This is a genomic window from Deinococcus murrayi DSM 11303 (assembly GCF_000482805.1).
GTDB classification, from domain to species: Bacteria; Deinococcota; Deinococci; order Deinococcales; family Deinococcaceae; genus Deinococcus; species Deinococcus murrayi.
Genome location: NZ_AXWT01000020.1, coordinates 37501 through 80000 on the forward strand (window position 1 = coordinate 37501; position 42500 = coordinate 80000).

Genomic DNA, 42500 nt, shown 5'->3' on the forward strand with positions numbered 1-42500 from the left:
CGTCTCCAAGGCGAAGGTGTACGCCTACCAGGACGAGCCGCTCGTCGTGAACGGCGACCGGGTCGAGCCGGGCGACGAGCTGGCCGACTCCGGTGCGCTTAGAAGTGAAATCAGTGGCCGGGTCGAGATTGACCTCGTGCGCAAGCAGGTGCGGGTCATCGAGTCCTACGACTTCGAGGCCAAGATGGGGGCCGAAGCCGTCAAGGAGCTGCTCGACGACCTCGACCTCGATCAGCTTGAGGCTGAACTCGGCGAGGCGATGAAGGACAACAGCCGTCACAAGCGGGCCAAGGCTCGCAAGCGGCTGGAGGTGGTGCGTGCCTTTAAGCGCAGCGGCAACCACCCTTCGTGGATGATTCTGGAGACGGTTCCGGTGATGCCGCCCGACCTGCGCCCGATGGTGCAGGTGGACGGCGGGAGATTCGCGACCTCCGACCTCAACGACCTCTACCGCCGCCTCATCAACCGCAACAACCGGCTCAAGAAGCTCATTGGACAGGGCGCGCCCGACATGATTATCCGCAACGAGAAGCGGATGCTTCAGGAGGCGGTCGACGCGCTGATTGACAACGGGCGGCGCGGCTCTCCCGTCACCAACCCCGGCAGTGACCGCAGCCTGCGCTCGCTGACCGACCTGCTCGGCGGCAAGCAGGGCCGCTTCCGGCAGAACCTGCTGGGCAAGCGCGTGGACTACTCCGGGCGTTCGGTCATCGTGGTGGGGCCGCAGCTTAAGCTGCACCAGTGCGGGGTGCCCAAGCGCATGGCCCTCGAACTCTTCAAGCCCTTCCTCTTCAAGGTGCTCGAAGAAAAGGGCGAGGTCACCAACATCAAGCAGGCCCGCAAGATGCTGGAGCGCTACCGCGACACGCGGGACAGCGTGTGGGACGCGCTGGAAGAGGTTATCGAGGATAAGGTCGTGCTGCTCAACCGCGCCCCGACCCTGCACCGCCTCGGCATCCAGGCGTTCGAGCCGGTGCTCGTCGAGGGCCAGAGCATCCAGCTGCACCCGCTGGTCTGTGAAGCCTTCAACGCCGACTTCGACGGCGACCAAATGGCGATTCACGTGCCGCTCTCGGCCTACGCGCAGGCCGAGGCCCGCATCCAGATGCTCTCGGCCCACAACCTGCTCTCGCCCGCAAACGGCGAGCCGAACGTCAAGCCCAGCCGCGACATCATCCTCGGCATCTTCACGCTGACCCAGCTTCGCCGGGACAACCTCGGCGCGGGCAGCGAGTTCGCCAGCGAGCGCGAAGCCCTGGACGCCCTGGCCGAAGGCCGGGTGGCCCTCAACGCGCCCATTCGGGTTGCCGGACAGGAGACCAGCCCCGGTCGCCTGAAGTACGTCTTCGCCAACCCGGACGAGGCGATCATGGCCGTCGAGCGCGGCGAGATCGACTTCCAGGACCACGTGCGCATCCTGCTGAACGGCACCCTGCACGAGACCTCCGCCGGGCGGGTGATGTTCCGCCGCCTGGTGCAAGAAGCGCTGGGACCGCAGGGCCATCTCGTCGACACGCTGGTGAACCTGGACACCGCCTACGAGAAGGACCACCTCAAGGACATGGTGATGGCCTGCTACAAGGAGCTGGGCATCGAGGCCACCGCCGGGCTGCTGGACGCCCTCAAGGACAGCGGGTTCCGGCTCTCGACGACTTCGGGCATCACCATCGGCATTGACGACATCGTGCTCCCGCCCAACAAGGCGGAGCTGCTCGCAGAGGCTGACGGCAAGCTCGCGGAAATCGAGCAGAACTACGAGTTCGGCTTCATGACCGAAGAGGAACGCTACAAGCAGGTCGTGCAGCTCTGGACCGAGACCACCGACGCGGTGAAGAACGCGGTCTTCGATAACTTCAGCCACAACTACCCCTTTAACCCGCTGTGGATCATGAGCCAGTCGGGGGCGCGCGGGAACCCGCAGCAGATTCGCCAGCTCGCGGGGATGCGCGGCCTGATGGCCCGCCCGGACGGCTCGACCATCGAGGTGCCCATCAAGGCGAGCTTCCGCGAGGGCCTGACGGTGCTGGAGTACTTCATCTCGACCCACGGTGCCCGAAAGGGTGGGGCCGACACCGCGCTGCGCACCGCCGACTCTGGCTACCTCACCCGCAAGCTGGTGGACGTGGCCCACGAGGTCGTCGTGCGCGACGTGGACTGCGGCACTCCCGACTACACGGTCATGCCGCTGGGCGCGACCGACGAGCGAACGGGCGAGTGGCGCGCCCGCAAGGGCAGCGAGATTGAAACCTCGATTTATGGCCGCACCCTGAGCGCCGACGTGACCCTCTCGGACGGGCGGGTCATCGAGGCGGGCGCAATGCTCAGCCTGGAGGACGTCAAGGCGATCACCCAGGACGCTAGGGCCATCCGCGAGGTCTTTGTCCGCACCCCGCTGAACTGCCGCGTGAAGGCGGGCGTGTGCCAGAAGTGCTACGGCTACGACCTTTCGCAGGCCAAGCCCGTCAGCATGGGCGAGGCGGTGGGCGTGGTGGCCGCCGAGTCCATCGGCGAACCCGGCACCCAGCTCACCATGCGCACCTTCCACACCGGCGGCGTGGCAGGTGGCGGCGACATCACGATGGGTCTGCCCCGCGTGATTGAGCTGTTCGAGGCCCGCAAGCCCAAGACCCAAGCGGTGGTCGCCGACCGCGACGGCGTAGTCCGGATTGAGGAGGAAGAAGAGCGCTACCTCGTCCGCATCGAGGCCGAAGACGAGCAGTACTCGTCCAAGACCGCGACCAAAATCAGCAAGGGCCTGCGCCTCATCGTGCGCGACGGCGACCGGGTCGAAGCCGGGCAGCCGCTCACCCGCGGGGCCATCAACCCGCACGACCTGCTGCTCTACAAGGACACGGACGCGGCGCAGCGCTACCTCGTCGAAGAAGTGCAGCGCGTGTACCGCTCGCAGGGCGTGAAGGTGCACGACAAGCACATCGAGGTCATCGTGCGGCAGATGCTGCGCTACGTGGAGGTCACCGACGGCGGCGACACCGACCTGCTTGAAGGTCAGACCGTCGAGCGCTGGGAGGTCGACCAGGCCAACGAGGCGCTGGCCGACGGTCAGACCCCCGCGAGCTGGAAGCCGGTGCTGCTGGGCATCACCAAGAGCAGCCTGACCACCAAGAGCTGGCTCTCGGCGGCGAGCTTCCAGCACACGACGCACGTGCTGACCGAAGCCTCCATGCGCGGCCAGGTCGACGAGCTGATTGGCCTCAAGGAGAACGTCATCCTCGGCAAGCTGATTCCGGCGGGCACCGGACTGGCGACCGTCCGCGAGATGCAGGTCGCCGACGAGCGCACCCTGGAGAAGTACGGCGAGGCGGGCCGCAGCACCGACTCGGTGACGGGCACGGGCCGCTACGACGACACCCGTCCCGGCAGCGTGGTGAACACGCCCGGCTACGGCGACTGAAGCCAGGGCTGAAGCTCCCCTCCCCCACCCGTTGCAGGGTGGGGGTTTTTTATGCCTCCTCTTCCCGCAATCGGTCCGCCCCGTCCTGATAGAGCGTGGCGTAATGCTCGCCCAGCCGCACCAGAAAGCGCATCTCCTCGCGGGTGGTGGCGGCGCTGAGGGTGGCCTCGAAACTCAGGAGGAGCGCCCCGTAGGCGAGGCTCCCGGCCCCCAGCAGCGCGAGCAGCAGCGGGGCCGCTCCGGTGGCCAGGCCGGAGAGTTCACCCAGGCCAATCAGCAGGCTGGTCCCCACCAGCAGCGCGACCGCCACGTAAAAGGCCCGCAGCGCCCGCTGGAGGTAGCGGGTGCGGCGGGTCAGGCGCGGCAACTGGCGCACGATCATCTGCTTTTCCTCGCGGGCAAGAGGCTCGCGCTGGCCTTCCTCGCCCACGAGGTCCTTGAAACGAGCGGTCAGGCTCCGCACCCGGTCGGTGCTGCGGCCCAGGCGGGTGCTGGTACTCAGCAGCAGGGTGCCCGCGCCCGAAATCAGGACAGCGGGGGTAATCATGGCGGTCAGGGCACCGAGGGTGGGGTCAGCCATGCGGACAGGGTAGGGGGTAGGGGGGCGGGCAGGTCAGCCCGGCATTAGCGGGGGCCACCGCAGATGCCGCTGGCGCGGGGCGGGCAGTTGCCGTCGCTGACGACCAAGTTTCCCTTCTCATCTCCCGTGATGAACAAGGCAATAGCGCCCGCCCGGTCGCCAGTATCAACTGAGCCGTAGCCCCCCAGGACGTTAATCACCAGCACACCCGCTTTGGGCAAGGTGCCCTGCCAGCGGACCTTCTCGCCTGCCATGACCGGACGGCTGACCAGGTTCAGGGTCCAGCGGTCGGGCGTGACGGCTACGACCATGACCCGGACAGGACCGCCCGGCAAAGCGCGGCTGCGGCTCAGGTCAATCTCGACGGTGAAGGGGACCCGCTCGCCGGGATAAAACTGGAACACGCTGTTCGGGAAGAAGAGGTTCCGCTGGGCAACCGGGGGCGTGGTCGCTGTCGGCGGCGCTCCAGCCCCTCCCGCCAGCACGGGTGCGGAAGCCGCGAGGGCGGCAAACAAAGCGAGAACCTGCGGACCACGGGGGCGCATGACCCATCCTATGCCGAATGGCCCAGTCCCCAGACCGCGGCTTCGTCAACCGTGCCCCCCTTCCACCCCCCTCACCCCAGGCCCGCTAAACTTTTCTGATGCAGCTTCTCCTCGACCTCCACCCCGATGAGTACCCGCTAGAGGGCTTCCGGCGGCGGCAACTGCTGGAGTGGGTGTTCGTGCAGGGTGTGGGCACCTTCGAGGCGATGACCAACCTGCCCACCTCCCTGCGCTCAGACCTCGCCGCCCGCTTCCAGCTCAATCCTTTCCGCGAGATAGAAACGGTTCGCAGCGCCGACGGTTCGGCGAAGTACCTCTTCACGCTGCTTGACGGGCGGCAGATGGAAGCGGTCTACATGCCCTACCTCGACCGCAAGACGGTCTGCGTGTCCACGATGGTGGGGTGCCCGGCCCGCTGCGCCTTTTGCGCGACCGGGGCGATGGGCTTTTCGCGCAACCTGACGCCCGGCGAAATCGTGGGGCAGGTGCTCGCGGTGGCAGCGGGCGAGGGGCTGGAGCCGCGCGAGATTCGCAACCTCGTCTTTATGGGCATGGGCGAGGCGATGCTGAACTACGAGCACACCATGAAAGCTGCCCGCATCCTGCTGCACCCGCAGGCGCTGGGCATGAGCAAGCGCCGGGTGACCCTCTCGACGGTGGGCATCGCCAAGGGGATTCGGCGCCTGGCCGAAGAAGACGACCTCGGCCTCAAGCTGGCCATCAGCCTGCACGCCCCCGATGAGGAAACGCGCCAGAAAATCATCCCGACCGGGGCCGCCAACTCCATCGAGGAAATCATGGCTGCCGCCCGCGACTATCAGGCGGTGACCGGACGGCGGGTGACGCTGGAATACACCATGCTGCGCGGGGTCAATGACCATCTCTGGCAAGCCGAGCTGCTCGCCGAGCGGCTGCGCGGGCTGGTCAGTCACGTCAACCTGATTCCGATGAACCCCTGGGACGGTTCCGGCTTCGAGAGCAGCACCGAGGAGCAGATTCAGGCGTTTTATGACGTGCTGGAGGCGCGGGGCGTGGATGTCAGCGTGCGGCGCTCGCGGGGGAAGGACGCGGGGGCAGCGTGCGGCCAACTGGCGCTAAAGCGCCCCGGCGCGGCGGCGGGCGCTCCGGCTTGAGAACACCCCGCCTCTGGCCTCCCCGGTAGGGGGGTTTTTTCCTGTGGCGAGCGTTGAGATGAGTGCTGGCTTCATACCACCTTGGCCCTGGGGCCGTGAGAGAATCACGGTGGCCCACGCATTTCCCCTCCGCGTCAGGGTTACGCAAGACCTCTCTAGCTACGCTCTGCCTACATCTCCCCCGTTCAGGAGGCCCTTTCCGGTGACCCCAACGAGAATCACGCTGCTCGGCCTGTTGCTGGCCGCCGCGCCCCACGCTGCTGCCCAGACCCTGCTCGACACGTCCGCAGCGGTGTCCATCCAGAACACGCTGCTTCAGTCTCAGCCGACCGGGGTGCCGGTGACCGTGCCCACGCTGCCCAGTACCCCACCCGCTCCCGCCGCTCCGCCAGGGACGGCCCCCGGCCTCCCGGCCCCGCCGCCGCCCCCGGTCCTCACGCCCGCGCAGCAGCAGACGCTGAGCCAGGGCCGCGAGGCGCTGGGCAGGGGCGACCTCGTGCAGGCTCGGCGGCTATTCGAGTCGCTGGTGGCCGCGCAGTACCTGCACCCGGAGGGGCATTTCGGGCTGGGGCTGACGCTGCTGGCGCTGGGGGACCTGCGGGGCGCGGCCTTTGAGTTCACCCGGCTGCGGGAACTGGCCCCAGGCGGCTTCGAGGCCCCCTACAACCTCGGCGTGATTGCCAGTCGCGAGGGGCGCTTTGCGGAGGCCCGGCGGCTGTACGAGGAGGCCGCCACCCTCGCCCGCGGCAAGGCCGGACCCGCCGCCGAGCGGCAGGTGCTCGAAGCGCTGGCCGGGGAGCAGCGGCGGGCGGGCGACTGGGCCGCCCTGAGCGCCACCCTCGCGCAGGCCGCCGCCCTCGACCCCTCGGACCGCGACCTCGCCTTCCGGCTGGCCCAGGCGCAGGTGCGGGCGGGGCAGGGGGTGGAGGCGCTGCCGGGCCTGTACGCGCTGCTCTCGCGCGAGCCGGGGCGGGCGGACGCGGCGCTGCTGCTCGCCGACATCTACGTCGCGCAAAACCTGCCGGAGCGGGCGGTGCGGGAACTCGACGCCGTGCTGCCCCGCGTCGCCAAGGCGAGCGACCGGGCCAGCTTGCACCTGCGCAAAGCCGAGGTGCTGGCTGCCGCCGGGGACACCCGTGGGGCCGTCCTCGCCGCGCAGGAGGCCACCCGGCTGGACCCCGCCCGCCCCGCCGCCTTTGCCCGCTTGGGCGAGCTGCGGGCGCTGCGCGGCGACCGGGCCGGGGCGCAGGCCGCTTACGCGCAGGCCGCCCGCCTCGCACCGGGGGACGCGGCGATTCGCACGGCGCTGGCGGCCACCCGGCTCGCGCTGGGGCTGAATGCCCAGGCCCGTCAGGACGCGGCGCAGGCGCTGACCCTGAAGCCTGATAACGCCACCCGCGCCCGTGCCCTGTACGTGGGGGGTGTGGCGGCCTACCGCCTGGGCGACCTCGCGGCAGCCCGCAGCGCCCTGCGCCAAAGCACCCAGGCCGCACCGAGCGCGGACGCCTACCTGTGGCTGGGGCTAACCGCCTACGCGCAGGGGGATTACGCGGGCGCGGCGGGGGCGCTGAGCACCAGCGTGAAGCTCGACCCCACCCCCACCGCCCGCCAGAACCTCGGCTCAGCGCTGCTGGCCACCGCGCGGTACGCAGAAGCCGAGGCCATCATGCGCGGCCTGACATCAGAGCAGCCGCGCAACGCCGAAGCGTGGTACCTGCTGGGCCTCAGCCTGCGCTCGCAGGGGCGTGAGGCGCAGGCCCGGCCCGCCCTGAAGACGGCGGCGGACCTCGGCCACCGCCGGGCCGCGGAGGCGCTGCGATGAGCCGCGCCAGCCGCCCTCCGCTCAGCCGCTGGCCGGACCTGCTCATCGGCCTTCTGGTCGTACTGCTGCTCGCGGGCTTCGCGCTCCTGCTGCTGGGCCAAGGCCGAGAGGCCGTCACCGCCGCAGCTCCGCCACCCCCGGTGGCCGAAGAGCTGCCCGACATCCCCGCCGCGCCGGGCACCGACCTGGGCACGGATATGGGAGAGGAAGCGGCCCCCGCCCCCGAAGCGAGCACGACGGCGACGCCGGAAGAGACGACCGCCACTCCCGCAGCGGAAGCCGCGGCCCCCCGCGAGGAGACGCCCGCTGCCCGCCCATCCACCCCGCCCGCGGCGCAGCCGACCCCGGCTCCCTCGGCGGCTTCTCCTTCCTCCGCAGCACCTGAGGCGAGCGCCCCCGCCGCCTCTCCCGCGGCCACCACGACCACCCCTGCGACCGCGTCCGCCCCGGAGGATGCCCCGGCGGTGGTTGCCGCGACCCCCATCCCGGCAGCCCCGCCGCCGCCGCCCGTGCCGGAAGTCACGCTGCCCCAGCCGGAGACGACCGTACCGCTGCCCCCCCCGGCGGCGCAGGCTCCGTCAGCGGCGGGCGAGGGGACGCGCTCTGAGCCTTCGCCGAGCACGAGCACCTCGAACGCCCCCACGTCGTCGGCTGCTCCGGCCCGGTCCGGCACGGTGGTCGCCCCCAGCGAGGAGCGCACGCCGCTGCGCAGCGACTACCGCATCAGCTTGGGCACCTTTGGGTCGGAAGCTGAGGCCCGCCGCGCCGCCGCCGGAGTGGCCGACGCGGGGTATCCGGTGTACGTGATTGACCTCGGCAACCAGGTGGTCGCGCAGGTCGGCCCCTATGCCGACGAGACGACCGCGCGCCGGGCGCTCGCCGACATCCAGCCCCGCGCCCCCCGCGCCGTGCTGTACGCGCCGCGAGGCCGCAGCTTGACGGGGGGCGGCAGCGAGACGACTCAGGCGAATGCGCCCGCCCCGGCCACTGCTCCTGCCGAGACCGCCGCACCCCCAGAGGCCGCGCCCGCCGAGCCGGAAGCGCCCGCGACCGCGCAGGCCCCCGCGCCGAGCGGTCCGGTGTACCTCCAGGTAGGCGCCTTTGACCGCCAGGAGAGCGCCGGGCGGCTCGTCGGGATGCTGCGCGACCTGGGCTTCTCGCCCACCGTGAACGCGCCGGAGGGCCGCAAGGTGACGGTCCTCGTCGGCCCTTACAGCGGCGAAGCGCTGCTGGAAGCCGAGCGCAAGCTCGACGCGAACGGCCACGACCACTTCAGGATTCGCTGATGACGGGGATACCAACCGCGACCATCAGCCGCCTGGTGACCTACCTGCGCATTCTGGAGGGCTTAGAAGTCCAGGACATCCTCCGCACCAGCAGCAATGACTTGGCGGAGCGAGCGGGCGTCACCGCCTTTCAGGTCCGCAAGGACCTCGCGTACTTCGGACGCTTCGGCACGCGTGGGATGGGCTACACGGTGCCCATCCTCAAGCGCGAGCTGATGCGGGTGCTGGGCCTCAACCAGACTTGGAACGTGGTGATTGTGGGGATGGGGCGGCTGGGCCAGGCCATCGCCAACTATCCCGGCGCGAGTGACTACCAGTTTCAATATGTCGGTCTCTTCGACGTGAGTCCCGACGTGGTGGGACGCACGGTGCGCGGCCTGCCCGTGCGCCACATGGACGAGTTGCCGGAGTTCGTGCGCAGGAACAAGGTGGACATGGGCTTTCTGGCCGTGCCGCCCGACCACGCGCAGGACGCCGCGCAGGCGCTCGCCGGGGCGGGCGTGCGCGGCATCCTCAACTTCGCGCCCACGGTGATTCAGCCCCGCATGCTGGAGCGGGCGGGGCAGCAAGAAATCAGTGACGAGTGGCGTGCTGTGATTGTCGAGAACGTGGATTTCCTCGCCGGAATGAAGCGGCTCGCCTTTTACATCCTCAACCCTCACCTGAACGCCGTGGACACGGAGGAGACTGAATGAAGAGACTGGCTTGGATGGTGCCTGCCCTGCTGCTGGCGGCCTGCAACACCATGGGGAATCCGAATGTCCCCGTTTACAGCATCAGCCTGACCTCGCTGGGTTACGAGGTTAACGAGCAAGGGAAAATCACCATCCCAGAGGTCAGGGCCAATCTCGTGAGCACGGCAGGTGCGCCGGACGTTCTCAAGGTCGAATACACCGCTGTCTTGCTGGATGGCAAGGGCGAACGCGCCGCCGAGGGCAACTCCATTATTACGCCGCTTAACGGCCTGCTGTTTGCGGGGGCCAAGGGTGGCTACTTCTGCTTTGGGGGTCAACCAACCCCGACGACGCCAGCGACGCCGGAAAACGGCTGCACAATGGGCAGTCCGGATGCTCGGCCTGTCACCACCGGGCAGTGGGCCGCCAACACCGTCAACCGCGCTCTCGTTCCGGGTGAGTGGGCAATTGCTCATCTGCGGGCTGGGACGACCAATGCCACGGCTCCCTGGAGCGTCGATTTCACATTCACGGCCACCCAATCGACGGGGCGAACCGTGACCTGGAAACAGAACTACGCGTTCCTCGCCCCGGCACGCGCCGGAAACTGAAGGGGCGGTACAAAAGGGGGGCGGAGGCCGTGCTCGCCTCCGCCCCTTTCCTTCTCTCCCTCAGAACCGAATCGCGTACTCCGCGAATCCGTCTTCGCGCACCCGCAGCAGCGTGGCACCAGCGGGGAGGTTCTTGGCGGCGTTGGGGCTGCTGACGTACAGCAGGGTCACGCCGGGGATGGGCGTGAGTTTCCAGTTGCCGTCAGCCGCCGGGTTCACCGTCCCCTGCTCGGTGAAGTAGCGCACCAGCGCCTCGCGGGTCTCGTCGGGCGCTTGCAGGACGATGTTCTTGCCGTCCAGACCGGGGAAAGAGCCGCCACCCGAAGCGCGGTAGTTGTTGGTCGCAATGACGAACTTCTGTGCCGGGTCGATGGGCTTGCCCTGGTACTGGAGGTTCTTGATGCGCCGGGCCTGGGGGTTGACGAGCTTGCCCGCGCGGTCATAGCGGGCGGGCTGGGTCACGTCAATCTCGTAGGTCACCCCGTCGAGCACGTCAAAGTTGTAGGTGGGGAAGCTCTCGTCGACGAGGGGCTGCGGGTCGGTCTTGGCCGGGTCAATCTGCCGGAACTGCCCGGCGGAGCGCTCCAGCCACTCCTGCACCCCCGCCCCCGTGACGAGGACGGCCTGCACGGTGTTGGGGTAGACGTAGAGGTCGGCGACGTTCTTGATGGCGAGCGTTCCGGCGGGGATGTCGGTGTAGTAGCTCGCCCCGCCCCGGCCCCCCGCCTTGAAGGGTGCGGCGGCGGAGAGCACCGGGAGGTCCTTGTACGGCGTGCTCGCCAGGGCTGCCTTCACGTAGGCGAGCTGCGCATTGGAGACGAGCTGCACGCTGGGGTCGTCTTGCACGAGCGCCCAGTAGGAGGTCACCGGGGCCGTCAGGTCGGCCACCTTGCCGCGCACATAGGCCAGGGTGCCCTCGTGGGCCTTTTGCACGGCAGCGGCGATGGCGGGGTCGGGCGTGACCAGGCTCTTTTTCGCCGTCTTGTCCCAGATGGGGCGAATGCTGCCCTGGGCGTCGGCGATGGTCCACTTCTGGGCAGCGCGGTCGTAGTTGAGCTTCAGGTCGGCCACGCCGAGGTTGTTGCCCCAGAAGCCGGGCATCAGCACGACCTTGCCATTGATGGTGCCCTTTTTCAGGTCCACGCCCGCCACGTCCTTGTAGGCGCTGCCGGGGAACTCCAGGTGGCTGTGGCCGGTGAGCACCACGTCGATGCCGTCCACCGTGGTCAGCGCGGCTCCGGCCTGCTCGCCGCCCGGCGCATAAGCGCCCTGGTTGATGCCCGTATGCGCGAGGGCGACCACGATGTCCGCCCCCTGCGCCTTCATCTGGGGCACGAACTTGCGAGCGGCCTCCACGATGTCCATGACCTGCACCTTGCCCTCCAGGTGGGCCTTGTCCCAGTTCAGAATCTGGGGCGGGGTAAAGCCGATGACGCCGACATTGAGGAAGTAGGGGCGGCCGTCGGTGGAGTACACCAACTTGCGCTGGATGACGTAGGGCGCATACCGGTTCGTGCCGTCGGGGTTGAGCACGTTGGCGTTCACGTAGGGCATCGGGGCCGCGGCGAGCACCCGGTCGAGGTACTCCAGGCCATAGTTGAACTCATGGTTGCCCAGGGTCGCCGCGTCGTATCGCAGGCTCCGCATGACCTGATGCATGGGGTGCATCTGACCCGCTTTCAGCGGCTGCACGCGGGCCGCGAAGTCGCCCAGCGGGTTGCCCTGGATGAGGTCGCCGTTGTCAAAGAGCAGGGTGTTGCGCTTTTCCTCGCGGGCCTGCTTAATCAGGGTGGCCGTGTACTCCAGCCCGAACTCGCCCGTCGGCTTGTCCTGGTAGTAGTCGTAGCCCAGGGCGTGGGTGTGAAGGTCGGTGGTTTCGAGAATCCGCAGCTCGACCGTCTGGGCGCTCGCAGCGCTCAGGAGGAGGGCGGCGGTCAGGGCAAGGTTAGTCCGCACGCCCTCCAGGATAGGGCGCGGGGTCAGGGGCGTGTGAAGGGGCCAGCGCCCCCGGTCCGAGATGGCGGGCCGCCCCCAGGCCAAGGAGGCCCAGGGTGAGGTCAAACTCGGCCAGGACGTTCTGAATCACGTCGCGCACGCCCGCTTCTCCCGCGAGGGCGAGGCCATACACGTAGGGCCGCCCCAGCAGCACCGCCCGCGCCCCCAGCGCGAGGGCCTTGGCCACGTCTGACCCGGTGCGGACGCCGCTGTCAAGCAGCACGGGGAGGCCCCCTGCCGCCGCGACCACGCCGGGCAGGGCGTCGAGGGCCGCGACCTCACCGTCAAGCTGCCGCCCGCCGTGGTTGGACACGATCAAGCCGTCCACCCCGCGCCGCCCGGCCTCCCGCGCGTCGCCTGGGTGCAGGATACCCTTGAGGAGGATGGGCAGCCGGGTCCACTCGCGCAGGCGGCTCACGTCGTCCCAGGAGAGGTCGGGGCGGGTGTAGGTCGCGGTGAAGCGGGCGGCGGCGGAGCGCATCTGCTGGGCACTCAGCCCAAAAGCGCGGCCCTTCGCGGCGAGGTCGGCCCCGGCCCGCAGGAGGGCCGGAGTACGCGGGGGCTGCACGTCGGGGGCGGGCAGGGGGATGTCCAGCCGCGAGCGGAACACCGGGTCGCTGAGGTACTGGGCCAGCCCGCGCCCCCGCAGGAAGGGCAGGCTGCCGAGGTCGAGGTCACGGGGCCGCCAGCCCAGCAGCGTCGTGTCGAGAGTGAGGACGATGGCGGAGGCCCCGCACGCCTCCGCCCGGCACACGAAGGTGCGGGTGACCTCGTCGTCAGTGCCCCAGTAGAGCTGGAAGAGGCGCGGCGAGTCGCCCATCGCCGCCGCGCACGCTTCCATCGGCACCGACGCCTGCGAGGAAAAGACGAAGGGCACCCCCTCCTCGGCGGCGGCGCGGGCGACGGCGAGGTCGGCCTGGGGGTGCGCGGCTTCCAGCACGCCGATGGGGGCGAGGAGCAGCGGCGACCGCAGCGAGAGGCCCAGCAGCTCGGTGCCGAGGTCGCGTTCGCGGGTGCCGCTGAGCTGCCGGGGCATCAGGCGCACCCGCTCGAACGCCGCGAGGTTGGCCCGCAGGGTGCGCTCGGCCCCCGCCCCGCCCGCGACGTAGGCGAAGTCGGCGGCGCTCATCTTGGCCTTGGCCGCCGCCTGAAGCCGTTCGGGACTCACCGGGACGGCGGGGCGCTCTCCGCCCAGGCCCCGGACATACAGGCGCGTCTGCCGGGTGCGGCCCGGCCCCGGTCCGATGTGGGTCATGCTCGGCCTCCCTCTGGGGTGATGTGGGCCAAAGCATAGCCCGCGTGAAGAAAAGGGGAAGCGTGCCGGTGCCGAGCACTGCCTATGCTGAGCCGCAGTTCTCCCCCCCCATCCCTGTCCCGCCCCAGGAGGCCCCATGCCCCCCCAGACCCCCCCAGCCCGCCGCCCCGACCCCTCGCCCGCGACCTCCGTGCAGACGATGGGCCTGGCCGCCGTGCTGACCATGCTGGGCGCGGTCGCCCTCGCCCGCACGCGGGTGCGCCCCAGCGAGGAGCAGGTGCTCGGTGCGGCCCGGCGCGTGCTGAGCGCCGTCCTGCCCCCCGACCGCCCCTTCGCGGTGAGGTTCTGGAACGGCGAGGAACTCCCCGCGGGCGTGCCCGACCCGGCAGCCCGCTTGACCCTGGCCTCGCCTGAGTCGCTGGGGCGGATGCTGAACCTCCCCCTGGACGTGGCGCTGGGCGAGGCGTACCTGCGCGGCGACTTCGACATCGAGGGGGACTTCGGGGCGGTCGTGGGGCTGGCCGACACGTTGAAGCCGCAGTTCACGCCCGCACAGGTGGCGGGGCTGCTGCGCGACGTGGCCCTGCTGCGCCGGGGGGTGGGGGCGAGGCCGCCCAAGCCACTCGCCCAGCTTCACGGCGAGACGCACAGCCGCGAGCGGGACAAGCAGGCCGTGCAGGCGCACTACGACGTGTCCAACGACTTCTACAAGCTGTGGCTGGACGAACGGATGGTGTACTCCTGCGCTTACTTCCCCACGGGCACGGAGACGCTGGACCAGGCCCAGGAGGCCAAGCTGGAGCTGATTTGCCGCAAGTTGCGGCTGCAAGAGGGCGAGCGCCTGCTGGACATCGGCTGTGGCTGGGGCGGGCTGGCGCTGTACGCGGCGCAGCGGTACGGCGTTTCCGTGCTGGGGGTGACCCTCTCCGAAGCGCAACTGCACGAGGGGCGGGCGCGGGTGAAGGCCGCCGGGCTGACGCACCTCGTCACGCTGGAGCTGCGGGATTACCGAGATGTAACGGGCGAGTTCGACAAGATTTCCAGCGTGGGCATGGCCGAGCACGTGGGCCGCCGCAACATGGCCGAGTACTTCGCCGCCGCCCACCGGGTGCTGAAACCCGGCGGCCTGATGCTGAACCATGCCATCGCCGATGGGCTGGGGCAGGCGCGGGTGCCGATGGTGATTCAATCGGGCAACTTCGCCCGGCGCTACGTCTTTCCCGACGGCGAGCTGCTGCCCATTTGGGAGACGCTGAACTACGCCGAAGCCGCCCTCTTCGAGGTGCGCGACGTGGAGAACCTGCGCGAGCACTACGCCCGCACGACCCGTGAGTGGGCGCGGCGGCTGGGGGCGCGGGAGGACGAGGCCCTCGCCGCGCTGGGCGAGGAACGCTACCGGCTGTGGCGCCTCTACCTCAACGCCTGCGGGTACTACTTCGAACGGGGGCACCTCAGCATCTTCCAGACGCTGCTTGCCAAGCCGGACAAGCGGCGGCAGGTGCCGCTTCCGCCGAGCCGGGGGGACATCTACGCGGACGGGCGGCTCTAGCTACAGCGCCGCGACCAGCCGGGCAAACAGGGGGGGCATGGGCGGCCCCTCTCCTCCATTCACCCACCCGAAGCGGCGGTCGCGCAGCCCCGCCCCCTCCCCCACCCCGATGCCGTCCGGGAAACGGGGGCGCAGGTCCAGCGGTTGCCCGACCTCCCGCGCTCCGGGGAGGATGCTCAGCGCCCGCTCGACCTCCCGCCCGTGGCCGAAGTGGAAGAGATGAAGCTCGCCGCCGTCCTCCCAGGCGAAGCGGGCGGTGGGGTGAGAGAGGGAGTCCAGCGAGCCGGGAGCCGTGACGTGCCGCGCCGCCAGCCCAGGCCGCAGCCGCAGGGTGACCTCCAGCGCCTCGCCCAGCGCCCCGAAGCTGCCGACAAAGGGGCGGGTCAGGTCATAGCCCTGCACGTTCTTGACGGTGCGCCCGCCCGCCCGGACCACCCGACCCGACGGGGCGCGAAAGATCACGCCCAGCACGTCGGACGCGAAGGGGAAGGTCTGCCCGAAGCCCCCCCGCGAGACGAGGCCGCCCACCCCGCCGGGCAGCTCGACGGGCGGGAACGGCGGGTAGAGGCCGGGGGGCAGGGCCGCGTACACCTCCAGCAACGCGGTGTCGCCACTCATGGTGACCGTTTGGTCGCTCGGCGAGAGGTCAAGGATGGGCATGGGGGTCCCCCTCCTCGTCGGGCAGCACCTTGCCGGGATTGAGCAGGCCCGCCGGGTCGAGCGCCCGCTTGACGTCCCGCAGTGCCCCCAGCGTCACCGGGTCGACCGCCTCGCGCATGAAGGGCCGCTTCATGCTGCCGATGCCGTGCTCGCCGCTCAGGACGCCGCCGTGCCGGATGGCGACCAGGGCGATGGCGTGGGCGAGGGCGTGCACCGCTTCCGGCGACTCGCGGCGGGGGTCAAAGAGGATGTTGGGGTGCAAGTTTCCGTCCCCGATGTGCCCGAACTGCACGACCGGGAGGCCGGAGGCGTCCCCCAGCGCCCGAATCTCGCGCACGACCTGCGGCAGGGCCGAGCGCGGCACCACGATGTCCTCGTTCATGCGCTGCGGGCGAATGCGGCCCAGCGCGGGGCTGACGCTGCGGCGGGCCTGCCACAGGGCGGCGGCCTCGGTGCCAGTGGCGGCGCGGCGCACGGTGCCCCCGGCCTCCCGGCAGGAGGCCTCCACCAGCGCAAGTTCCTCCTCGACCGTCGCCAGGTCGTCCCCGTCGGTGTCGACCAGCAGCACGGCCCCGGCGTCACGCGGCAGCCCCAGGGCGAGGTAATCCTCGACGGCATTCACGCAGGCCCCGTCCATGAACTCCAGCTTGGCGGGCACGGCTCCGGCGGCGATGGCGCGGCTGACGGCCTCGGCGCACCCACCCACCTCTGGAAAGCTCGCCCGCAGGGTGCGGGTGTACCGGGGGGGCGGGGCGAGGCGCAACGACGCTTCGGTCATCAGGCCCAGGGTGCCCTCCGAGCCGACCAGCAGCCCGGCGAGGTCGTAGGCACCCCGCGTCAGCTCGTGGACCTCGCCGTCCGCGTCCACGAACTGCAAGCCCGTCACGGAGTCGCCCGTCACCCCGTACTTGAAACACAGCGGCCCGCCCGCGTTCTCCGCGAGGTTGCCGCCAATCGTGCTCGTGCGGAGGCTGGCGGGGTCGGGCGGATACATCAGGCCGAAGGGCCGCGCCGCCTCGGTCACGGCAAGGGTCACCACGCCCGATTGCGACCTGGCCTCGCGCCGCTCTGGAAAGACCTCCAGCCGAGTCATGCGGGTAAAGGAGATGACCAGGCCCGGCACGGCGGGAGCCGCCCCCCCGCTCAGGCCGCTCGCCGCCCCGCGCCCCACGACCGGCACGCCCGCCGCCCGCGCCGCCCGCACCGCCGCCACCACGTCCGCCGTGGATTCGGGCAGCACGACCGCCAGCGGCGTTTCCCCGAACTGAATGGCGTCGTAGCGGTAGTTGCGTCGCTCGGAGAGGGCGGAGAGCACCTTGCGGGGGCCGAGGCTGCGGGTCAGCTCGGCAGCGAGGGGATGGTCAGGCGTGCCGCCAGAGCGCGGCTTGGGGGCGCGGGAGCCGGGGGTGAGGGCGGTTTGGCGGGGCAAGACGCTCACAGCTCCCCCCGGTAGGCCAGGTCCAGCACTTCCACCGTGTGCAGCACAGGTACCCGGCTTCCCTGCCGCCGCACATGGCTCCCAATCTGCGTGTGACAGCCGATGTTGCCGCTGGCAATCAGGTCGGGGGCGGTCGAGAGGATGTTCCGCGCCTTGCGCACGCCGAGTTCGCTGGCCAGCTCCGGCTGCTCCAGGTTGTAGGTGCCCGCCGAGCCGCAGCACAGGTCGCCTTCGGGGACCTCCGCGACGAGGACGCCGGGAATCGCCCGCAGCAGCTCGCGGGGGGCGGCGCGAACGCCCTGCGCGTGGGCGAGGTGGCAAGCGTCGTGGTAGGCGACGGTGAGGGGCCGAGGGGCGGGGAGGAACGGTTCCAGCTCTCCGGCGTGCAGCAGCCCCGCCAGGAACTCGGAGAGGTCTTGCACCTTCGCGGCGAAAGCCCGCGCCTTTTCCTCGTCCGGGAGGCCGTGCACAACCACCGGGTATTCCTTCAGGCCCGCCCCACACCCCGCCGCGTTGGAGAGGATGGCGTCGTAGTCGTCCGGGTTAAACGCAGCGAGGTTCTGGCGCACCAGCCGCAGCGCCTCCTCCCGCGCCCCGGTGTGCAGGGCGGCGGCCCCGCAGCAGCCCTGGCCCTGGGGGAGGACGACCTCGATGCCGTTGCGGGCGAGAACTCGGAGCGTGGCGGCGTTGAAGCCCGGCGTCAGGGCCTGCTGGGCGCACCCGGCGAGGAGGGCGACGCGGCCCCGGCGTTTGCCCCTCGCGGGCGTGACTTCCGGGCTGGGCTGCATCGCCGGAACCCGTGCAGGCAGCAGGTCGAGGGGCGCTCGCAGGGCGGCGGGCAGCAGCGGTGCGAGGGGCTTGGCGTACTGGCCGAGACGGGCAGCCATGCTGAAGACCTTTGGGGCCGGAAGAATCTTCAGGATGCCCGCCCGCTTCATCCGGTCGAGCGGTGAGCGCTCCCGCCCCGGCTCGGACCAGCCCCGGAAAGAGGTGATGAGTTCGCCGTAGGGCACCCCGCTGGGGCAGGCGGTCACGCAGGCCTGGCAGCCCAGACAGCGGTCGAGGTGCGGGGCCGCGTCCGCGAGGGGCAGGGTGCCCTCCAGCACCTCCTTCATGAGCACGATGCGGCCCCTGGGCGAGTCCATCTCGTCGCCCAGCAGCGCGTAGGTCGGGCAGGCGGGCAGGCAAAAGCCGCAGTGCACGCAGGCCTCGACCGCGTGCGCCATCACCTCGCCCTGCGGCCCGATGTTCTGCACGGGAATGTCGTGGTTCACGGGCTGGCCCTCATGGGGGACAGGATAGGCGGGTGAAGGGGCAACGGGAGAGGGTCATGTAGGCGAGTGTTCCGCCCTCGGCGGTCAGCGCCTGAACGCTCGGTGCGGAGGGCGGACGGCTCTCCTCACCCCCGCCGAAGCTGCGCCAGAATCCCCGCCGCGATTTCCTCGACGCTCGTCGAGGTGGTGTCACGCACCGGAATCCCGGCCCGCCCAAAGAGGCGCTCGGCCCGCCGGACCTCGTGTTCGCACTGCTCTAAGCTGGCGTAGCGGCTTCCGGCGCGGCGCTGGGTGCGGATGGCATGGAGGCGGCGGGGGTCGATGGTCAGGCCGTGCAGCTTGGCGCGGTGGGGTTCGAGGGGGAGGGGCAACCCCTCGCGCTCGAAATCGTCTTCGGCCAGCGGGTAGTTGCTCGCCCGGACCCCGTGCTGGAGGGCCAGGAAGAGGCTGGTGGGCGTCTTCCCGACCCTGGAGACGCCGACCAGAATCACGTCCGAGAGGCCGTACTGCTTGTCGCCCACCCCGTCATCCGTGGCGAGGGCGAAGTCGAGGGCGTCCATGCGGGCGAGGTAACCGTTTTGGTCGTGCATGTCGTGGTAGCGGCCCACGCTGCGAGCGGCGGGCAGGCCGAACTCGGCCTCCAGCGCGGCGAGGCCAGGGCCGAGCAGGTCGAAGACGCGGGCCGGAGCCGACTCCAGCTCGCGCAGCACGGCGGCGTCGGTGACCGTGGTAAAGACGAGGGGCCGCTCGCCCCGCCCCGCGAGCGCGGCGACCTCCCGCGCCACCCCCCGCGCCGCCTCCACGGTGGCAATAAAGGGGCGCTGCACGTAGCGCAGCGGCTGCCCCGGAAAGTGGGCCAGCAGCGCCCGCGCCGTGGTCTCGGCGGTCAGTCCGGTGTGGTCGGAAACAATCAGGACGGTCCGGGAGGGCGGGGTCATGCGCCCAGCGTGACATGCCGGGCGGGGAGCCGTGTCTCTCCAGACGGAACGCCCTACCCGGCGCAGGCGGGGTAAGCTGTGGACGTTTCACAACACCAACCCCCGCCGCTTCCACGCCGGGGAACCCCATCAGAACGGAGAACGCGCATGGACATGATTCGCTGGTTCCAGACACTAAGGATGACCGACGTGGAGGTTGTGGGCGGCAAGAACGCCTCCATCGGCGAGATGATTCAGGGCCTCGCCGGGGCCGGGGTGCGGGTGCCCGGCGGCTTTGCCACGACCGCCGACGCCTTCCGGCTCTTTCTCACTCACAACGGCATCGAAAAGCGCATCCAGGCCCGGCTCGCCGCTCTCGACGTGAACAACGTGGTCGCCCTCGCCGACGCGGGGCGCGAGATTCGCAGCTGGGTGGAGGGCGGCGAGCTGCCCGCCGAACTGGAGGGAGCCATTCGCGCCGCCTACGCGCAGATGACCGAGGAAGCAGGCGGCACCGCCCCCGACGTGGCCGTACGCTCCAGCGCGACCGCCGAGGACCTGCCCGAAGCGAGCTTCGCCGGGCAGCAGGAAACCTTCCTCAACGTGCGCGGCATCGACGCGGTGTTGCACCATGTCCGGCTGGTGTTCGCGTCCCTGTACAACGACCGGGCGATTTCCTACCGGGTTCACCACCACTTCGAACATGCGGATGTGGCCCTCTCGGCGGGGGTGCAGCGGATGGTGCGGACCGACCTCGGCGTGTCGGGGGTGGCTTTTACCCTCGACACCGAGAGCGGCTACCGCGACGCGGTGTTCGTGACGGCGGCCTACGGGCTGGGCGAGCTGGTGGTGCAAGGAGCCGTCAACCCCGACGAGTACTTCGTGTACAAGCCCGCGCTGAGGGCTGGGAAACGGGCGGTGCTGCGCCGCACCCTGGGCAGCAAGGCCCGCCGGATGGTCTACGCCGAGGGCGGCGGGGTGGAAGCGGTGGACGTGCCGGAAGCCGAGCGGCAGCGCTTCTGCCTGTCCGACGACGACCTCACCGAACTCGCCCGGCAGTGCGTGACCATCGAGGAGCACTATGGCCGCCCGATGGACATCGAGTGGGGCAAGGACGGGCGCGACGGCAGGATTTACATCCTGCAAGCCCGCCCCGAAACCGTGCAGAGCCGCAGCGGGCGCACGCTGGAGCGCTTCGAACTGGGCGGCACGGGCGAGGTGCTCGTCGAGGGCCGGGCGGTGGGCAACCGCATCGGCGCGGGCGTGGTGCGGGTGGTGCGGGACGTGGCGCAGATGGACCAGGTGCAGCCCGGCGACATCCTCGTCGCGGACATGACCGACCCCGACTGGGAACCCGTCATGAAGCGGGCCTCGGCCATCGTGACCAACCGGGGCGGGCGCACCTGCCACGCGGCGATCATCGCCCGCGAGCTGGGCATTCCGGCGGTCGTGGGCACCGGAAACGCGACCCGCGAGCTGAGAAGCGGCCAGGCCGTCACCGTCTCCTGCGCCGAGGGCGACACCGGCTACGTCTACGCGGGCGAGCTGCCCTACCGGGTCCACCGCGTCGAGCTGGACGCCATGCCGCCCGTTCCCCTCAAGGTCATGATGAACGTGGCCTCGCCCGACCGCGCCTTCTCCTTTGCCGCGCTGCCCAACGAGGGCGTCGGCCTGGCCCGCGTCGAGTTCATCATCTCCAACGTGATTGGGATTCATCCCCGCGCCCTGCTGGACTATCCGAACGTGCCGGGCGACGTGCGAGCGCAGATAGACGAGAAGACCGCCGGGTACGCGACCCCGCGCGACTTCTTCCGCGAGAAGCTCGCCGAGGGGGTGGCGACCATCGCGGCGGCCTTCGCACCCAAGCCGGTGATCGTCCGCCTCTCGGATTTCAAGAGCAACGAGTATGCCCACCTCATCGGCGGCCCCGCCTACGAGCCGCACGAGGAAAACCCGATGCTCGGCTTCCGGGGCGCTTCCCGCTACCGCTCGCCCGACTTCGCCGCCGCTTTTGCGCTGGAATGCGAGGCGATTCAGGAGGTGCGGGACGGCATGGGCCTAAAAAACGTGCAGGTGATGGTTCCCTTCGTTCGCACGGTGGGCGAGGCGCGGGCCGTCATGGAAGTGCTGGCCCGCAACGGCCTGCGCCGGGGCGAGAATGGCCTCAAGGTCATCATGATGTGCGAGATTCCGTCGAACGCGATTCTGGCCGACCAGTTCCTGGAGCACTTCGACGGCGTCTCCATCGGCTCGAATGACCTGACCCAGCTCACGCTCGGCCTCGACCGGGACTCCGGGCTGGTCGCCGACCTCTTCGACGAGCAGAACGAGGCGGTGCTCGCACTCATGGGTCAGGCCATCGCCGCCGCCAAGCGGGCCGGGAAGTACATCGGCATCTGCGGGCAGGGGCCAAGCGACCACCCGGCGCTCGCGCAGTGGCTGCTGGACCAAGGCATCGACTCCGTGAGCCTCAACCCCGACTCGGTGCTCTCCACCTGGCTCTCGCTCGCGGGGGAGCCGGAGGCGGCGCGGGCCTGACTTCCCCTACTCCGACTCCACCGCCCCGAACAGCGTGGGCGGCGGCTCGGTGGGCGGCCCCAGCCCGGAGACGGTGAGGCCGACGAGGCGCACGCCCTTCTCGCCTATCAGCTCAGCGGTGACGAGGTGGGCAGCGGTGCGCGTCAGCGTCGCCTCGTCGCGCACGGGATGGGGCAGCGTCACCCGGCGGGTCACCACCGAGCGGTCGTCGAGCTTGAGCTTGAGCACGACCACCCGCCCGGCGAGGCCCGCCCGCGCGAGCCGCTCCTCGACCCCCCGCGCCAGGGGCGGCAGGGCGGCGCGGACGGCCTCGACCCCCCGCAGGTCTTCTGCGACGGTGGCCTCGCTGCCGACCGACACCGGGGCGCGGTCCGGCTCGACCGGGCGGTCGTCCTCGCCCCAGGCTATCCGGGCAAAGTGTTCGCCCACCCGCCCGAACCACGCGGCGAGGTGGGCGGGCGGCGTGCGCCGCAGGTCGCCCCCGGTGTGGATGCCGTGGGCGGCGAGTTTGGCGGCGGTCGCCGGGCCGATGCCGTGAAAGGCGGAGGTCGGCAGGCTCGCGAGCAGCGCGTCTGCCTGCGCGGGCAGCAGCACGGTCAGGCCGTCGGGCTTGTTCAGGCCGCTCGCGAGCTTGGCGAGGAACTTGTTCACGCTGACGCCCGCCGTGGCGGTCAGCCCGGTGGCCGCCCGAATCTCGGCGCGGATGCCCTGAGCGATACGGGTGGCGCTCGGCCCGCCCCGCAGCGGCGCGGTCACGTCGAGGTAGGCCTCGTCCAGCGAGAGCGGCTCGACGAGGGGGGTGTAGCTCCGGAACACCTCGCGGACCCCGGCGCTCACCTCGCGGTAGACCTCGAACCTCGGCTCCACGACGACCAGCCCCGGACAGCGCTCCAGCGCCCGGTAGAGGGGCATCGCGCTGCGGACCCCGAAGGGCCGCGCCTCGTAGCTCGCGGTGAGGACCACGCTGCGTTTGCCGCCCCAGGCGACCGCGACGGGCCGCCCGCGCAGCCGGGGGTCGTCGCGCTGCTCCACGGACGCGTAAAAGGCGTCCATGTCCACATGGAGAATCTTGCGCGGCCCCTCGCCCACGCCTGCGAGTTTAGGTCGGCGCTCGGCTCAGAAAGGAAGACAGCCTTTCTGAGCACCGCCAGAGGCTCAGGCTTCGAACTGAAGGAAGATGGCCTTGAGGTACTCGGCCTCCGGGAAACTCGCGTGGTGGTCGGGGGCGTGGCGGCTCGTGCGCAGCTCGCGCCAGCGGTGGCCACTGCGCCGGGCCGCGCCCCGCACCGCCTCCCAGAACTCCTCGGCGCTGACGTGGGCCGAGCACGACGCGCTGACGAGGACCCCGCCGGGCGCGAGGCGGCGGATGCCGTCCGTGGCCAGCCGCCCGTAGGCCCGAATCGCCCCCTCGCGTTCGGCCTCCCGCCGCGCCAGCGAGGGCGGGTCAAGGATGATGAGGTCGAACTCGCGCCGCGACCGCGCGAGCCACTCGAACACGTCGGCCTGCACCGTCTCGTGCGCTGCGCCCAGGCCAGGGTTGAGGGCGAAGTTGCGCCCCGCGCTCGCCAGCGCGTGGGCGCTGAGGTCGAGGCTGACGACCTCCCGCGCCCCGCCCCTGGCCGCGTACAGCGAGAACCCCCCCGAAAAGGAAAAGGCGTTGAGCACCCGCCGCCCACGAGCGAGGCCCTCCACCCGGCGGCGGTTCTCGCGCTGGTCGAGGAAAAAACCCGTCTTCTGGCCGCGCACCACGTCGGCCTCGAACTTCAGGCCCGTCTCGCGGAAGATGACGGGGCCGCCCGGTGCGTCGCCCACCAGGGTCAGGCCGTCCGTCAGGCCGACCGCCCCGGCCAGCTCCCCGATGTTGCGGCTCAGGCGCAAGACCACCCGGCAGCCGGGAAAGCGGGCCTCCAGCAACCGCAGCAGCATCGGCAGGTGCGCAAACCACGCCGCCGTGTACAGCTTGAGGACCAGCGTGCCCCCGTAGCGGTCTACGACCGCCCCCGGCAAGCCGTCCGACTCGCCATTCACGACCCGGTAGCCGTCGGTGTCGGGGCCGAAGAGGGCCGCGCGGCGGTGCAGGGCGGCGTCGAGCCGGGCGGCCCACCACCCGTCGTCCACGGTGACGGGCCGCCCCGCATGCAGCACCCGCAGGCGCAGGGGCGAGTGCGGGTCGTACAGGCCGAGGGCGAGAAAGCGGTCGCGGCGGTCATAGACGACGGCGAGTTCCCCCGCCTCGCCCTCGCGGTTTTGCTCCCGCACGCTGCCCTCGTAGAGCCAGGGGTGTCCGGCCCGCAGGTGCGCCTCGGCGGGGGCCGAGACACGCAGGCGCAGGCGGGGGCGGGGGGCGGCAGGGGGCGGCGACATCGGGGGGCAGGGTAGCGCAGGGGGGGGTGAGGGAAATGGGGACGCCTCACCCCGCCCGGCCCGGACGCGGCCTACCCTGGACCCACCATGAAGCCGCTCCTCCTCGCCCTCCTCGTGGCGGCCCTACCCTCCCAGGCCGCCGCCCAACTCCGCACCGACATTCGCAAGGACACGCCCCCCGGACAGGCGACGATGAGGGTTTACGACGGCGGGAAGCTGCTGTTTCAGGCCACGACCCAGGGCTTGAACGCCGTGACAGAGAGCAAGTTCAGCGCGGATGGGAGGTGGCTGCTGAACATCGCGGACGGGCAGGGCTATGTGCAGCTCTGGGACGTGGAGAACGGCGAGCGGGTCAGGACCTTTCTGGGCACCTCATTCCGCGTGAACGGTGCAGACTTCACGCCGGACAGCCAGCGCTTGCTCCTGGATTTCAGCGGGGACCGGGCGCAGCCAGACACCAAGCGCCCCGCTTACTTCCCATCGCCATCTCTGTGGGACCTCGCCACCCTAGAGCGAATCGCCTTTCTCTACAACGACAAGCGCGAGAGTTTCTACGACGGGGCCGTGCAGTTCAGCGCCGATGGCAGGCGGATGGTCTTCGTCCGTACAACCGACTACTCCTCCGGCCCGGCCTCCATCTGGGACGCCTACAGCGGGCGGTACATCACCACGGTCCCTCGTCTCCCTTACCCGGCGGGCACCCGGAGCCGGTGGGGTGGAGCGAGTGGGAGCGGTGCCGGGGCCAGGGCCGCCCGCCTCTCCCCCGACGGCGGGCGCGTGCTGGTCCTGTACGTAGACGGACGACTGGCCGAGTACGACGCGGACACGGCGAGCCTGCTGAGGCTGCGGGGCAAACCGGCGGAGGCTCAGGCGCGGGCACAACTGGACACCTTCGCCAGGACGGGGAAATAGGGAAAAACAGGAAAAGCGGCCCCGTGAGGCCGCCTCCCTTTTGACTTCGGCGTCAGTCCGCCGCTTGCTCCCCCTGCTCCGGCGGGTAGACCTCGATGACGCCCGCGGCGCCCATGCCGCCGCCGATGCACATGGTAATCAGGGCCTTGCCTCCGCCCCGGCGACGCAGTTCGTAGATGGCGGTCGCGGTGAGCTTCGCGCCGGAGCAGCCCAGGGGGTGCCCCAGGGCAATCGCGCCGCCGTTCACATTGAGCTTCTCGTCATCGAAACCCAGCTCGCGGGCCACGGCGAGGCTCTGGGCGGCAAAGGCCTCGTTCAGCTCGATGAGGTCGATGTCGTCCAGGGTGAGGCCCGTCTGGGCGAGCACCTTCGGCACGGCCTTCACGGGGCCAATGCCCATCAGTTCTGGCTCAACGCCCGCGACCGCGAAGCCCAGGAACTTCGCCAGGGGCTTCACGCCGAGTTCCTGCGCCTTCTCGGCACTCATGACGAGGACAGCGGCGGCCCCATCCGAAAAGGGGCTGGAGTTCGCGGCACTCACCGAGCCGCCCTGCTTGAAGGCGGGGCGCACCTTGGCCATGTCGGCCAGGTTGGCGTCGCGGCGAATCAGCTCGTCTTTGTCGAAGAGGATGGTTTCCGACTGGAGCTTGGTGCCCTTGAGCCGGTCCACGCGAACGGGCACGGGGACGATTTCCTCATCGAACTTGCCCGCGTCCTGCGCCGCCGCTGCCCGCTGGTGCGAGCGCAGGGCAAACTGGTCCTGGTCTTCGCGGCTGATGCCGTACTTGGCGGCGACATTCTCGGCGGTGAGGCCCATGCCGATGTACGCACCGGGGCGTGCGTCGACCAGGTCGGGGTTGGGGCTGGGGTTGTGGCCGCTCATGGGCACCATGCTCATGGACTCCACGCCCCCCGCGAGCATCACGTCGGCCTGCCCGGTCTGGATGGCGGCGGCGGCCATCGCGATAGTCTGGAGGCCGCTGGAGCAGAAGCGGTTGACGGTCACGCCGCCCACGGTGTCGGGCATTCCGGCCCGCAGGGCAGCGAGGCGGGCGATGTTCAGGCCCTGCTCGGCTTCGGGAATGGCGCAGCCGAGGTACACGTCCTCCACGAGGGAAACGTCCACGCCCGCCCGCTTGACGGCTTCACCCAGCACCAGGGCGGCCAGGTCGTCGGGGCGGGTGTTGGCGAGGGTGCCTTTGACGCCGCGGCCCACGGGGGTCCGAACGGCGGAAACGATAACAGCGTCACGCATGGGAGTCTCCTTGTTGAGGTTAAGCGGCAAAGAAGCGTCTTTCAGGCGCAGGCTTCACAGCGCCGAATCATAGGGGGGAAGCATCGATAGCCCGGCAGTGGAGGTGCCCCGCGCCCACCGCCGCAGGCTGAGCCAGGCGCGGAACAGAGCGCCTCAGCCGCCCGCACGCGTTGGCCCTGCCACCGGTACGACGTCGCCCCGGACCCACTGGTGTTTGACATGCCACACCCAGATGCAACGCTCTGCCCCGGCCCCAGCAGCCCGGCAAAGGCGCGGGCAAGCCAGGCCAGGGGGTGGCGCATCAGCACACTCCGGAGAACGGCAAAGAGCATCACGGCTTCCTGAAAGGGACGATGTGAGGTCGAGGGGAGCAAACCGCCACGAGGCTGAGGGCCAGCCACCGTCATCCTCCCGCTCGACTCCCTCATGTCAGTTCCTCAGCGGCTTGCCGGTCTTGAGCATGTGCTCGATGCGCTGCTGAGTGCCCTTCTTGCCCAGCAGGGTCAGGAAAGCCTCGCGTTCGAGGTCGAGGAGGTGCTGTTCACTCACCTTCGCATTGCGGTTGTTGCCGGTGCCGCCGGAGAGCACGCGGGCGAGCTGCTTGCCGACCTCGGCGTCGTAGGGGGTGGCGTAGCCGCCTTCGGTCATGCCGTAGAGGGCCAGCTTGACGGCGGCGATGGCGGCGTCGCCCATCACCGGGATGTCCTGGCGGGGGGTGGGCTGCACGTAGCCGGGAGCCAGGGCGAGGACCATCCGCTTGGCTTCCTCGATGATGTGGTTTTTGTTCATGACCACGGTGTCGTGGTCGCGCAGGAAGCCGAGCTTGCGGGCCTCCAGCGCCGAGGTGCTCACCTTGGCCGTGCCGATGAGTTCAAAGGCCCGCTGCACGGCGGGGAGCAGCGGCTGGTTCGGATGAAGCTGGTCGGTAAAGCGCAGCAGCATCTCCTTGGTGCCGCCGCCCGCGGGAATGAGGCCCACGCCCACCTCCACCAGCCCCATGTACGTCTCCGCGCTCGCGACGATGTGGTCGGCGTGGATAGAGAACTCGCAACCGCCGCCCAGCGCGAGGCCGAAGGGGGCCGCCACGGTGGGGTGGGGGCTGAAGCGCATGGAGGTCGTGACCTGCTGGAACTGCCGAATCGCGTCGTCCAGCTCGTCCCATTCCTCGGCCTGCGCCTGCGAGAGGATGAGGGGCAGGTTGGCCCCGGCGGAGAAGTTCTCGCCCTGGTTGCCCACGACCAGGCCCGCGTAGCCCAGCTCGCCGACCAACCTGTGCGCGTCCTGCACGGCGCGGAGCTGGTCTTCGCCCAGGGCGTTCATCTTGGCGTGCCACTCGACGAGGAGCACCCCGTCGCCCAGGTCCACGATGCTCGCGCCGGGGCGCTTCTTGACGACCTTCGTCGCGTCCTTTTTCAGGTCGGTCAGGATGAAGTAGGGGGCCTGGTAGGGGGTCGGCTCGCCCGTCGGCGTGACGGTGGTGTCGCCCTCATAGAAGCGCTCGCGGCCCGACGTCTTCATCGCCTGGAGGAGGGGCGGCAGGGTACGGCCTTCCGCCTCCAGGTTCTGAATCACGGTCTGGACGCCCAGGGTGTCCATCGTCTCGAAGGGGCCTTGCTCCCAGCCAAAGCCCCACTTCAGGGCGTTGTCGATGTCCTGAAGGCGGTTGGAGACGTGCCCAGCCATCTTGGCGGCGTACCAGAAGCCGTCGTTCATCACCCCGCGCAGGAAGTCGCCCTCCTTGCCTTCGGCGGTGTAGAGGGCCTTCACGCGGGCGGCGAGGGGCTGGTTCTTGACGCTCTCGACAAGGGGCACTTTGACCTTGCCTCGGTCCTCGTACTCCAGGGTCTGGAGATTGAGCGAGAGAATCTTGGTCTTGCCCTTCTCGTCCTTCGTCTTCTTGTAAAAGCCGCCCCCCGTCTTGTCCCCCAGGAACTTCTTCTCCTCGACGAGCTTGCGGAAGGTATCGGTGAGGGTGAAGTCTTCGTCGTCGGGCGTGGCTTTGCCGAGGTCGTTCGCGACGTGGTAGATGATGTCCAGGCCGCTGAGGTCGGCGGTGCGGAAGGTCGCACTCTTGGCGCGGCCCAGCACGGGGCCGGTGAGTTGGTCTACCTCGTCGGGGGTCAGGCCGGTGCGCTCCATATGCCGCATCGCCCGGACGATGCCGTACACGCCGATGCGGTTGGCGACAAAGCCCGGCACGTCGTTGGCGACCACGATGCCCTTGCCGAGCACGTGCTCGCCGAACGCGCTAAAGGCTTCCAGCACGGCGGGGTCGGTCTTGGGGGTGGGGATGACCTCCAGCAGGTGCAGGTAGCGCGGCGGGTTGAAGAAGTGCGCCCCCACAAAGCGGCGCTGGAAGTCTTCCGAGCGGTCCCCTACTTGCAGGTGCATGGGGATGCCCGAAGAGTTGCTGGACAGGATGGCCGTCTTCTTGGCGACGCCCTCGACCCGCGCCCACAGGTCCCGCTTGGCATCGAGCTTCTCGATAATCGCTTCGAGAATCCAGTCGGCGTCCCTGAGCTTTTTCAGGTCGTCTTCGAGGTTGCCCGGCGTGATGAGAGAAGCGCGGTCCGGGTCCATGAAGGCGGCGGGGCGGGCCTTCAGAGCACGCTGGATGCCCTGCTTGGCGAGAAAGTTGCGGTCGGGGTTGTCCGGCAGCACGATGTCGAGGAGCAAAACGGGGATGCCCGCGTTGGCGAGCTGCGCGGCGATGGCCGCCCCCATCACGCCCGCGCCGATGACGGCGGCCTTCTGGATACGGTAGGGCTGAGTCTTCATGCGACCTCCTGCGGTGAGAGCCTGAAATCTTGAACTCGGTTCAAAGGGTAGGGGGCTGGGGGGCATTTGTCCACCACCGAGGTCACCGAGTGGGGGCGGGGGGTCTCAGCGTGCCGCCAGCCACGCCCGCGCCTCCCGCTCCAGCGCGGCGAAGGAGGCAAACCCCACCTCACGGGCGGCCCGGTCGCGGTCCCCCGTGCGGGCAAAGGCTTGCGCGAGCTGCCAGGGAGCGCCCACACCCGCCTGCCCCGCCAGGAACTCCACCACGCCGAGGCCCTGGCGGTAGGCGTGGTCCCACCACGCTTCGGGCACGGCGGGAAAGTCGGCCAGCTCCGCGAGGGGCACCCACCCGGCGCGGGCGTAGGCATTGGCGCGGTCCTGCCCCGCCCGCCAGCTCGACTCGGAAAAGAAGGCGCGGGCGGCAAAGTTGGCCAGCCCCTCGTGCAGCCACCAGGGGATGCGCCCGTCGCCCGCGGCTCCCCCAGCCTGTCCCGCCGCCGCCCCCACAGCGAGGTGGGCGAACTCGTGGGCGAGCACCCGCAGCGCCGTCGCCTCGGCCTGGGCGGGGGGACCGCCCGGCAGCACCAGCTTGATGGCCTCACCGGGTTCATTCCAGCCGGAGACGGGTTGCAGCGACGGGTACACGGTGGCGCTGAGGCGCTCGGCATCGGGGTAGACCTTGACCACGGCGCCCGGCGGCACGGGCAGGCCCAGCACCCGCTCCACCTCGCGGGCGGCGCGGGGGAGCAGCGGAGCGAGGAACGCCGCGTCCTGGGCCAGGCCGGGCACGCTCAGGGCGAGGAGGGTGCCCGTCTCGGTCAGCACCGGGGTTAGCGCCTCGCCCGCGTAGCGCCAGACCCCGCCTGCGCGCACGAGGCGCACAGGCAGGCTGACCCGCCGCACCTCGCCCGGCACCCGCGTCCAGACGAGGTCGAGGGTGGCGGTCGCCCCCGCGCCCTCCTCCCGCACGTCGCGGAACGTGTAGGTCACGTCGCGGGGGGGCCGCCGGGCGAGGTCGGCGGCGAAGCCCGCCCCCTCTGCGGTGAAGGTACCGCCGGGGGCAAGCAGCGAGCGGTAGGCGGCAGCGTCCCCGGCGCGGGCCGCCGCCTGGAGCGCCCCCGCCAGCTCCTGCGGGGTGCGCTGGGCGAGGGCCGCCGAATACAGCAGCAGTCCCGCGAAGAGGGCGGCCCGGAGGGTCATGGTTCAGGGTAATGGGCCTACGCGCCCGGCAAGAACCCTTTCACCACAAATACGACGACCAGCCCGCCCAGCGCCGCCAGCGCCGCGAGGCTGAGGCGACGGTCCCGCCTCCACGCGGCGACCGCCACCCACCCAGCCGCCAGCACGGGCACCAGCCCCACCCAGCCCACCGCGAGGGCGGCCAGGCGCGGAAAGAGCACGCCCGCGGCAAGCAGCCCGACCCCCACCCAGAAGCCCAGGGGGTAGAGCCAGTCGGGAAGGCCCGCGAGTTCGGTGTCAGGCGGGGTCACGGGTTACCACTCCGGGTACTGCTCTGGGGCGGTGCCCACGCTCTCCAGCACGCGGGGCAGCCGGACGCGGGGCGGAGCGTCCTGAAGGCCCTGGTAGGTCACGTCGAAGGTCCAGTCGTCGCCGTAGTCGAAGAGGAAGGTCCACTTCTCCTGCCGCCCGAAGGGTTCGGTGACGGGGACCCCCCGGACGCCGTATTCCTCGCGCCCGCCGGGAGTCAGGTTCAGCCCGGCCAGCCCGCCCGCAGCCGGAAGCTGCTGGAGCTGCTGGGCCGAGGCCAGGGACGTCAGCACCGCTTCGACGCCGCCGGGCTGCTCCAGCATGGCCCGCACTTCGGGGGGAATGGGCAGGTCGGGGCCGTCGTCTTCCACCTCCGCCGCGAGGGCCTCTTCGGCCAAGCCCGCGAGCCGCTCGCGCACGGCCTCCCGCAGCCGCTCCGGCACGCGGGGCAACACTTCCTCTTCCAGGCGGCGGGTCAGGAAGGTGGCCGCTTCGCGCAGCAGGGCCGACTGGCTCACGCCCCCCAGCGCCAGCGTGAGCGCGAGGTCGGCCTCGTCGGGCAGGCCCAGCTCGTCCGGCAAGCCGGGGAAAGAGAAGCTCGGCAGCGACCCGTTCCGCTCCAGGTCGCGGAACAGCTCGTAGGCCACCCGCGAGCGGTAGGGGTTCTTCCCATCGAAAAAGCCGTAGGCGTGGTCCAAGTCGAACCCGAAAGCCTGCACGATGGCCCCGGCCAGCGCGTCCAGGTCCGCACCCTCCGGCAGCCCCAGCACCCGGTAGGGGAACCTCCGCTCGCCCTTCACCTTGACCCGGCTGACCACCTTGAAAACGTGCATCCGCCGCCCCCTGCCCTGCTTTCTCGTCATAGACCGCCTCCTAAGTCCGTTGAACTTACCATTCCGCATTTTCGGGAGAGCACCGAAACTGCACCCCAGCCCAGTTCAACGTCCTTTTTCTGCCACGCGCTCCGCGCGGTTTATCTCAAAGATAAACGCAGTGGACTTAGCCCCAGTATTTCCACAGCAGTTGGCCCGCCGTAAAGACCAGCAGCACGCTGAAAAAGACCTTGAGCTGCGCCGCCGGAATGCGGCGTTGCAGCCCCGCCCCCGCCCGCGCCCCGACCAAGACGCCCAGCGCGACCCCGGCGGCGAGGGGCAGGTCCAGCAGGCCCCCCGCGTGGTACACCAGCGCGTTGCCCACGGCGGTCAGGCCCATGATGAAGGTCGAGGTGGCGATGGCCTGCCGGATGGGCACCCCCGCGAGGAGGTTGAGCACGGGCACCTGCACCGTGCCCCCGCCGATGCCCAGCAGCCCGCTCATCACGCCCGCAAAGGCCATCGCGGGGGGCACCAGGCGGCTGGGGGGGCGCTCGACCTCCACCCGCCTCAGGCCGCGCAGCAGGGTGTAGGCCGAGTACAGCAGCAGCCCCGCAAAGACGGTCGCCACGGCGCGGGCGGGCAGCACCAGCCCCAAGAAGGAGCCGACCGCCCCGCCCAGGATGGTGTAGGGCGAGAGCAGGTACCCCGTTCGCGCCCGCACCAGCCCCTGCTGGAGGTAACTCGCCGCCCCGCTGAGGCCCACCGCGAGCACGCCTATTTGCGACACCGCTACCGCCTGACTGATGGTGATGTCGCGCCCGAAGAGGGGCAGCACGAACTCCAGCGCGGGCACGACGACCACGCCGCCGCCCAGCCCCAGGATGGCCCCCAGCACCCCGGCGAGCAGGCCCACGGCGATGACAGCGAGGGTCAAGGTCGCATCACGGGAAGGAGGCTAACACGCCCTTCTCTGCCCGGCCCAGCTAAAGCAACCCTTTAGCCCAGCGGGGGGAAAGGGCCACCCCCATTTGCAAGGCTGAAGGCCGAGCACAAATGACTCGCCGCACCGCACAGGAGAGGGTACGGCAACGCGCCGAGAGAACCCACAGAGAGGGGGAAAAGCGATGAAACGATGGCCAGGGCCAGAAGCAACCCGCCAAGAGGTGTCCGCGGCGACCGGTCGGGGAGGAGCGCCGAACAAGCCGCAGCGGCCCCATCCCCTGCCGGGAGGCCGCCGATGACCCGCCGGGACACGGGGCCGCGTGCCCAAAGCGCGCAAAACGCCAGCCCGTCCGAGCGCGTGCTGTTCGGCGGCATCGGGGCGGGTCTCATCGCCTTGAGCTTGCGCCAGCGCGGGCCAAGCGGCCTCTTGCTCGCCACGACAGGGGCTTTGCTCGTCGCGGGCGCAGCGACCGGCCAGAGTCTCGGCGCGGCGGCCACGGGCGTGCGCCGCACCGAGGACGACCACATCAAGGTGCAAAAGGCGGTCACGATTGGCAAGGACCCCCAGGAGCTGTACGCCTTCTGGCGCAACTTCGAGAATCTGCCGCGCTTCATGGACCACCTGGAGTCGGTGAAGGTGCAAGACGGGGACGGTCAGCGCTCGCACTGGGTCGCCAAGGCCCCGGCGGGCACGAGCGTGGAATGGGACGCCGAACTCACCGCCGACGAGCCGGGCCGCCGCATCGCGTGGCGCTCGCTGGAGGGGGCGACCGTGCCCAACGAGGGCGAGGTGGAGTTTCGGCCCGCGCCCGGCGACCGGGGCACCGAGATTCACGTCTCGCTGACCTACCGCCCGCCGGGGGGCACCCTGGGGGCGACCGTGGCCCGGCTGCTGGGCGAAGACCCCAACGTGCAGATTGAACAGGACCTGCGGCGGCTCAAGCGGCTGCTGGAAGTTGGGCACATTCCCACCACCGAGGGTCAGTCCAGTGGCCGCAAGGGGGTCATGAACGCGGAGGCGAAGATGTACGACAACCGGAGGACCTCGTGAAGGCCGTCGTGTGGCAGGACGTGGGCCGCGTCGGCGTAGAGACGGTGCCTGACCCCCAGCTTCTCCAGCCCACCGACGCCATCGTGCGGGTGACCAAAACGGCCATCTGCGGCTCGGACCTGCACCTGCTTGACGGGTACGTGCCCTCCATGGTGCACGGCGACATCGTGGGCCACGAGTTCATGGGCGAGGTCGTCGAGGTTGGCCCGGAGGTGCGGCGGGTCAAGGTGGGCGACCGGGTCATCGTGCCCTTTCCCATCGCCTGCGGCAAATGCTGGTACTGCGAAAAGGGCCTGACCTCGCTGTGCGACAACTCCAACCCCAATCCGGGGCTGGCCGAGAAGCTGTGGGGCTACTCACCCGCCGGGCTGTACGGCTACTCGCACATCACGGGCGGCTACGCGGGGGGGCAGGCGCAGTTTGCCCGCACCGTCTATGCCGACGCCAACCTGTACAAGGTGCCCGACGGCCTGACCGACGAGCAGGTCCTTTTCCTCACGGACATCCTGCCCACCGGCTTTATGGGGGCCGAGCACTGCCAGATTGAGCCGGGTGACGTGGTGGCTGTGTTTGGGTGCGGGCCGGTGGGTCTCTTTGGGATTGCGAGCGCCTTTTTGCTGGGGGCCGAGCGGGTCATTGCCATCGACCGCTTCCCGGAGCGGCTGGAGATGGCCCGGACCTACGGCGCGGAGACGATCAACTACGAGGAAGAGAACGTCTTCGAACTCCTCAAGGAAAAGACCGGCGGGCGCGGCCCCGACAGCGTGATGGACGCGGTGGGCTTAGAAGCCCAGGCCCACGGCTTCCTGGGCGTGGCCGACGCGGTCAAGCAGACCACCCGCGTGCTGGAGAGTGACCGCCCCCACGCGCTGCGGGCGGCCATCATGGCCTGCCGCAAGGGGGGCACCGTCAGTGTGCCCGGCGTGTACGGCGGCCTCGCGGACAAGATTCCGGTCGGGGCCTTTATGAACAAGGGCCTGACCATGAAGACCGGGCAGACCCACGTGCACCGCTACCTTGACCGCCTGACCGGGTACATCGAGCGCGGCGAAATCGACCCCACCCGCATCATCACCCACCGCCTCACGCTCGACGAAGCGCCCCACGCCTACCACATCTTCAAGCACAAACACGACGGCTGCATCAAGTGCGTCCTCGACCCCTGGGCCGACCCCAGGGACCACGAGCCGGCGCCCGCGCCCCAGGCGCAGGGCTAACACCCCTCGCTGCGCGAGGCCCTCTCCCCAGGCGAGAGGGTTTTTTCTTTTCCCCTCTCCCCCAGCGGGAGAGGGGCGCTGCGCAGCAGCGGGGTGAGGGCTTCACTCCCGCCCCACCACCCAGCGCCGCTCTATGCCCGTCACCCGTCCCTCCTCCAGCCACACCAGCGCCGCCCGTGCACCGACGCCCCACAGCACGGCGGCTTGGCCGAAGCGCCAGCCCCAGGCTGCCGCCTGCCGCAGCCGCGCCCCGTGGACGAGAAGGGCGGCCTCGGCCCACTCGCCCTCGCCGTTGAGAGCGGGCGTAGGGGTCAAGCCGTCCCGCCGCACGAGCGCGAGGAGGTCCGCCTGTGCCCGTGCGTTGGCCGTGCCGGACGCCCGCCCTCCACCCGGATTCCAGGCGGTGACGATGGCCCAGCTCCCACGTGCCCAGCTCGGCGGGGGGGCGGGCGTGGGCGCGAGGAAGCCGCGCTCCTCCGGGGGGCCGTAGCTCGTGCCCAGGAAGGCGGCCCGCAGCTCGCGGTTCATGGGCCGTCCCTCAGGGCCGCACGGGAGTGGCTTCGGTGTTCAGCAACGGGGCCTGGCGAAAGCGCAGGGTCAGGCGGACCTTCTGGCCGGGCCGGAACTCCCCGGCGAGGACCACCCGGTAGGGGGTGTTCTCGCCCAGGGGCAGGGTGCCGGGCACCGGGATGCTCTCGACCGTCTCGCAGCGGGGGGTGCAGCGCAGCAGCCGGGCGCGGCCCGCCCCGCTCCAGACGCCCGTCAGTTCGTCGGCCCCGCCCACGTTGACCCGCCCCTGCAAGACGGCCCCGCCAAAGGCGGGCCGCAGCGTCAGCTCGGTGGCGGGGGCGCGGACGGCGAGGGCCAGCCCCAGCCCGGCGAGCAGCAGCGCTCCGGCGAGCCTCACGCGCCCTCCTCCTCTGGCCCGTCCAGGGTGTCCACCGCCGTCTTGGTCAGCTCGCGCAGGACGCTGGTGGCAAAACTGCCCTTTGGGAGGGTAAAGGCCACCGTGTAGCCGTCCTCTGCGGGCCGCACCTCGGCCTCCTCCAGAAAGACGCGGGTGAGGCGGCGGTCGCCCCGGCGGGAGGCGAAGACTTCCGGGGTCAGGCCGAAGGCGGCGAGGGCCTCGGCCTCCAGCGCTCCGGCGTCCAGCGTGAGGGGCCTCACCTTGCGCCCGAATAGGGTGCCCGTGGCGCTGACCTCGCCCCGCTGGGCACGGGGGGACTCGGCGGCGGCGTCCTCGACGAGAAAAACACCCCCGGTGTCGTGCTTTTTGGCCATGTCCCCGGCGAGCAGGCGGTCGAACAGGTCCCGTTCCAGGCGCAGGCTCAGGAAGCGGTTAAAGACCAGGCTCTGCACGCTGGTCGTCAGGAAGCGCCGCACGCGGGGGTCACGCACCCGCGACTCGCCGCGCAAGACGCGCAGGCCTTCTTCGGCATTCAGCCCCTGGAGGCCGAAGCGCTGCGGGCCGAAGTAGTTGGGCACTCCCCCCGCCGTGAGCAGCGCGAGGGTGGCCGCCGCCGTCCCCGCCGTCCCCGGTGCCCCGCGCACCCGCACCACAAAGCGGTTGCCGCGCAGGTGCCCCAGCCCCAGCTTGTTGCCATGGCGGGTGACCTCCAGCACCCGCACGCCGCCTAGGGCAAAGCGCCCCAACTGGGATTCGTACCGGGCGGGGAGACTCAGCCACTGGGTCGTGACGGCGTGGCGGTCTTTTAGCCCGGCGACCCCCAAGTCGCGGTCGCGCACGCCGAGCTGAGCGCTCAGCTCGTGCAGGACGTGGGCGGTGGTGTGCCCGGTCTTTTCCAGCCGCAGGTAGAGGTGTTCGCCCTCCCCGGAGAAGGGATAGGCGGGAAGTTCCTCGACCCGGAAATCCTCCGGCACCGTTCGCAGGCGGCCCCCGGTTCCGGGCGTCTCCGTCCGCGTGGCGAGCGCCGTCCAATCAAACACCAGACTCACGATTTCCCCACCCTACGCCCCCCGGCGGGGCCAGGGGGTGAGAGAGCAGGGGGGATGGGGGGAGAGGGACCCCTCAGACGGATTCCGGAGAATCCGTTCCAGCCCCTTCGCTCCGCTCTCCTCCGGAGCTGTACCAGTCCGGTGCTTCCACTCCTCTGGGTCACCGCCTTTCCTTCTCCTGTCAGTCGGGGTTCCAGTTCTTCCAGAGCTGTTCAACCGGAATGCTTTTCAGTTCAGCACCCGTTCGCCCCCGCCCGGCGGCGTCCAGTCGGCGCGAAAGAGCTGCGACGGCCCCGGCCCCGGCTCCCGGCGGTACCACACCCGCACCCCGCGCTCCCAGCCGCGCAGGGGGAGGTAAGCGTGCCCGCCGCGGGGAAGCACGTTGAGGGGCACGCCGCCCTCGTCGCGCACCCGCAGCCAGGCGTTCGTGCCGGAAGGCGACCACCCCGCCAGCCACAGCGGGCCGTCCGAGACGTTGGTGAGCTGCGCCCCGCTCCCCGTCAGGGCGAGGCTGAGGTCGGGCCACGGGGGAACCTGGACCGGACCGAAGCGGACCTCCAGCCCCAGGCGCGGAGCCGCGGGGCGGGCACGGAAAAGAGCGCGGGCCAGCAGCCCTCCCGCCCCCGCGAGCAGCAGCCCCAGGGCGGCGGCCAGCGCTGCGGCGGTGTCTGCGGGCCGCCCGCCCCCCGGCGCGGCAAGCAGCGCCAGCAGCGCGAGGCCCAGCAGCACCCCCACCAGCGGCCACGCCCCGCCGGGCCGGCTGCGGGCGGGGCGGTAGGCCCCCGGCCAGTACTCGGCGAGCAGCAGCGCCGCCGCCCCCAGCCCGAAGAGGGCCGGAACCTCCAGCAGCGGCGCGAGCAGCAGCGCCCCCCACCCCGGCACCGCCCACCACGCCACGCGGGGCAGGTGCCGCCCGCGGGCCTCGCGCCCCACTCGCCCCAGCCAGTAGGCCGCGACGAGGGCGAGGGCGAGGGCATAGAGGGGCGTGACCTCTCCGGCAAAGGTCACGCTGACCCCTCCCCCGCCCCAGCGGGCTGCCCGTGCCGCCGGACTTCGGAGACGAGGTGGCCGAGTTCGTCGCGCAAGAGGCCCTCCCAGGCGGTCTGCACGGCCCCCCGGCTGCCGGGCAGGGCAAAGAGCAGCGTCTCCCCCGCCAGCCCGCCCACCGCCCGCGAGAGCATGGCGGCAGCCCCCACGTCGCGGTAGCTCAGCATCCGGAAGAGTTCCCCGAAACCGGGCAGCGGCTTGGTGAGCAGCGACTCCACGACGGGCACCGTCACGTCGCGCCCGGTGAGGCCCGTGCCGCCCGTCGTGAGCACCACGTCGGCCCCCGCCATCAGCTCGCCCAGGGCAGCGCGGATGGCCCCTTCCTCGTCGCGGACGATGCGGGCGGCGGTGACCTCGTGGCCCGCCGCCTCCAGCGCGGCCCGCAGGTAGGCCCCACTGGTGTCGGTGTCCGGGGTGCGCGTATCGCTGACGGTGAGGACGGCGGCCCGCACCCGCCGGGGCGCGGCGGCGCGGTGGGCGGCGGGGCCGGGGGGCGGGGGGGCAGGGTCGGCCATGACGCCCGCACCATACGCCGCCCCCGGACCGGGCGGGCGGGGGCAGGGTCACGGTCGGGGCGGGGCGGGGGGCGGGGCGGCGGCCTATACTGGCCCGCGATGAAGCCCATCGGCCCCTACGTGGCCGCGCGTGACCTCGGCGGCGACCCCACGGCCCCCGCGTCCGTGCGGACGCTGCGTGCGACCGACCGCCTGACCGGGATGCCGGTGCTGCTGCATGTGCTGCCCCACGCGGCCCCGCTGCCGGAGCTGCCCGATTCGCCCGCCCTGCTGCGGCCCGCCGAGGGCGGCGTGGACGGCGAGACGGTGTACGTCGTCACCGAGCTGCCGCCCCACGCGCACCCGGCCCGCGACCCCCTCCTCGCCGCGCGGGGCGGGCTGGAGGCCCTCGCGGCGCTGCATGCGGCGGGCCTGACCCACGGGGGCGTGAGCGCCGCGCAACTGTGGAGCGTGGACGGGCAGGTCGCCCTCGCGGGGGCCGGGCTGCCCTGGGGCGGCGACCCCACCCCGGCGGGGGACGTGCGGGCGCTGCTCGCGGCGCTGGAGACGCTGGGCGAGCTTCCGGCTTCCCTGCGCGGCGCAGGGGAGGACGCGACCGCCGCCGACCTCCTCGCCCGGCTGAACGCGCCCGCGGAGGTGCCGCCGCTGCGGGTGCCCCCTCCCGCCGAGGCCGCCGAGCCGGACGCGCCCCCTCCGCCTCCGGCCCCCCCAGCGGAAGCAGCAAAGGAAGTCGGGGAGGGGACGGCGGCCCCCGCGCCCGCGAACACTCCCCTCCCCCCCCGCCCCACCTCGCGGCGGCGGCTGAGCGAGGACGTCCGCATCACCTGGAACCCGGACGGCACCCGGCGGGTGGTCAAGCCGGGGCAGGAGGCCCGGCGCGGAAGCCGTCGCCCCGCGTGGTTGTGGCCCCTGCTGGCGCTGCTCGTGCTGCTCGCGCTCGCGGCGGCGCTGTGGGCGTGGCGGTCGGGGGGTGGGGGGGACGCGACGACCGCCACCCGGACGGCGGCTCCGGCCCCCGCCTGCTGCCCCCTCACCTTCGCCGTGCAGGGCGAGGCCCCCGGCCCGGTGCGCCTCAGCGTGGTGCGGGCACCCGCCGGGGCGGGGCTGAAGGCGGGGGCCGAGGTCGGCACCGCCCCCGGCGAGGTCACCCTGCCCGCACCCGGCGAGTACGTCCTGCGGGTGGCCGCCGACGGCTACGCCCCCGCCGAGGTCACCGTGACGGCCCCCAGCGCGGTGCCCGTGACCATCGACCTGGCCCCGTAGGGAGCCGCGCCCCGGCAAGCGGACCATGTGCCACAATCACGCCCGTGAGCCTCGTCATTCTGGACTTCGGCAGCCAGTTCACCCGCCTCATCGCGCGGCGCTTCCGCGAGCTGGGAGCCTACAGCGTGATTCTGCCGGGCACCGCCAGCCTGGAGCGCATCGCCCAGGAGCGTCCCCAGGGCCTCGTGCTGTCGGGCGGCCCCAGCAGCGTCTACGACCCCGGAGCGCCCCGCCCCGCCCCCGGCGTGCTGGAGCTGGACGTGCCCGTGCTCGGCGTGTGCTACGGGATGCAGCTCCTCGCGCACGAGGCGGGCGGCGAGGTCGCGCGGGCGGGCAAGCACGAGTACGGCAAGGCCGACCTCACCCGCTACGGCGGCGAGCTGTTCCGGGGCATTCAGGGCGAGTTCGTCGCTTGGATGAGCCACGCCGACGCGGTGACCCGGCTGCCGGAGGGCTACGAGGCCGCCGCCGAAACCGCTGACACCCCGGTCGCCGCCATCGAGAACCCGCGTACCCGTCGCTACGGGGTGCAGTTCCACCCGGAGGTCGTCCACACGCCCAAGGGCGGGCAGCTCCTCGCCAACTTCCTGGACCTCTGCGGGGTCGCCCGCGACTGGACCGCCGAGCACATCATCGACGACCTGATTGAGGAGGTGCGGGCGCAGGTGGGCGAGGAAGGCCGGGTGCTCCTCGCCATCAGCGGCGGGGTGGATTCCTCCACGCTGGGGCTGCTGCTCGCGCGCGCGGTCGGCGAGCGCCTCACCGCCGTCTTTATCGACCACGGACTGCTGAGATTGGGCGAGCGCGAGCAGGTCGAGGCGGCCCTGCGGCCCCTGGGCGTCAACCTCGTGACGGTCGACGCCCGCGCCGAGTTCCTGGGGGCGCTCGCGGGCGTCCACGACCCCGAAGAGAAGCGCAAAATCATCGGGCGCGAGTTCATCCGGGCCTTCGAGCGCGAGGCCCGCAAGTACGGCCCCTTCGACTTCCTCGCGCAGGGCACCCTCTACCCCGACGTGATTGAGTCGGCGGGCGGCACCCACGGCGACAAGTCGGGGGCGGCCAACATCAAGAGTCACCACAACGTGGGCGGCCTCCCCGACGACCTCGCCTTCAAACTCGTCGAGCCGTTCCGCACCCTCTTCAAGGACGAGGTGCGCGAGATTGCCCGGCTGCTGGGCCTGCCCGACCACATCCGCATGCGCCACCCCTTCCCCGGCCCCGGCCTCGCCATCCGCTGCCTGGGAGCCGTCAGCGAGGAGAAGCTGGACATCCTGCGGCGGGTGGACGACATCTTCATTTCGGGGCTGCGCGAGTTCGGCCTCTACGACGGGTGCAGCCAGGCCCTCGCGGTGCTGACGCCCATCCAATCGGTCGGCGTGATGGGCGACGGGCGCACCTACGCCTACACCGCGGCGCTGCGGGCCGTGACCACCGACGACTTCATGACGGCGGAATGGGCGCGGCTGCCCTACGAGTTCCTGGCGACCATGAGTAGCCGCATCGTCAATCAGGTCCACGAGGTCAACCGCGTGGTGTACGACATCACCGGGAAGCCGCCCGCGACGATTGAGTGGGAGTGAACCTCAGCCCCGCTTGACAGTCTCCATCCCGGCCCGCATATTGAGAAACGATAATATCGTTTTTCGACGAACCTGCGTCGGGAGGTCTCTATGCGGCTGTCGCTGTCCACTCTGCTGTCGGTGCTCTATGCGGGCGTGACCCTGGCGCTCTGGTTGACGTGGCTGGGCGTTTTCCTGATGGGTGGTGTGGCCCTGTTCTCCCTTCCGGCAGGACTGGTCATGATGTTGGTGGTGCTGCTGCTCCTGCCGACTGCACAGGGGCTGGGGCACCTGCGGGCGGCGCTGCGCCGGGCGCGGGACTTTACCCCGCTGGACGGCGAGGTGGCGCGGCGGGTGGGCGAGGGCGGGCGCTGGTTGCTGGGAGCGGGTCTGGTCACCTTGCCCCTGGGGGCACTGGCGCTGTGGCTCGACCCGGACAACGTGCAGCTCACGTGGACGCCGGGCGGCGTGCTGTCCACCCTGCTGGCCCTGGCCGTGCCGCTGCTCCTGATAGGTCTGAGCGATTGGCTCGACAGGGGACGCCGCCTGCGCGACCACGCCCGCGAGGTGGTGTGATGGGAGGCGACACGGTGGCACGGCCCGCGCTTCGCTGGCTGGAGGCCCTGTGCCTGGGAACACCGCTGCTGCTGGCGCTCTCGGCGGCGCTGGCCGCCCACCTGGGAGTTGCCGTGGACTGGCAGACAGACGCCGTACCCCTGCTGCTGGGGTTGCCCGTGCTCGCACTGCTGTGGTGGGCCGCACGCGCCGCGACCCTGGTGGGGGCGGCCCGTGCCGTGACCTGGGCCGGTATCCTGCTCACAGGCCAGGCGTTGCTGGCGGGAGTCTTGACCCTGCTGGAGCCGGGCCGCCCCCCCGCGCCGCACATCATGGCGGCCCTCATGCTGGCGCTGTCGGGCAGTGTGGGCACCTTTCTCGCGCTGCTGCCCGGCCTGGGTCTGCTCGCCCTGGGTGCCGTGCTGCACGAGGTCGCCGCCCTGATTCAGGACGAGGAACTGACCGTCTGATGCCCATTGAAGTCCGCCTCGACGAGCGGCTGCGCGAGCGCGGCATGACCCTCTCCGAACTGTCGGAGCGGGTGGGCATCACCCTCGCCAACCTCAGCATCCTCAAGACGGGCAAGGCGCGGGCAGTGCGCTTCAGCACCCTGGAAGCGATCTGCGAGGTGCTGGAATGCCAGCCGGGCGACTTGCTGGTCTATACGCAGGAAAAATGAAACCCCCCGCCCATCACCGGCGGGGGAGTTTCTTTCAACTTCTGCGTTCAGCGCCCGGCGGGCACGAACTCGCGGTCGGCGAAGTCCTCGCGGCGGGCCTCGCCCCGGTCACGGCCGCCCTGACCGTCGCGGTTCCAGCGGCCCTGGCCGCCGCCGCGCGAGCCGCCCCCGTCGCGCGAGCCGTAGCCCCCGCGGCCACCGCCCTGGCCCTGGAAGCCGCCGCGTCCGCTGCGGAAGCCGCCTTCATCACGGTCGCGGTAGCCCCGGCCTCCGCCGTAGCCGCCGCCCTGACGGCCCTCGCGGGCGGGGGCCTCGAACAGTTCGGGCAGCTCCTGGGCGACCTCAACCTGCACCTCGCCTTCCAGCGGATTGGCAGCGAGCAGCCCCTCGACGAACTCGCTGGGCACGTCTGCCA

General features: G+C 70.9%; 38 protein-coding genes (2 of these 38 only partly in view). 16 read left to right on the forward strand and 22 right to left on the reverse strand.

Annotated features, from left to right (window positions below):
* Nucleotides 1–3412, forward strand: partial view of a DNA-directed RNA polymerase subunit beta' gene (rpoC, locus tag H565_RS0104555; protein WP_027460005.1) — the 3' portion only. Its footprint begins 1208 nt before the window's first position; only the last 3412 of its 4620 coding nucleotides appear in the window; the start codon falls outside the window, past its left edge; the stop codon is at nt 3410–3412.
* Nucleotides 3413–3461: 49 nt separating this feature from the next.
* Here rpoC and H565_RS0104560 read toward each other — a convergent pair whose 3' ends face one another.
* Both H565_RS0104560 and H565_RS0104565 read right to left on the reverse strand, forming a co-directional pair.
* Nucleotides 3462–3992, reverse strand: coding sequence for a DUF2721 domain-containing protein (locus H565_RS0104560; protein ID WP_027460006.1), 531 nt, complete (start codon nt 3990–3992; stop codon nt 3462–3464).
* Between the two features lie 44 nt (nt 3993–4036).
* The gene (locus tag H565_RS0104565; RefSeq protein ID WP_034408392.1) at nt 4037–4537 is read right to left on the reverse strand and encodes a hypothetical protein; all 501 of its coding nucleotides are present in this window, start codon (nt 4535–4537) and stop codon (nt 4037–4039) included.
* 98 nt (nt 4538–4635) lie between these two features.
* Here H565_RS0104565 and rlmN point away from each other — a divergent pair, with 98 nt between their 5' ends.
* The 5 genes from rlmN (at nt 4636) to H565_RS0104590 (ending at nt 10063) form a co-directional block, all read left to right on the forward strand.
* A complete protein-coding gene (rlmN, locus tag H565_RS0104570) occupies nt 4636–5670 on the forward strand; it encodes a dual-specificity RNA methyltransferase RlmN (protein WP_027460008.1) in 1035 nt (344 codons plus the stop codon).
* Nucleotides 5671–5872: 202 nt separating this feature from the next.
* Nucleotides 5873–7492 (forward strand): tetratricopeptide repeat protein, encoded by a 1620-nt coding sequence (locus tag H565_RS0104575; protein ID WP_027460009.1) that lies wholly within the window; start codon nt 5873–5875, stop codon nt 7490–7492.
* Entirely contained in the window at nt 7489–8778 is a 1290-nt protein-coding gene (locus H565_RS0104580; RefSeq protein ID WP_027460010.1) for an SPOR domain-containing protein, read from the forward strand. The genes H565_RS0104575 and H565_RS0104580 overlap by 4 nt, the downstream gene beginning before the upstream one ends.
* Nucleotides 8778–9473, forward strand: a complete 696-nt coding sequence (locus H565_RS0104585; protein WP_027460011.1) for a redox-sensing transcriptional repressor Rex — start codon at nt 8778–8780, stop codon at nt 9471–9473. Before H565_RS0104580 ends, H565_RS0104585 begins: the two co-directional genes overlap by 1 nt.
* Nucleotides 9470–10063, forward strand: coding sequence for a hypothetical protein (locus tag H565_RS0104590; RefSeq protein WP_157468875.1), 594 nt, complete (start codon nt 9470–9472; stop codon nt 10061–10063). The genes H565_RS0104585 and H565_RS0104590 overlap by 4 nt, the downstream gene beginning before the upstream one ends.
* A 60-nt stretch (nt 10064–10123) precedes the next feature.
* On the opposite strand, the gene cpdB is transcribed toward H565_RS0104590, so the two are convergent.
* Nucleotides 10124–12031, reverse strand: coding sequence for a 2',3'-cyclic-nucleotide 2'-phosphodiesterase (gene cpdB, locus H565_RS0104595; protein WP_027460013.1), 1908 nt, complete (start codon nt 12029–12031; stop codon nt 10124–10126).
* Nucleotides 12009–13313, reverse strand: coding sequence for an alpha-hydroxy-acid oxidizing protein (locus tag H565_RS0104600; protein ID WP_027460014.1), 1305 nt, complete (start codon nt 13311–13313; stop codon nt 12009–12011). The genes cpdB and H565_RS0104600 overlap by 23 nt, the downstream gene beginning before the upstream one ends.
* Before the next feature lie 136 nt (nt 13314–13449).
* On the opposite strand from H565_RS0104600, the gene H565_RS14320 reads away from it, so the two are divergent.
* Entirely contained in the window at nt 13450–14862 is a 1413-nt protein-coding gene (locus tag H565_RS14320; RefSeq protein WP_245576160.1) for an SAM-dependent methyltransferase, read from the forward strand.
* On the opposite strand, the gene H565_RS0104610 is transcribed toward H565_RS14320, so the two are convergent.
* The 4 genes from H565_RS0104610 to H565_RS0104625 form a co-directional block, all read right to left on the reverse strand.
* A complete protein-coding gene (locus H565_RS0104610; protein WP_027460015.1) occupies nt 14863–15522 on the reverse strand; it encodes a DUF5639 domain-containing protein in 660 nt (219 codons plus the stop codon). It lies immediately after the preceding gene.
* On the reverse strand, nt 15509–16960 hold the full coding sequence (locus H565_RS0104615) for an FAD-binding oxidoreductase (RefSeq protein ID WP_027460016.1): 1452 nt from the start codon (nt 16958–16960) through the stop codon (nt 15509–15511). Before H565_RS0104615 ends, H565_RS0104610 begins: the two co-directional genes overlap by 14 nt.
* Nucleotides 16957–18234: a glycolate oxidase subunit GlcF gene (gene glcF, locus H565_RS0104620; RefSeq protein ID WP_027460017.1), complete on the reverse strand. Its 1278-nt coding sequence runs from the start codon at nt 18232–18234 to the stop codon at nt 16957–16959. Before glcF ends, H565_RS0104615 begins: the two co-directional genes overlap by 4 nt.
* A gap of 125 nt (nt 18235–18359) precedes the next feature.
* Entirely contained in the window at nt 18360–19172 is an 813-nt protein-coding gene (locus tag H565_RS0104625) for a pyruvate, water dikinase regulatory protein (RefSeq protein ID WP_027460018.1), read from the reverse strand.
* Nucleotides 19173–19319: 147 nt separating this feature from the next.
* On the opposite strand from H565_RS0104625, the gene ppsA reads away from it, so the two are divergent.
* Nucleotides 19320–21689 (forward strand): phosphoenolpyruvate synthase, encoded by a 2370-nt coding sequence (ppsA, locus tag H565_RS0104630; protein WP_027460019.1) that lies wholly within the window; start codon nt 19320–19322, stop codon nt 21687–21689.
* 6 nt (nt 21690–21695) lie between these two features.
* On the opposite strand, the gene dinB is transcribed toward ppsA, so the two are convergent.
* Together dinB and H565_RS0104640 are read right to left on the reverse strand one after the other, a co-directional pair.
* Nucleotides 21696–22778, reverse strand: coding sequence for a DNA polymerase IV (gene dinB, locus H565_RS0104635; RefSeq protein ID WP_027460020.1), 1083 nt, complete (start codon nt 22776–22778; stop codon nt 21696–21698).
* Nucleotides 22779–22844: 66 nt separating this feature from the next.
* Nucleotides 22845–24053, reverse strand: coding sequence for a 23S rRNA (cytosine(2499)-C(5))-methyltransferase (locus H565_RS0104640; RefSeq protein WP_027460021.1), 1209 nt, complete (start codon nt 24051–24053; stop codon nt 22845–22847).
* Nucleotides 24054–24140: 87 nt separating this feature from the next.
* Here H565_RS0104640 and H565_RS0104645 point away from each other — a divergent pair, with 87 nt between their 5' ends.
* A complete protein-coding gene (locus H565_RS0104645; protein ID WP_027460022.1) occupies nt 24141–24965 on the forward strand; it encodes a WD40 repeat domain-containing protein in 825 nt (274 codons plus the stop codon).
* 52 nt (nt 24966–25017) lie between these two features.
* Here the strand turns inward: H565_RS0104645 and H565_RS0104650 are convergent, their stop codons facing one another.
* From H565_RS0104650 to H565_RS0104675, 6 genes are all read right to left on the reverse strand, one after another.
* Nucleotides 25018–26220 (reverse strand): thiolase family protein, encoded by a 1203-nt coding sequence (locus H565_RS0104650; protein ID WP_027460023.1) that lies wholly within the window; start codon nt 26218–26220, stop codon nt 25018–25020.
* A 429-nt stretch (nt 26221–26649) separates the two neighbouring features.
* Complete coding sequence (locus H565_RS0104655; protein WP_027460024.1) at nt 26650–28998, reverse strand: 3-hydroxyacyl-CoA dehydrogenase/enoyl-CoA hydratase family protein; 2349 nt, start codon at nt 28996–28998, stop codon at nt 26650–26652.
* Nucleotides 28999–29103: 105 nt separating this feature from the next.
* The gene (locus tag H565_RS0104660) at nt 29104–30198 is read right to left on the reverse strand and encodes a hypothetical protein (protein ID WP_027460025.1); all 1095 of its coding nucleotides are present in this window, start codon (nt 30196–30198) and stop codon (nt 29104–29106) included.
* 17 nt (nt 30199–30215) lie between these two features.
* Nucleotides 30216–30488, reverse strand: coding sequence for a hypothetical protein (locus H565_RS0104665; protein WP_027460026.1), 273 nt, complete (start codon nt 30486–30488; stop codon nt 30216–30218).
* Between the two features lie 3 nt (nt 30489–30491).
* Nucleotides 30492–31349 carry a plasmid pRiA4b ORF-3 family protein gene (locus tag H565_RS0104670; protein ID WP_157468876.1) on the reverse strand — a complete coding sequence of 286 codons (858 nt, stop codon included), beginning with the start codon at nt 31347–31349 and terminating at the stop codon, nt 30492–30494.
* 136 nt (nt 31350–31485) lie between these two features.
* Nucleotides 31486–32235 carry a sulfite exporter TauE/SafE family protein gene (locus H565_RS0104675; RefSeq protein WP_027460028.1) on the reverse strand — a complete coding sequence of 250 codons (750 nt, stop codon included), beginning with the start codon at nt 32233–32235 and terminating at the stop codon, nt 31486–31488.
* 303 nt (nt 32236–32538) lie between these two features.
* Between H565_RS0104675 and H565_RS0104680 the strand changes: the two genes are divergently transcribed.
* Nucleotides 32539–33294, forward strand: a complete 756-nt coding sequence (locus H565_RS0104680) for an SRPBCC family protein (protein WP_027460029.1) — start codon at nt 32539–32541, stop codon at nt 33292–33294.
* Complete coding sequence (locus tag H565_RS0104685; RefSeq protein ID WP_027460030.1) at nt 33291–34511, forward strand: zinc-dependent alcohol dehydrogenase; 1221 nt, start codon at nt 33291–33293, stop codon at nt 34509–34511. The genes H565_RS0104680 and H565_RS0104685 overlap by 4 nt, the downstream gene beginning before the upstream one ends.
* Nucleotides 34512–34613: 102 nt before the next feature.
* Here H565_RS0104685 and H565_RS16945 read toward each other — a convergent pair whose 3' ends face one another.
* The 5 genes from H565_RS16945 to H565_RS14330 all read right to left on the reverse strand — a co-directional run bounded on the left by H565_RS16945 (nt 34614) and on the right by H565_RS14330 (nt 38029).
* Nucleotides 34614–35039: a DUF3293 domain-containing protein gene (locus H565_RS16945; protein ID WP_034408395.1), complete on the reverse strand. Its 426-nt coding sequence runs from the start codon at nt 35037–35039 to the stop codon at nt 34614–34616.
* 10 nt (nt 35040–35049) lie between these two features.
* A complete protein-coding gene (locus H565_RS0104695; RefSeq protein ID WP_027460031.1) occupies nt 35050–35418 on the reverse strand; it encodes a hypothetical protein in 369 nt (122 codons plus the stop codon).
* Nucleotides 35415–36467 carry a tRNA pseudouridine(13) synthase TruD gene (gene truD / locus H565_RS0104700; protein ID WP_027460032.1) on the reverse strand — a complete coding sequence of 351 codons (1053 nt, stop codon included), beginning with the start codon at nt 36465–36467 and terminating at the stop codon, nt 35415–35417. The genes H565_RS0104695 and truD overlap by 4 nt, the downstream gene beginning before the upstream one ends.
* Before the next feature lie 228 nt (nt 36468–36695).
* Nucleotides 36696–37475 carry a hypothetical protein gene (locus H565_RS0104705; RefSeq protein WP_027460033.1) on the reverse strand — a complete coding sequence of 260 codons (780 nt, stop codon included), beginning with the start codon at nt 37473–37475 and terminating at the stop codon, nt 36696–36698.
* The gene (locus tag H565_RS14330) at nt 37472–38029 is read right to left on the reverse strand and encodes a MogA/MoaB family molybdenum cofactor biosynthesis protein (protein WP_034408398.1); all 558 of its coding nucleotides are present in this window, start codon (nt 38027–38029) and stop codon (nt 37472–37474) included. The genes H565_RS0104705 and H565_RS14330 overlap by 4 nt, the downstream gene beginning before the upstream one ends.
* Nucleotides 38030–38128: 99 nt before the next feature.
* On the opposite strand from H565_RS14330, the gene H565_RS14335 reads away from it, so the two are divergent.
* The 5 genes from H565_RS14335 to H565_RS0104735 all read left to right on the forward strand — a co-directional run bounded on the left by H565_RS14335 (nt 38129) and on the right by H565_RS0104735 (nt 42085).
* A complete protein-coding gene (locus H565_RS14335) occupies nt 38129–39292 on the forward strand; it encodes a peptidase associated/transthyretin-like domain-containing protein (protein WP_034408401.1) in 1164 nt (387 codons plus the stop codon).
* A 44-nt stretch (nt 39293–39336) separates the two neighbouring features.
* On the forward strand, nt 39337–40872 hold the full coding sequence (guaA, locus tag H565_RS0104720; RefSeq protein WP_027460034.1) for a glutamine-hydrolyzing GMP synthase: 1536 nt from the start codon (nt 39337–39339) through the stop codon (nt 40870–40872).
* Between the two features lie 90 nt (nt 40873–40962).
* Nucleotides 40963–41427, forward strand: a complete 465-nt coding sequence (locus H565_RS0104725) for a hypothetical protein (protein WP_027460035.1) — start codon at nt 40963–40965, stop codon at nt 41425–41427.
* A gap of 14 nt (nt 41428–41441) precedes the next feature.
* Complete coding sequence (locus H565_RS0104730; RefSeq protein ID WP_157468877.1) at nt 41442–41876, forward strand: hypothetical protein; 435 nt, start codon at nt 41442–41444, stop codon at nt 41874–41876.
* The gene (locus tag H565_RS0104735) at nt 41876–42085 is read left to right on the forward strand and encodes a helix-turn-helix domain-containing protein (protein WP_027460037.1); all 210 of its coding nucleotides are present in this window, start codon (nt 41876–41878) and stop codon (nt 42083–42085) included. Before H565_RS0104730 ends, H565_RS0104735 begins: the two co-directional genes overlap by 1 nt.
* 47 nt (nt 42086–42132) lie before the next feature.
* Here H565_RS0104735 and H565_RS0104740 read toward each other — a convergent pair whose 3' ends face one another.
* On the reverse strand, nt 42133–42500 hold the final stretch of the coding sequence (locus H565_RS0104740; RefSeq protein WP_027460038.1) for a DEAD/DEAH box RNA helicase. Its footprint extends 1453 nt past the window's final position; the window shows 368 of its 1821 coding nt (coding positions 1454–1821); the start codon falls outside the window, past its right edge; its stop codon occupies nt 42133–42135.

Excerpts from the sequence above, each read along its gene's own strand:
- H565_RS0104680 (WP_027460029.1), top strand. The coding sequence starts at position 32,539 with ATGACCCGCCGGGACACGGGGCCGCGTGCCCAAAGCGCGCAAAACGCC.
- rlmN (WP_027460008.1), top strand. The coding sequence starts at position 4,636 with ATGCAGCTTCTCCTCGACCTCCACCCCGATGAGTACCCGCTAGAGGGC.
- H565_RS14330 (WP_034408398.1), bottom strand. The coding sequence starts at position 38,029 with ATGGCCGACCCTGCCCCCCCGCCCCCCGGCCCCGCCGCCCACCGCGCC.
- H565_RS0104585 (WP_027460011.1), top strand. The coding sequence starts at position 8,778 with ATGACGGGGATACCAACCGCGACCATCAGCCGCCTGGTGACCTACCTG.
- H565_RS0104640 (WP_027460021.1), bottom strand. The coding sequence starts at position 24,053 with ATGTCGCCGCCCCCTGCCGCCCCCCGCCCCCGCCTGCGCCTGCGTGTC.
- H565_RS16945 (WP_034408395.1), bottom strand. The coding sequence starts at position 35,039 with ATGAACCGCGAGCTGCGGGCCGCCTTCCTGGGCACGAGCTACGGCCCC.
- H565_RS0104725 (WP_027460035.1), top strand. The coding sequence starts at position 40,963 with ATGCGGCTGTCGCTGTCCACTCTGCTGTCGGTGCTCTATGCGGGCGTG.
- H565_RS0104655 (WP_027460024.1), bottom strand. The coding sequence starts at position 28,998 with ATGAAGACTCAGCCCTACCGTATCCAGAAGGCCGCCGTCATCGGCGCG.
- ppsA (WP_027460019.1), top strand. The coding sequence starts at position 19,320 with ATGGACATGATTCGCTGGTTCCAGACACTAAGGATGACCGACGTGGAG.
- H565_RS0104650 (WP_027460023.1), bottom strand. The coding sequence starts at position 26,220 with ATGCGTGACGCTGTTATCGTTTCCGCCGTTCGGACCCCCGTGGGCCGC.
- H565_RS0104645 (WP_027460022.1), top strand. The coding sequence starts at position 24,141 with ATGAAGCCGCTCCTCCTCGCCCTCCTCGTGGCGGCCCTACCCTCCCAG.
- H565_RS0104610 (WP_027460015.1), bottom strand. The coding sequence starts at position 15,522 with ATGCCCATCCTTGACCTCTCGCCGAGCGACCAAACGGTCACCATGAGT.
- H565_RS0104735 (WP_027460037.1), top strand. The coding sequence starts at position 41,876 with ATGCCCATTGAAGTCCGCCTCGACGAGCGGCTGCGCGAGCGCGGCATG.
- H565_RS14335 (WP_034408401.1), top strand. The coding sequence starts at position 38,129 with ATGAAGCCCATCGGCCCCTACGTGGCCGCGCGTGACCTCGGCGGCGAC.
- H565_RS0104565 (WP_034408392.1), bottom strand. The coding sequence starts at position 4,537 with ATGCGCCCCCGTGGTCCGCAGGTTCTCGCTTTGTTTGCCGCCCTCGCG.
- H565_RS0104560 (WP_027460006.1), bottom strand. The coding sequence starts at position 3,992 with ATGGCTGACCCCACCCTCGGTGCCCTGACCGCCATGATTACCCCCGCT.
- H565_RS14320 (WP_245576160.1), top strand. The coding sequence starts at position 13,450 with ATGCCCCCCCAGACCCCCCCAGCCCGCCGCCCCGACCCCTCGCCCGCG.
- H565_RS0104660 (WP_027460025.1), bottom strand. The coding sequence starts at position 30,198 with ATGACCCTCCGGGCCGCCCTCTTCGCGGGACTGCTGCTGTATTCGGCG.
- H565_RS0104600 (WP_027460014.1), bottom strand. The coding sequence starts at position 13,313 with ATGACCCACATCGGACCGGGGCCGGGCCGCACCCGGCAGACGCGCCTG.
- H565_RS0104625 (WP_027460018.1), bottom strand. The coding sequence starts at position 19,172 with ATGACCCCGCCCTCCCGGACCGTCCTGATTGTTTCCGACCACACCGGA.
- H565_RS0104590 (WP_157468875.1), top strand. The coding sequence starts at position 9,470 with ATGAAGAGACTGGCTTGGATGGTGCCTGCCCTGCTGCTGGCGGCCTGC.
- H565_RS0104670 (WP_157468876.1), bottom strand. The coding sequence starts at position 31,349 with ATGACGAGAAAGCAGGGCAGGGGGCGGCGGATGCACGTTTTCAAGGTG.
- H565_RS0104580 (WP_027460010.1), top strand. The coding sequence starts at position 7,489 with ATGAGCCGCGCCAGCCGCCCTCCGCTCAGCCGCTGGCCGGACCTGCTC.